The sequence below is a fragment of the Myroides sp. LJL115 genome, assembly GCF_054871665.1.
Genome location: NZ_JBTXLS010000003.1, coordinates 57,672 through 110,852 on the forward strand (window position 1 = coordinate 57,672; position 53,181 = coordinate 110,852).

The following is a 53,181-nucleotide window of genomic DNA, read 5'->3' on the forward strand; positions in this document are numbered from 1 at the left end:
GTAGTTAAAATCACCTGGAGTAGATGAATTCCAATTTCAAGATCCTGAAAATATCCTCTAGCACAATAGAAATAGATTAAAGTAGCGTAAAAAGGTTGAAATAATGGATGGTAAAGGCCATAGATTAGTGCCAGAAATCGCTGCATAACCTATTAAATACGTTTGCGCATTCTAGCCACTGGAATATCTAATTGCTCTCTATATTTAGCTATAGTTCTACGAGCAATAGGGTATCCTTTTTCTTTTAATATCTCCGCTAACTTATCATCTGGGTAAGGTTTGCTTTTATCCTCTTCTTGAATAATATTTTCTAAGATGTTTTTTATTTCAATAGTAGAAACCTCTTCTCCTTGGTCGTTTATCATTGCTTCAGAAAAGAAATTTTTAATAAGTTTGGTACCATAAGGTGTTTCAACATATTTACTATTTGCAACCCTAGAAATAGTAGATATATCTAAGGATATAATATCGGCAATGTCCTTTAGAATCATTGGCCTTAATTTTGTTTCATCTCCTGTTAAGAAATAATCCTTTTGATAATCCATTATAGCATGCATAGTATAGTACAAAGTGTCTTGACGTTGTTTAATAGCATCAATGAACCATTTAGCCCCATCTAGTTTTTGTTTGATGAATTGTACTGCATTCTTCTGGTCATTTGAAGCTAGGTTACTCTCTTTATAGGCTTGTAACATTTCTTGGTACTCTTTGGAAATATGAAGTTCTGGTGCATTTCGTCCATTTAAACTTAATTCCAATTCATTCTCGACTATTTTGATGGTAAAATCTGGAACGATATGTTCTATGATTTTAGTGTTTTCACTATAAGCACTACCTGGTTTAGGATTCAGTTTTTCGATTTCATCAATACCACTTCTTAGCTGTTCTTTGTTTATAGAATATTTTTGCAATAATTTATCGTAATGCTTTTTAGTAAAAGCATCAAATGAATTTTCTATAATATCTATAGCTAAAGTAATAGCATCGGTTGGAGTTTTATTTACTAGTTGTAATAAAAGACATTCTTGTAAATTTCTTGCGCCTACTCCAAATGGCTCTAATTGATGTATGATAGTTAAGATACGAGAAACAGTTTGCTCATCGGTGTAGATACCTTGAGTGAAAGCCAGATCATCTACTATATCTTGAATATCTCTTCTTAAATAGCCCATGTCATCGATACTTCCAACTAAAAACTGTGCAATAAGCCTGTCTTGTTCACTTAAAGTAAAAGTATTAAGCTGGTTGGATAAATCTTGATGGAAACTATCAAAAGCGATTATTGGAGCTTGGTACTCCTCGTCATCTTTACTATAGTTATTGGCTTGAAGCTTGTAATCTGGGGTCTCGTCGTCGCTTAAATATTCGTCGATATTGATATCATCTGCTTGAATATGCTCATTATCATACTGATCGTAGTCTTCTAAAAATTCCTCTTCTGTAGTAGTTTGTTCCGATTCCTTGCCTGTTTCCAAGGCAGGATTTTCAATCAATTCTTCTTTGAGTCTTTGTTCAAATGCCAAGGTAGGCAATTGAATAAGTTTCATCAATTGGATTTGTTGAGGTGATAGTTTCTGGGATAATTTAAGTTGGAGACTCTGTTTAAGCATGGAATAAGTTTTGGCGAAAAAAAAATGTTTACTTTAAAACATTTCTCTTTCCAAAATTAAGAAAAAAATGTGATAAAGTAAACATTTAATATCTGCTCAGTATAGTTTAGAACTCTGCATTATTTGGGGTTCTAGGAAATGGTATAACATCTCTGATGTTTGTCATTCCAGTAACAAATAATACTAGTCTTTCAAAACCTAATCCAAAACCACTATGAGGGGCTGTTCCGAATTTACGAGTATCTAAATACCAAGAAAGTTCTTTTTTGTCAATTCCCATTTTCTCGATTTTCTCTAGTAGAACATCGTATCTTTCTTCTCTTTCAGAACCTCCTACAATTTCACCAATTCCAGGAAAAAGTACATCCATTGCTCTTACCGTTTTACCATCGTCATTTAATCTCATGTAAAATGCTTTAATATCTGCAGGGTAATCAAAAAGAATTACTGGACATTTAAAATGTTTTTCTACTAAGAATCTCTCATGCTCACTTTGAAGGTCAATTCCCCATTGATCTACAGGGTATTTGAATTTCTTATTCTTATTAGGCTTAGAGTTCTTTAAAATATCGATTGCCTCTGTATAGCTAACACGTTTAAAGTTGTTTTCTACAACAAAGTTTAATTTTTCTAGTAATGACATGTCGCTTCGTTGAGCTTGCGGTTTACTTTTCTCTTCGTCTTTTAAACGTTGCTCTAAGAACTGTAAGTCATCTTGACATTTGTCTAATGTATAACTAATCACATATTTAATAAAGTCTTCTGCAAGATCCATGTCTTCATCTAACTTAATAAAAGCTACCTCTGGTTCAATCATCCAGAATTCGGCTAAGTGACGAGATGTGTTTGAGTTTTCTGCACGGAAAGTAGGACCAAAAGTATATACTGAGCCTAAAGCCATTGCATATGTTTCTGCTTCTAATTGTCCTGAAACAGTTAAGTTAGTTGTCTTTCCGAAGAAATCTTGTGAATAATCTACTTTACCTTGTTCATCTTTAGGTAAATTATTCAGATCTAAGTTAGTAACACGAAACATTTCTCCTGCTCCTTCTGCATCTGATCCAGTAATAATTGGGGCATTAAAGTAGAAGAAACCATTCTCTTGGAAGTATTTATGTACAGCAAAAGAAAGGGTACTACGCACACGCATAATAGCACCGAAAACATTCGTTCTAATTCTTAAATGAGCATTATCACGTAAAAATTCTAAAGAGTGTTTTTTAGGTTGAATTGGGTACTCTTCTGGATTAGCCTCTCCATACACTTTTAATTTATTTACTTGTATTTCGACATTTTGTCCTGCACCTTGGCTTTCAACTAATGTACCGGTGATGGATAATGCTGCTCCTGTATGAATTTTTTTCAATAAATCAGCTGGAAATTTATCTAAATCAAGTACACATTGTATATTTTTAATTGTAGATCCATCATTCAAGGCAATAAATTGATTGTTTCTAAAGGTTTTTACCCATCCTTTAGCTTTGACTTCATGCAATAGGTTTTTACCTGTTAGAAGATCGATAATTTTCGTGTGTTTCATTGTGAATTATAATTTAGTCTGTGTATTTGTGTGTTCAAAAAACAAAATACACGCAAATTTAATAAAAATCTCTTGATATAAGAAAAGTATTGTTTCCTTGCGATAAAGATTGTGTAATAAAAAAGCTAACTTTTTTAGCCTAAGGGTAAAGATAAATTCTTCCTTAAGTGGATATTATAAAGTTTAACAAGGATTCTTTGTTACGGGATTTTTATTTTATGGCTTTTCGAGACCTATTTATTTGAGTTGTCCTTTTGGATAATGGGGAAAAATAAAACATAAAAAAATCCGCTTTAAAGCGGATTCTAATTAAACCTTCATAATCTCTGCATCTTTAACAGAGAAAATTTCGTCTATCTTTTTTACATAAGCGTCTGTAAGCTTTTGAATTCTTTCTTCAGCTAATTTGCAAATATCTTCAGAAGTACCATTTTTTTCTTCTTTTTTGATATCGTTATTTGCATCCTTACGAGCATTACGAATAACAATTTTCGCATCGTCTGCTTCTGTTTTAGCTTGTTTAGAAAGTTCTTTACGTCTCTCCTCTGTCAATGCTGGGATGTTTATAATGATATTATCTCCATTGTTCATAGGGTTTAAACCTAAGTTTGCAATTAAGATTGCTTTTTCAATAGGTTGTAACATCGATTTTTCCCATGGAGTAACAGATAAAGTTCTTGCATCTGGAGCGTTTACGTTAGCTACTTGAGAAAGTGGTGTTTGAGAACCGTAATAATCTACAAAAACAGAACCTAGCATTTGTGGTGATGCTTTTCCTGCACGAATGTTTAAAAGTGTTCTTTCTAAATGTGCAATTCCATTATCCATCGATTCTTTTGCACTGTCGATAATAAGCTCTAGTTCTTCTGTCATAGTGTTATTAATTAATGTTTACAGATACAGTTGTACCAACGTTATCATGTCCTTGGCAAACTTTTAATAAATTCTCTTCTTTGTTCATATCAAATACAACAATTGGTAAGTCATTTTCTCTACTTAGAGTAAATGCTGTTGTATCCATTACGTTTAACCCTTTTGTTAATACATCTGCGAAAGAAATTTTTTCATATTTGATTGCAGTAGGATCTTTTTCAGGATCTGCTGAATAAACACCGTCTACTCTTGTACCTTTTAAGATAACATCAGCGTTAATCTCAACTCCTCTTAAAACAGCTGCAGTATCTGTAGTAAAGTATGGGTTTCCTGTTCCAGCTCCAAAAATTACAATACGTCCTTTTTCTAAGTGACGAACTGCTCTTCTTTTGATATAAGGTTCAGCTACTGCTTCGATTTTTAAAGCAGTCTGTAATCTAGTTTGCATTCCAGCTGCTTCAAGAGCTCCTTGTAATGCCATACCATTAATCACAGTTGCTAACATTCCCATATAATCACCTTGTACACGGTCCATTCCTACGTTAGCACCTGCTACACCTCTAAAAATATTTCCACCTCCAATTACAATGGCAATTTCAACGCCTAAGTCGTGAATTTTTTTAACGTCTTGTGCATAGCTAGCCAATTTTTTTGGATCTATACCATATTGTTGATCACCCATTAGAGCTTCTCCACTCAATTTTAGTAGAATTCTTTTGTATTTCATCGAGATTATATTTTAAAAGTTTTGCAAATATAGATATAATAAAGTACTATGAAATAGCTTTTAGCAATTTATCTTTATTTGTTAGGTAACTCTCTTTAGTATGGGTATAGCCTAGTTCATAGATTTGTTCCATTTTTAATTTACTGGTTTCAAAAGTAGTAAAGTTAGAAAGCTCCTGTGGTTCGATTAGCCAATTACATAAAACAGCCTGTTGGTCATAATTGGCTCTACTCATTAGTTCAAAGGCTCTTAAGGTTACTTCCTTAATGTTTTTTAATTCTTTAGTTAGTTCCTTTTGAAAAGGGCAAGCATTGACGCCAATTAAATAATCACAATCATGTTTAATAATATCGGTGGGAAAATTATTTAAAATTCCTCCATCACTATAGAGATTCTGTCCAATGTTTATTGGAGAGAAAATTCCTGGAAAAGCGCAAGATGCCAATATTGCTTGGGTAATTTTGGTTTGGGGTTCAAATATATGTAAAGTTCCCTTGTTTATATCCGTTGCTGTGATGTACGTAGGGATAGGAAGATCACTTAATGTTTTATTTTGAAAAATATGATAGAGATATTTTTCAAAAGCATAAGCATCCATTAGGCCTGGTTTACTAAAGGTAAAATGAGACCAATTGAAGATGTTTATCGATTGGAAAAAGCTTAGTATTTCTTGGGAAGGCATACCAATAGAGTATAAGCAGCCAATCATAGCTCCTGCACTTGTGCCAGAGATTACTTCTGGTTTTATTTGTAGCTCTTCAAAAAATTTTAATACGCCTGCATGAGCTAATCCTTTATGGCCTCCTCCTGAAAGCGCAAGTCCAATGCTTTTGTTTTTCATTTTAAACTGAGTTTAAGGATTGATAAAATACCTTACCTTTGATAGATGTTTAATCTAAAATTAAGGAAAATGAAGCACATTAGCTTAGATGTAGTAGAGAAAAGTATAAAATATTCTGCATTTCGAGATTTAGTAACCAATGCATTGGAAAATGACCCTTCTGTTTTGGAATTAAGTGAAGATTATTTGCAATATGCCATTTTAAATCAAACTCGCGTTAAGCGTTTGGATAAAACCTTAAAAGTGCTTCCAGAAGTTAAAAAGCAACTGGAGCATCTGCATAGAGAGTTTATTTGGTTAGTAATCACCGAGAGCTGGTGTGGTGACGCAGCACAGATTTTACCTATGATTCATAAAATGAGTGAATGTAGTGAGCATATTAGTCTTAAAATTTTATTCAGAGATCAAAACTTGGAATTAATGGATGCATTTTTGACTAATGGGGCAAGGGCTATTCCTAAGTTAATTGTGTTGGATAAAAAAAAATTAGAAGTCTTGGCTTCGTGGGGGCCACGTCCAAAGCTTGCTCAAGATGTAGTTGTAGCCTATAAACAAGAGCACGGAGTGTTTGATTCTCAAGGTGGTGCCGAACTACAATTATGGTATACTAAAGATAAAGGTGTTGAAATTCAAAAAGAGATTTCAGCTCTAATGCAGACCCTAAATAAATAATTCTAGGTTCAGGCTAGGGGATGCTGTTTTTTAGTTTACTCAAGAAAAAGGATTCTTAGCATAATTTCTTAATGCTTAATACAAGTTTTATGCTATTTTTACTTTTAATAATTAGTCAACTATAACAAGTGAGATTTATCTATTTAATAAAAATTCTGTTAGGATTGAGCTTTTTAGTTTGCTGTAAAAACTCCATGGAATCAATAGCAGATAATAAGCGCTCAGAATCCTTTTCCGTCAACTACTGTGAGTTAGTAGAGAAAGAGTCCCTTTTAGAGGATAAGGCAGTTTCCTTACGGGTAACGGCTAAACAAAAGAGTGGAGTCATTTACAAAGGAGAAATCTTTTTTAAAGGAGATATTGGAGCAGGCTATGTCAACAATAATGTGAAAGATTCGATATTCATTCATGTTCGCCGTTCTATAAGCCTTGGCTTTATCGGAGTTGATCTCAATGGTAATAAGTATCAAGTTCTTATTCAGAGTAATTAATATGCCAAAAGGGGGCTATCTCATAAAGGTTACCTAGCTGTCATTCAGGAATAAATTATTAGGTATAATTTATATTTCAGATTAAATAATTAAATTATACTAAGTAAAGCACGATATTTATTAAGTAAAAAAGGGGCTGTCTTCAATTGTGAGACAACCCCTTTTGGTATGCATATGTTGTAAACCTTATTCTTGTAAAGGAGTACTTTGTAAAATTTCTTTTTCAAAATCTTCTATGTTCCAAGCATTATCTACATCGTAAAGCCCTATCTTGGTTCTTCTTAATGCAGTTAAATGTGCTCCACTTTGTAGAGATTTTCCTATGTCAAAAGCTAGTGAACGAATATAGGTTCCCTTTGAGCAGTCTACTTTAAAATCTATAGTAGGTAGGTCTATTTTAGTAAACTCTAAATCAGCAATATTAATTAATCTGCTTTGGATTTCTACATGTTCTCCTTTTCTAGCATGTTCATAAAGACGTTTGCCATCTTTTTTTAAAGCAGAGAAAATTGGTGGAACTTGTTGAATATCTCCAATATAACTTAAACGAACTTGCTCAATATCCTCTTGGGTGATATGTTGAGTCTCAAAAGTTTGATCAATTTGAGTTTCTAAATCATAGGATGGTGTAGTTGCACCTATAAAAATACTACCTGTATATTGCTTTTGTTGGCCTTGTAACTCAGAAATAGACTTTGTCATTTTTCCGGTACAAATTAAAAGTAATCCTGTGGCTAGTGGATCTAAAGTTCCAGCATGTCCAACTTTTATTTTCTTTAAATTGTATTGCTTTTTTATTAGCCATTTTACTTTGTTAACCACTTGGAAGGAAGACCAGTTAAGTGGTTTGTCTATTAGTAAAACTTGGCCGTTTTCAAAGGCTTCTTTTGTCAATTGAGTCATTATGCTTTAATGTATCCGAAGTAAATTAATAAAATAATACCAACAATAATTCTGTAGTAGCCCCAAGGTTTAAAACCGTATTTACTAATTATGTTGATGAAAAACTTTATAGCAAAAATTGAAACGATAAATGCAATTAGATTTCCTAGTAAAAACATATTCATGTTTTGTTGGTTTTCCAGCAAAAGTTCATATCCAATTTTTCCAGATTCGTATTTTTTTATGGCTATAGAATAAACAGTTACTGCTAGCATTGTGGGAACAGCTAAGAAAAAGGAGAATTCTGCAGCTAATTTTCTGGTTAGCCCTTGTTGCATCCCTCCAATAATAGATGCAGCTGATCTACTTGTTCCTGGCATCATGGCTAAACATTGCCAGAATCCAATGGTGATAGCCTGTTTAATTGTGATATCTTTCTCATGGAATGTTTTAGGATTTTTAAACCATTTATCGACAAATAAAAGGACGAATCCCCCTACAATCAACATAATTGCAATGTAAATTGTTTTACCTAAAACTGCGTCAATTTTCTCATCTAAAAGCTTGCCAAAAAACAAGGCTGGTATAACTGCTAGAAATAGTTTTAAAAAGAAATTTATACGGGTAAAATCTAGGAATTTTCTCCAATATAATACAACAACTGCTAAGATTGCACCAAACTGAATAGCTGTTTGGAAAAGTTTGACAAAATCATCATTTTGAATATTGTAGTATGAGCTAACAAAAATCATGTGAGCTGTTGAAGATACCGGAAGGTATTCAGTTAATCCTTCTACAATTGCAAGAAGAATTGCTTGTATTAAATCCATTTATTTTATGTTATAGTTGTTTACTTTTTGAAAATAGCATAGATAGCTGTAGCTATTCCAATGAAAAATACTGTAGGAGCTAATCGAATTCTTCTAAAGCTATAGATTTGCTCATTGAACTGAGTAGGATCATCATTAGAAGCCCCTGCCATTAAAATAAAGCTTAAAGCAATTAGTGCTAGTGCTATAAATAAGATATAATAGTTTTTCTTTTTAAAAAGAAGTTCTTTTTGAGGTGTGTTTTTCATAATGTAAGCTTAGTAAAGTTCATCAGATTTTAGATTTAAAAATCGTTGGGTTGCAAAAAAGGTACTAATTGAAGTGATAATAATACCGATTAAAAATAAGCCAAAGCAAACAATAGCCAAAGGCATATAATCTTCTTTTGGATTAATGTCTAAATCAGGAAATTTGTTGTCGATATAAAAGTACAAACCAGTTAAGGATATAATAGCTAATAAAGAGCCAATACAGCCTAATTTTATACTATGTCTGATAAAAGGTCTTCGGATAAAGTTTTTAGTAGCTCCAACCATTTGCATTGTTTTAATGGTAAATCTGCTAGAGTAGATAAGTAGTCGCAAAGAGCTGTTTATTAGTAGCATGGAAATAAAAGCTAACACCGCTGTTAATATTAAAACCCACTTAGTAATTACTTTTATATTATCATTTACAAGACTAACTAAGTCTTTGTCATAGGAAACCTGAGATACACCACTTGCTTTTAAAAAGATATCTTCAATTTTTTGAATACTATCTGTTTGCACATAATCTCCTACTAAATAAATATCGAAAGAGTCTTGTAAAGGGTTAAAACCTAGAAATTCAAGAAAGTTCTCTCCTAAGTCTTCTTGATGTTGGGTGGCAGCATCCTCCTTTGAGACATATTTATACTCTTTAATATAAGGAAAGCTCTCTAAGTTTTTATCGAATTCCTTTACTGATTTGTCTGTTGCCTTTTTATCGAAAAAGACAGTCATAGGAATAGTTTCTCTAAAATTATTAGATATTTTTTGAGAATTTATTACAAATAAGCCTAAGCTTCCTAGTAAGAAAAGAACAAGGAAAATACTAAATATTACCGAGAAATAGGAGGTTATTAATTTTCTCTTTTGATATTTTTCGTATGAACTAGCCATAGTGAGTGTTATTTTAAAGGTGTAAAAATAGCAAACAAAAATGTTTTTAAAGGATTATAAGCATTAAAGTTTTCTAATTGTTAGAAATATAGTTTATTTTTGCCTTTAAGGCGTGGTTTTTAAATAAGAATTGCGCGATGTGAATTTATTGTAAAATCTATTTATAAAAGTAGTATGAAGTATAATCCGAATGAAATTGAAGCCAAATGGCAGAAATTTTGGAGTGAGAACCAGACCTTTAAAACCGACAATGCTTCGGATAAACCAAAATATTATGTGCTCGACATGTTTCCTTACCCTTCAGGAGCAGGACTCCATGTAGGACATCCGCTTGGATATATCGCTTCTGATATTTTTTCACGTTATAAACGTCACCAAGGTTTTAATGTCCTTCACCCACAAGGATATGATAGTTTCGGATTACCAGCTGAACAATATGCTATCCAAACAGGACAGCACCCTGCAATTACTACTCAAGAAAATATTGCTAGATATCGTGAGCAATTAGATCGTATTGGATTTTCTTTTGACTGGGATAGAGAGGTACGTACTTCAGATGCTGATTACTACAAACATACACAGTGGATTTTCATACAATTGTTTAATGCTTGGTTTAATTTAGATAAAAATAAAGCTGAAGATATTTCAACGCTTATCCAAGAGTTTGAACAAAATGGAAACACTAAGGTTAATGCTGTTTGTCAAGACGGTATTTCAAACTTTAGCGCACAAGAGTGGAATGCGTTTACGGATAAAGAAAAGCAAGAAATTCTTTTACAGTATAGAATGACTTATTTGGCAGAAACGGAAGTGAACTGGTGTCCAGCACTAGGAACAGTTTTAGCTAATGATGAAATTAAAGATGGACTTTCTGAAAGAGGTGGGCATCCTGTTGTTCGTAAAAAGATGATGCAATGGAGTATGAGAATCGCTGCTTACGCAGATAGATTATTAGAAGGATTAAATGATATAGACTGGACAGAGAGTTTAAAAGAAAGTCAAAGAAACTGGATAGGTAAAAGTGTTGGTGCGTCTGTTGTTTTCAATGTTAAGGACTCTAATAACACTATTGAAGTTTTTACTACTAGACCTGAAACTATCTTTGGGGTGTCTTTTATGACTTTAGCTCCTGAGCATGAATTGGTAGAAAAAATAACTACTGCGGAACAAAAAGAACAAGTTCAACAGTATGTTGAAGCTACCTCTAAGCGTAGTGAAAGAGAGCGAATGGCAGATGTGAAAACTATCTCTGGAGTTTTTACAGGAGCTTATGCTGAACACCCGTTTACAAAAGAGCCTGTCCAAATTTGGATTGGAGATTATGTGTTGGCTGGTTATGGTACAGGTGCAGTAATGGCCGTTCCTTCTGGGGATACTAGAGACTATGCTTTTGCTAAGCATTTTGACATTCCTATCATTAATGTCTTTGATAAAGATATTTCAGAACAGGCCTATAGTGAGAAAACAGGTTTTAAATTAATAAACTCTGATTTTTTAAATGGGATGTCTTTTGAAGATGGTGTTGCAAAGAGTATTGAAGAGTTAGAGAAAATTAATCATGGTAAAGGGAAAGTAAATTACCGCTTACGTGATGCAGTTTTCTCAAGACAAAGATATTGGGGGGAGCCTTTTCCTGTATACTACCAAGATGGTTTGCCTCAAATGATCGATAAGGAATTTTTGCCAATTGTTTTACCAGAGGTGGAAAAATACTTGCCAACTTCTGATGGACAACCTCCTTTAGGTAATGCCAAACAATGGGCTTGGGATACTGTGGCAAATAAAGTAGTAGCTACGGATTCAATTAATGATAAAACGGTTTTCCCTCTAGAGTTGAATACTATGCCAGGCTGGGCTGGTTCTTCTTGGTATTGGATGCGTTATATGGATGCAGATAATAAGGAAGAGTTTGCAAGTAAAGAAGCTTTAGATTACTGGAGAGAGGTGGATCTATATATAGGAGGAAATGAGCATGCAACAGGACACTTATTGTATAGTAGATTTTGGAATAAGTTCCTTAAGGATTTAGGTTATGCTCCTACTGAGGAACCTTTCAAGAAGCTTATCAATCAAGGAATGATTTTAGGTACGTCTGCTTTTGTATATAGAATTGAAGGGACAAATACCTTTATATCTAAAGATATGATTACAGATCAGAAAGTACAACAATTATATGTGTATGTTGGTTATGTAAATTCTTCTTCAGAATTAGACACAGATAGCTTTAAGGCATGGAGACCTGATTATGCTGATGCGGAATTTATTTTAAATGATCAAGGAAAGTATATCGTTGGTCACGAAGTGGAAAAGATGTCAAAATCCTATTTCAACGTAGTTAATCCAGATGATATTTGTAATGAGTATGGTGCGGATACCCTTCGTTTATATGAAATGTTTTTAGGGCCTTTAGAGCAAGCTAAGCCATGGAATACAGCTGGTATTTCAGGAGTAGCAGGATTCTTGAAAAAGTTATGGAGACTATATGCAGATGACAATGGGGTAATTGTAAATGATGACAAGCCAACTCCTCAGATGTACAAGACTTTACATAAGACAATCAAAAAAGTAATTGAAGATATTGAAGGTTTCTCTTTTAATACTTCTGTTTCTCAGTTTATGATCTGTGTAAATGAGCTTAGTCAGCAAAAATGCCATAACCGCGATATTTTGGAGCCATTGGCAATTCTAGTATCTCCATACGCTCCACATATAGCTGAAGAGCTATGGTCTATGTTAGGGCATACAGAATCGATTTCATTGGTAAAGTTTCCTGAATTTAACCAACAATATTTGGTAGAGAGTTCTAAAGAGTACCCAGTTTCTTTCAATGGGAAGATGCGATTTAAAATAGAATTGGCATTAGATTTAACTTCTGAGCAAATCCAAGAAATTGTATTGGCAGATGAGAGAACAATAGCTCAATTGGCAGGCAAGCAACCTAAGAAGATAATTATTATTCCAGGAAAAATTATCAACCTAGTTGGGTAGATTTTTTAGAATAGTAAATTTAGATAATTAAAAAACGCTCGTTGAAAGTATGTATACTTTCAACGAGCGTTTTTTTTAGAACTAAAAACTCTAACGGCAGAAGATTAGAATTATTTTCCAGGTCTTATTATAAAGGAGTTTGGAAAGTCCATTTTTATAATTCGCATATGTTTTTCAGCTTCTAATCTAGTTTTGAAGTTCCCTACCATTACTTTATATGAAGGTGCGCTATATATTATTGTAGCATCTAAGTTAGGGTAAGCTAGTCTGAATTTTTGTAAGGCCTCTTGGGCTGCTGTATTCTTTCCATAAAAAACTTGGATTTTGTATTTGTCATTTGTTATGGTGGATGAATTATGAGTCTTTTTTAAATCAAGCAAATTTGTAACTGCTGAAGGCTCATTTATGTGTGGATTTTTTTCCTGACCATAGAATGTAGTAATGCTAAAAACTATGGTAGTATACGCTAATAAAACTCTTAAAATTCTCATAATGAAATGTATTTTGTGTAAAATTACAATTATTCTGTAATATCAGACAAAAAGGTTTTATTTAGAATGGGTATAAATTAGATTTAAAGGGCAGTAAAGGTTTTAAGAGTAAGGCATAAATTGTATTTTTGTCGGAGTTTGTAAATAAGGTGTATAAGATAGCGGTCTAATTGGCTGTTAAATAAGACCAAATTTAGTTGAAAATCATTTTATAACTATGAAAAAAGTGGGTAACCATAATTCGTTTTCAAAGATTTTATTCTTTTGTTTAGCGTTAATGCTATCGTTTACGACAATTTCGTCTGCGCAAGATGCAGTAAAAGGTAAGGAATTGTTTAATTCTAACTGTGCCGCATGTCACAAGTTAGATGGTGCTGCTACTGGACCGGCTCTTCGTGGAGTTGTTGATCATCACGATGGAGACGTAGAATGGCTGCATAAATGGATTAAAAGTAGCTCTTCTTTGATTAAGTCAGGGGATGCAAGAGCTGTGAAACTGTTTGAGGAGTGGAACAAAGTTGTTATGAATGACTTCCCGGCGTTGTCGGATGAGGACATTGATAACATCTTAGCATATACTTCTTTACCAAAAGCTGAGCCAAAAGCGGGAGCAGTAAGTGGAGCACAAACGCAAAATGGAGGGGATTCTGATGGAGTTTCTAACGTTATTGTGTTAGGTGCTTTAGTTGTTGTTTTACTGCTATTGGTTACAATGCTATTCTTTGTACGTAAAGTATTGAATAGAATTGTTGAGGCTAATGGATTAACACCAGAGATTGAAAAAACTATGCCATTATGCAAGGCTTTTATTAAGAATCAGTTCTTAGTAATCGTTTCTGTAATTGTTATGGTTTTAGTAGGGTCTTATTTTGCATTTGGGTATTTAATGCAAGTTGGAGTTGATCAAGGGTATGAACCAGTTCAACCAATCCATTTCTCGCATAAAATTCACGCCGGTGACAACGGTATTGATTGTAAATACTGTCACTCTGCTGCACGTACAAGTAAAACTTCAGGTATTCCTTCATTAAATGTTTGTATGAACTGTCATGAGAACATTAGTGAGTTTACAGGGGTAGAAGGTAAAGATTATGGTGTTTATACTCCAGATTTTTATACTGCTGAAATCCAGAAGTTATACGAGGCTGTTGGATGGGATGTTGCAACTCAGAAGTACACTGGGAATGTTAAGCCAGTTAAATGGGTTAGAATTCACAATTTGCCTGATTTCGCTTACTACAATCACTCACAGCACGTAAATGTTGCAGGATTAGAGTGTCAAACTTGTCACGGGCCTGTTGAGGAAATGGAAATCGTTAGACAATATTCTCCATTAACAATGGGATGGTGTATTGATTGTCATAGAAAGACAGATGTGAAATTGCAGGATAATGAGTACTATGCTAAAATTCACCAAGAATTATCTGAGAAATACGGTGTTGAAAAATTAACTGTAGCTCAAATGGGTGGATTAGAGTGTGGAAAATGTCACTATTAATATAATTAATTAAAGAATAAGAAGCTAATATATATATACAATGGCATCAAACAAAAAATACTGGAAAAGTGTTGAAGAGCTGAACGAAAATAGTTCTATTGTTGAGACGCTAAGAAACAATGAGTTTGTTGATCAGATTCCAACAGATGAGTTTCTTGGTGATAAAGACGCTTTGTCTTCGTCTTCTACTACTCGTCGAGACTTTTTGAAATATGTAGGTTTCTCAACTGCTGCAGCTACATTAGCAGCATGTGAGGGTCCTGTTGTAAAAGCTATCCCGTATGTTGTGCAACCAGAGGAAATTATCCCTGGGGTTGCGGATTACTATGCTACTACAATAGCAGACGGATTTGATTTTGTGAATGTTTTAATTAAAACTCGCGAAGGACGTCCAATTAAAGTTGAAAATAATAGATTAAGTGGTGCTTACTCAGGTGCTAATGCTCGTGTAAATGCTTCAGTTTTATCTTTATATGATAGTCTACGTTTAAAAGGACCGAAGATCGACGGAGAAGCCGCTTCTTGGGACGAGGTAGATGCTAAAGTTAGAGCTAGTTTACAAGATGCTAAAGCTAAAGGTGGTAATATTGTATTATTAACTAATACAATGGCTAGTCCTTCAGTAGATAAAATTATCGCTGAGTTTTTAGATCAAAACCCTACTGCTAAGCAAGTTGTTTATGATGCTGTATCAAGTTCAGCAGCATTAGACGCTTACCAAAAAGCTTACGGTACTAGAGGTTTGGCGGATTATGATTTCGGTAAAGCTGACGTGATTGTAGCTGTTGGAGCTGATATTTTATCAGATTGGCAAGGTGGAGGTTATGATGCTGCTTACTCACAGGGGCGTATTCCTAAAAATGGAAAAATGTCTAAGCATATTCAAATGGAAGCTAATATGTCTTTAGCAGGTGCTAATGCAGACGTTAGAATTCCTTTGACTGTTGCAGAGCAAAAAGCTGCTTTAATCAAATTATATAACGCTGTTACAGGTTCTTCAGTTAAGGCTGCTGCTACATCTCAAGATGAGAAAATTGCAAAAGCTGCTCAACAATTGAAAGCTGCTGGATCTAAAGGTGTTGTTGTTACAGGTTTAGAAGATGAGAATGCTCAGTTAGTTGTTTTCGCAATTAATGAGGCTTTAAAATCTCAAGCCTTCTTACCAGAGCAAACAAAATTTGTTAGACAAGGTAACGCTAAAGAAGTAAGTCAATTAATTAAAGATATGAACGCTGGTAAAGTACATACTTTAATTATGAGTGGTGTTAACCCAGTTTATACTTTAGCAAATAGTGCTGATTTCGTAAGCGGATTAGGGAAAGTAAATACTTCTGTCGCATTTTCATTAAAAGAAGATGAAACAGCTTTACATTCTACTGTTGCTGCTGCTGCTCCTCATTACTTAGAATCATGGGGTGATGTAATGATCAAAAAAGGACATTATTCGGTTACTCAACCAACTATCCGTCCATTATTTGATACACGTCAGTTCCAAGATGCTATGTTATTGTGGACAAATAATAATACTTCTTACTACGATTACGTAAAAGCTGTTGGTGCTAATATAGCTTCAGGATTAACTTGGAATAAATTAGTTCACGATGGTTTTGCTTTAGTAGACACGCCAAGTAAAGTAAGTTCTTCAATAGATCTTTCTTCTGCTGCGACTGCTTTAAGTAATAGCAAAAATGTAGATGGAATGGAGTTAGTTTTCTATACCAAAGTGGGTATGGGAGATGGACAACAAGCAAATAACCCTTGGTTGCAAGAGTTTCCAGATCCAATCTCGAGAGTTTCATGGGATAACTACGTTACAGTGTCTAGAAAAGATGCTGAGAACTTAGGTATTAAAAATTACCATGTTGCTAATGGAGGTTTAAATGGAAGCTATGTTACTTTAACGGTTAATGGAGTTACTTTAGAAAATGTACCTGCATTAATTCAACCAGGACAAGCGCCTAATACTGTAGGTTTAGCTTTTGGTTATGGAAAACAAGCTGGATTAAAAGAGGAAATGCAAGTTGGTGTTAATGCTTATGCGTTATACAATAACTTCGATGGTGTACAATCTGTTACTGTTGAAAAAAGCTCTGGAGATCATGAATTTGCTTGTGTTCAGTTACAAAATACATTAATGTCTAGAAGTGACATCTTAAAAGATACTACTTTAGATATTTATAATACAGAAGATCCTTTAAAATGGAATATTCCTGCTGTTGTTTCTTACGATCACCAAGAGGTGAAAGCAAATACAATTGATATTTGGGAATCTTTTGACCGTTCAGTAGGACATCACTTTAATCTTTCTATCGACTTAAATGCTTGTACTGGATGTGGGGCTTGTGTTATTGCATGTCACGCTGAAAACAATGTTCCAGTTGTTGGTAAAGATGAGATTCGTAGAAGTAGAGATATGCACTGGTTGCGTATCGATAGATATTATTCATCAGAAGATACTTTCGCTGCTGATTATCAAAAGAAAAAGGATTCAAGTGGTTTTGGAGAATACCGCGAGGCTTTCCAAGAATTGGAGCACCCAGCTGACAACCCACAAGTTGCTTTCCAACCTGTAATGTGTCAGCACTGTAATCACGCTCCTTGTGAGACTGTGTGTCCAGTAGCTGCAACTTCTCATGGTCGTCAAGGACAAAACCAAATGGCTTATAACCGTTGTGTTGGTACTAGATACTGTGCTAACAACTGTCCTTACAAAGTAAGACGTTTTAACTGGTTCTTATATTCTCAAAATGACGCATTTGATTTCAATATGAATGACGATTTAGGTCGTATGATATTAAACCCAGATGTTGTAGTTCGTTCCAGAGGAGTTATGGAGAAATGTTCTCTATGTATCCAAATGACTCAAGCTACTATTTTGAAAGCTAAAAACGAAGGTAGAGCTGTACGCCCTAATGAATTCCAAACTGCTTGTTCTGCTGCTTGTTCTAGTGGAGCGATGGTTTTCGGAGATGTTAACGATAAAGAATCTGATGTAACTGAGTTAGCAGAATCTAATCGTGCATACCATTTATTAGAGCACATTGGTACTAAACCAAACGTATTCTATCACGTGAAGGTTAAAAACGTGTAATAAAAAGAATTATTAATTAAAGAAACATATAAAGGATTATGTCGTCACATTACGAAGCACCCATTAGAAAACCTTTAGTTATTGGTGAGAAAACTTATCACGATATAACTGTGGATGTGGCTAGACCTGTAGAAGGAAGAGCAAATAAACTTTGGTGGAGAGTTTTCACATTAAGTTTAATTGCGTTTCTATGGGGAGTAGGTTCTATGGCTTACACAGTAGGTACTGGAATTGGAACTTGGGGATTGAATAAAACTATTGGATGGGCTTGGGATATTACCAACTTCGTTTGGTGGGTTGGTATCGGTCACGCAGGTACACTTATCTCAGCCGTATTATTATTATTTAGACAAAAATGGAGAATGGCCATTAACCGTTCTGCAGAGGCAATGACTATTTTCTCTGTTGTTCAGGCTGGATTATTCCCTATCATACACATGGGACGTCCATGGTTAGCTTACTGGGTATTACCTTTACCTAACCAATTTGGGTCATTATGGGTTAACTTTAACTCTCCATTATTATGGGACGTTTTCGCAATTTCTACGTATTTATCTGTGTCATTGGTTTTCTGGTGGACAGGTTTACTTCCAGACTTTGCTATGTTACGTGATAGAGCTATTACGCCATTTACAAAAAGAGTTTACGGAATTTTATCATTTGGTTGGTCAGGTAGAGCTAAAGACTGGCAACGTTTCGAGGAAGTTCATTTAGTGTTAGCTGGTTTAGCTACACCATTAGTACTTTCTGTACACACGATTGTATCTTTTGACTTCGCTACTTCTGTTATTCCAGGATGGCACACTACAATCTTACCTCCATATTTCGTAGCAGGAGCTATTTTCTCTGGGTTCGCGATGGTAACAACGCTTTTAATCATCATGAGAAAAGTTTCTAACTTAGAAGACTATATTACTGTTCAACATATTGAATTAATGAACATTATTGTAATGATCACTGGTTCTATTGTCGGAGTAGCTTATATCACTGAGTTATGGGTAGCTTGGTATTCAGGAGTAGAGTATGAACAATACGCTTTCTTGAACCGTGCTTCAGGACCATACTGGTGGGCTTATTGGTTGATGATGACCTGTAACGTAATTTCTCCACAGGTTATGTGGTTTAAGAAAATTAGAACTAGTATCATGGCTTCATTCATTATTTCTATTATTGTGAATATTGGAATGTGGTTTGAACGTTTCGTAATTATCGTTACATCATTACATAGAGACTACTTACCATCTTCTTGGACGATGTTCCAACCTACGTTTGTAGACGCTGGAATTTACATCGGAACAATAGGATTCTTCTTTGTATTATTCTTGTTATACTCTAGAAGTTTCCCTGTAATTGCTCAGGCAGAGGTAAAAACTATCTTAAAGTCTTCAGGAGAATACTATAAGAAAGAAAGAGACAGTAAAGCGAATCATCAATCTTTAAATCATTAATTCGTTATGAGTAATAAAGTAATTTACGCTATATACAATGATGATGATGTATTGTTAGATGCAGTAAAGGAAACTAGATCTGCTCATCATCATATTGAAGAGATTTATACTCCTTTCCCAGTACACGGCCTTGATAAGGCTATGGGATTAAAACCAACAAGACTTGCAATTTGTGCATTCTTATTCGGATTAGTAGGTTTAGCATTTGGAACAAGTATGATGTATTATATCATGATTGTTGACTGGCCTCAAGATATTGGTGGAAAACCAAGTTTTAGCTTTATCCAAAATATGCCAGCATTCGTGCCTATTATGTTTGAGATGACTGTACTATTTTCTGCTCACTTAATGGTAATTACATTCTTCTTAAGAAGTAAGTTATGGCCATTTAAAGAAGCTGAAAACCCAGATGTTAGAACAACGGATGATCACTTTTTAATGGAAGTAGCTCTTAGAGGTGATGAAGAAGCTGCTGTTGAGTTCTTCAAGAATACTGGAGCAGTTGAAGTTAAAGTAATTGAAAAGTAATTGTAGAATGAAGAACATATATAAAATAGTAGCTTTAGTAGGAGTGTCAGTATTGAGTGCTTCTTGTTTTAATAAAGAGCGTCCAAACTATCAGTTTATGCCTAATATGTACGAAGCAGTACCGTATGAGACTTATTCTGAAGTCCCTACGACTGTTTTTGCAGATGGAATGGAAGCTCAATTACCAGCTGATGGTTCAATCCCTAGAGGATTTGAACCAGAAGTTTACCCTAACACTCCTGAAGGATTAGCGCAAGCGAGACTTTACTTAAAGTCTCCACTTGCTGATAGTGAGAAAAACCTTGAAAAAGGAAAAGAGTTGTACTCAATTTATTGCTCTGTTTGTCACGGTTCAAAAGGAGATGGGAAAGGTACTTTAGTTAAAAACGAAAAGTTTTTAGGAGTTCCTAATTACCACGATCGTGATCTTACTGAAGGTGGTGTTTACCAAGTGATTACTTATGGTTTGAATTCTATGGGTTCTCATGCTAACCAATTAACGCAACATGAACGTTGGTTAGTAACAGATTACGTTTTAAAATTGAAATCAGAATAATAAATTGTAAAACTTATTTGAAAGTTTAGATATGTACACATTATCAAAAAATTTAAAAACCTTTGCGATGGTCCTTATGGTTCTAGGATTAATAGGGATTGCATATGGTTTTTTTAGTGCACCTAAGACAACTGCTGAAGTAGAGCAGATCTTAACTGAGCAAGCACACCATAGTGGAGATGCTCAACAAGAGTCATCGCATGCAGTTTCCGAGGCTGATCACGCTGCGCACGAACAGCACTTAGAGCATGTTTTAACTCAGTTACAAAACAAACCTTGGACTGCAGTATATACGGCTTGTATCTTCGTTATGTTAGTTTCTTTAGGAATCTTAACATTCCAAGCTATCAACCAAGCTGCAAGTGCTGGTTGGTCTCCTATCCTTTTTAGAGTGATGGAAGGTTTATCAGCTTACCTTTTACCAGGATCGATTATTTTCTTCGTTATCCTTGTAATCTCAGTAATGGGAGGTAACCATTTATTTATATGGGCTGACCCAGAAGTAGTAGCTAATGATGTTATTATTCAAGGAAAAACAGGTTATTTAAACGTTCCTTTCTTTTTAATTCGTGCAGTAGTGTACCTATTAGGATGGAACTTCTACAGAATCTATTTACGTAAGCAGTCATTGGCTTTATGTGAAACTGGGGATTTAAGTTACCACAAGAAAATTTTTAAAGCATCAGCTGCTTTCTTAGTTTTCTTCATCGTAACAGAATCAATGGCTTCATGGGACTGGATTATGTCAATCGATACACACTGGTATAGTACATTATTTGGATGGTACGTATTTGCTAGTTTCTTCGTAACTGCTATTACTACTATTGCCTTTGCTACTTTATACCTTAAGAGTAAAGGACATTTAGAGCTTGTTAATCATAGCCATATTCACGATTTAGCTAAATTTATGTTTGGATTAAGTATTTTCTGGACTTATCTTTGGTTCTCTCAATTTATGTTACAGTGGTATTCTAATATTCCAGAGGAGGTTACATACTTTATCTTTAGAATTCAAGAGTTTAACTTACCATTCTTTGGAATGTTATTATTAAACTTCGCTCTACCTTTGGTTTTATTAATCAATACAGACTTCAAACGTTTAGGATGGGTTGTTGTAATGGCTGGTACTTGTATCATCGTTGGGCATTACCTTGACTTCTTCTTGATGATTGCACCTGGTACTGTTGGAGGTTCTTGGTTTATTGGTGTTCCTGAAATTGCTTCTTTAATGTTCTTCATAGGGTTATTTATCTATGTTGGATTTAGTGCAATTGCAAAAGCGCCGTTAGTTTGCCATAATCACCCACTTATTGAAGAGAGTAAACATTTTCATTATTAATATTTAAAGATAAACAGATGACAAGTTTATTAATAATAACTGTAGTTGTATTATTGGGAATTGCTATTTGGCAATTAACTAAGATATTCGATTTGACTCAAGTTGGATCTGGATCAAAAGATGCAGCTTCAGAGATCGCAAATGACAAGGACAATAACATTAATGGTTATTTGAACTTCGCTTTCTTAGGGTTTATCTACGTCTTTACTATTTTTAATTTAGTGAAGTATGGTAGCTTTCCTTTAATGAGTGATTCTGCGTCAGAACATGGTGAAACAGTGGATAACTTAATGTGGATCTCTATGGGTCTTATTGGGTTTGTTCAAATTTTCACTCAATTCTTACTTTACTGGTTCGCTTTCAAAGGAAGAGGAGTAAAAGGAAGAAAGGCTCTTTATTTTTCAGACAATGATAAATTAGAGGCAATATGGACAATTATTCCAGTAATTACTTTATCTGGTTTAATCCTTTACGGACTTTTCGCTTGGAACGACATTATGTTTGTTGACGAGGAAGAGGATGTTTTAATTGTAGAGGTTTATGCTAAGCAATTTGGATGGGATGTTCGTTATTCAGGAAAAGACAATGTTCTTGGTAAAGCAAACGTTAGATTCATTGAAGGAGTTAACGTAGTTGGAGTAGATATGTCTGATCCAAACTCGTATGATGATCAAATGGCTTCAGAATTACACTTACCGTTAGGAAAGAAAGTAGTTTTAAAATTCCGTTCACAAGACGTTTTACACTCTGCTTACTTACCTCACTTTAGAGCTCAGATGAACTGTGTACCAGGAATGGTTACTCAATTTGCTTTCACTCCTACAATCACTACGGAGGATATGAGATCTCGTGAAGCTATGGTTACTAAGGTTAATAACATTAACAAAATTAGAGCAGAGCGTAGCCAAGAATTAATTGCAAAAGGAGAGGAAGCATTAGATCCTTACCAATTCGATTACTTAATCCTTTGTAACAAAATTTGTGGTGCTTCTCACTACAACATGCAAATTAAAGTTGTAGTTGAAACTCCAGAAGAGTTTGAGAACTGGGTTAATGCGCTTCCTACTTTAGGAGAGCAGTTAGCTCAAACAAAAGAAGTAACTAACACATCGGATGAATTTGCTCAAGTTGTAAAGTAAAACACTCGTATTAAAATCAAATTATACTATGTCAGCATTAGGACACGAAATAATTCATGATCATGACCATGATCATCACGATAAAGGGAATTTCTTTACTAAATATGTATTTAGTTTAGATCACAAGATGATCGCGAAACAATACTTGATAACCGGTATTATCATGGGTATTGTAGGGATCATGATGTCTCTTTTATTTAGAATGCAAATTGCATGGCCAGAGGAATCTTTTACGCTTTTTAAATGGTTACTAGGCGAAAAAATGGCTCCTGATGGAGTAATGAAGAACGATGCGTACTTAGCCTTGGTAACAATGCACGGTACAATCATGGTATTCTTCGTATTAACTGCAGGTTTAAGTGGTACGTTCTCGAACTTACTTATTCCATTGCAAATTGGAGCTAGAGATATGGCTTCAGGATTCTTAAACATGTTATCTTACTGGATTTTCTTTATCTCTGCAGTATTAATGATCATCTCATTATTCGTAGAAGGGGGACCAGCTTCATCAGGATGGACTGTATACCCACCATTGAGTGCGTTACCACAGGCAATCCCAGGATCTGGAACAGGGATGACTTTATGGTTAGTTGCTATGGCTTTGTTTATTGTATCTTCTACAATGGGATCATTAAACTACGTTGCTACAGTTATTAACATGAGAACTAAGGGAATGTCTATGACAAGATTGCCATTGAGTGTTTGGGCTTTATTTACTACAGCTATCATTGGTATTGTTTCTTTCCCAGTATTATTATCAGCAGCTTTATTATTATTATTTGATAGAAGCTTTGGTACATCTTTCTTCTTATCAGATATTTATTTAGCTGGAGAGGTATTACATTACCAAGGAGGATCACCAGTATTATATGAGCACCTTTTCTGGTTCTTAGGACACCCGGAAGTATACATCGTTATTTTACCTGCGATGGGAATTACATCAGAGGTTATTGCTTGTAACGCTCGTAAACCAATTTTCGGTTATCGTGCGATGATTGCCTCAATTTTAGGTATTGCATTTTTATCAACGATTGTATGGGGTCACCACATGTTCGTTTCAGGGATGAATCCATTCTTGGGATCTGTGTTTACTTTTACAACTCTTTTAATTGCGATTCCTTCAGCTGTTAAGGCATTCAACTATATTACTACTATTTGGAGTGGAAATATCCAGATGAACCCTTCTATGTTATTCTGTATTGGTTTCGTTTCTACGTTCATTACTGGAGGATTAACAGGAATTATCTTAGGAGATTCAACTTTAGATATTAACGTTCACGATACATATTTCGTTATTGCTCACTTCCACTTAGTAATGGGTATTTCTGCTCTTTACGGAATGTTTGCTGGTATCTACCACTGGTACCCGAAAATGTTCGGAAGAATGATGAACAAAAACTTAGGATACATTCACTTCTGGGTAACTGCAGTTTGTGCTTACGGAGTTTTCTTCCCAATGCACTTTATCGGATTAGCAGGTTTACCTCGTCGTTACTATACAAATACAGCGTTCCCATTATTTGACGAGTTCTATGATGTTAACGTATTAATTACAGTATTTGCTCTTGTAGGTTCAGCATTCCAGTTATTGTTCTTATGGAACTTCTTCTATAGTATTTTCTACGGTAAGAAGGCTCCTCAGAACCCATGGAAAGCTAACACTCTTGAATGGACTACTCCAGTGGAGCACATCCACGGGAACTGGCCAGGAGAGTTACCAGTTGTTCACAGATGGCCTTATGACTACAGTAAACCTGGTTTACCAGAAGACTATGCGCCACAAACTATGCCAATGCAAGAAGGTGAGGAAGAATTACATCACTAGAAGTATTTAAATAGAAATATAAAAAAGGTCATCCAATTTTTTGGATGACTTTTTTTTTATACTGTTTGTAATAGTATTTTAAAGCAGCAATTTTTAGTATATCTTTGTAGTATGAATGAGAATTTAGACCCTACAACTAGGCATTTTTCCTCAGAGGAATTTGATGTTGAAAAGAAGTTGAGACCTCTTAGTTTCGATGATTTCGCAGGACAAGAAAACGTATTAGATAATTTACAAGTTTTTGTAGAAGCTGCTAATATGCGTGGTGAAGCTTTGGATCATACTCTTTTTCACGGTCCTCCAGGGCTAGGTAAAACTACATTGGCCAATATTTTAGCCAATGAGCTCAATGTAGGTATTAAAATTACCTCTGGGCCTGTTTTGGATAAACCTGGTGATTTAGCTGGTCTTTTAACGAATTTGGAGGAAAGGGACGTTTTGTTTATTGATGAGATCCATCGCTTAAGTCCAATTGTAGAAGAGTATTTATATTCGGCTATGGAAGACTTTAAGATTGATATCATGATTGAATCTGGTCCTAATGCTCGTTCTGTTCAGATTAATCTAAATCCATTTACTTTAGTTGGGGCTACTACTAGAAGTGGATTACTTACAGCTCCTATGCGTGCTCGTTTTGGTATTCAAAGTAGATTGCAATATTATAGTAAAGAACTTTTAGCTGGTATTATAGAACGTAGTGCTTTTATTTTAGGTGTACCTATTTCTATAGAGGCTTCCATTGAAATCGCTGGAAGAAGTAGAGGGACTCCTCGTATTGCTAATGCTTTATTGCGTCGTGTACGAGATTTCGCTCAGATTAAAGGTAATGGTAGTATCGATTTGACAATCGCTCAGTATGCTTTAAACGCCTTAAATGTGGATTCTTATGGTTTAGATGAAATGGATAATAAGATTCTTTCGACTATTATAGAAAAATTTAAAGGCGGTCCTGTTGGTTTGTCTACTTTGTCGACAGCCGTTTCTGACAATGGAGAAACTATTGAAGAAGTTTATGAACCATATTTAATTCAAGAAGGTTTTATTATTCGTACTCCTCGTGGTCGGGAAGCTACTCAAAAGGCTTATCAGCATTTAGGATTTGCGTTTGATCTTGAAGATTAGCACTATTAAAAACGTCTAGTTTTATGATAAATAATCCTAGTTTATATTCTAAGTTAATTAAAGACCGTGCTTTAGAGCTTGGCTTTAACCAATGTGGTATCTCTAAAGCTGATTTTTTAGCCCAAGATGCACCAAGACTGGAAAGTTGGCTTAAAGCTGGTATGCATGGGAATATGCAATACATGGAGAATAATTTTGACAAGCGTTTAGATCCAAGAATTTTAGTTCCAGGTGCAAAAAGTGTTATTTCTTTGTCTTTAAATTATTTTCCCGATAAAGTACAGCTTTGCGATACCTATAAGGTTTCTAAGTATGCCTATGGAGAAGATTATCATTTTGTTATAAAGGACAAACTAAAGGAATTATTTGCCTTCATTCAAGAAGCCATTGGAGATATAGGTGGGAGAGTTTTTGTTGACTCAGCACCTGTATTAGACAAGGCTTGGGCTGCTAAGAGCGGACTAGGTTGGGTTGGCAAGAATAATAATTTGATCCATAAAAAGATGGGTTCTTTCTTTTTTTTGGCTGAACTTATTATCGATCTAGAGTTAGAATATGACTCTATTACCACAGATCATTGTGGAACTTGTACAAAATGTATAGATGCTTGCCCTACACAAGCAATTGAAGGACCTTATATTGTCAATGGGAGTAAGTGTATTTCTTACTTAACAATTGAGTTAAAGGATGACATTCCAAAGGAATTTAGTGGCTTATTGGATGATTGGGCTTTTGGTTGTGATATCTGTCAAGATGTATGTCCATGGAACAGATTCTCTAAACCACATAATGAACCTCGTTTTTCTGCTAATGAGGCTATTTTGAACTACGATAAGAAGCAATGGAATGAGATAACTCAAGAAACTTTTAATGTAATTTTTAAAAAATCCCCTGTAAAACGTTCGAAGTATGCGGGGTTTATGAGAAATATACAATTTTTAAACGACTGAGTTAAGGAAGTTTGAATGTAAAGTAAAAACGTTACCTTTGTTTGAAATGAAAAACTAGATTTTATGAACAAAGATAATTTACGTAGGGAGGCATTGAAATACCATGCTGAGCCAGTACCTGGAAAAATTCAAGTAGTTCCTACCAAAAAGTATTCTTCGCAAAGGGATTTATCTTTAGCCTACTCTCCGGGAGTAGCAGAGCCTTGTTTAGAGATTGCAAAAAATGTGGATGATGTTTATAAATACACAGCAAAAGGAAATTTAGTTGCTGTTATTTCTAACGGAACGGCTGTATTGGGGCTTGGAGACATTGGTCCAGAAGCTTCAAAACCAGTAATGGAAGGGAAAGGATTATTATTTAAGATTTTTGCTGACATTGATGTTTTCGATATCGAAGTAGATGCCACAGATGTGGATAAATTTATTGAAACTGTAAAAAATATTTCACCTACTTTTGGAGGGATAAACTTAGAAGATATTAAAGCTCCTGAATCTTTTGAAATCGAAAGAAGATTAAAAGAGGAGTTGGACATTCCTGTAATGCACGACGATCAACACGGAACTGCTATTATTTCTGCTGCTGCTTTATTAAACGCTGTAGAATTAGCTGGTAAAGAGATGAAAGACGTTAAAATGGTTGTTTCTGGTGCAGGTTCTGCTGCCATTGCATGTGCTAAATTGTACGTTGCATTTGGTGTACAGATACAAAACATTAAAATGTTCAATAGTAAAGGTGTTTTAAAGAAGGATGATTCTCGTATTTCTGACTTGCAAAGAGAATTTGCTGTTGCTCAAGACATTTCCTTAGCTGATGCTGTTAATGGTTGTGACGTTTTTATTGGATTATCTACTGCGGATGTATTAAAGCCTGAGATGCTTGCAAGTATGGCTGAGAACCCAATTGTTTTTGCTATGGCTAACCCATCACCAGAAATCGATTATAACTTAGCAGTTGAAACACGTAAGGATGTTATTATGGCTACAGGACGTTCTGATTTCCCTAACCAGGTAAATAACGTTTTAGGTTTCCCATATATTTTCCGTGGTGCATTAGATGTTCGCGCAACAAAGATTAACGAGGAAATGAAAATGGCTGCTGTAGTGGCTTTAGCTAAGTTAGCTAAAGAACCTGTACCAGAGCAAGTGAATATTGCTTATGGTGCTACTAAATTAAGTTTTGGTAGAGAGTATATTATTCCTAAGCCTTTTGATCCAAGATTAATTACTATTGTTCCTCCTGCAGTTGCTTTAGCAGCAATGGAAAGTGGAATTGCAAAAGCTCCTATTACGGATTGGGAAGCTTATAAGCAAGAGTTAGCCTTAAGAATGGGGTCTGACAACAAGCTTTTACGTATGTTGATTAATCGCGCTAAAACTTCTCCTAAGAAAGTTGTTTACGCCGAGGCTGATCATTTAGATGTTTTAAAAGCTGCTCAAATCGCTTATGAAGAAGGAATGGTAACTCCAATCTTATTAGGAGATAGAGATACTATTGTTGAACTAAAGAAAGAGATTGATTTTAATGCAGAGATTGAAATAATTGACCCTAAATCTGATGCTGAGAAAGCTAGAAGAACTAGTTTTGCTAAGTCTTATTGGCAAGCAAGATTACGTAAAGGGATTACTTTATACGATGCAGAGAAATTAATGCTTGAGCGTAACTATTTTGCAGCAATGCTTGTGAATGAAAATCAAGCTGATGCTATGTTAACAGGGTATTCTAGAGCTTATCCAACGGTTGTAAAGCCAATCTTGGAATTAATCCCTAAAGCACCTGGTGTGTCAAAGGTAGCTACTACAAACCTTATGATGACAAAAAGAGGACCTATGTTCTTAGCAGATACTGCTATTAATCCTAATCCAACAGCTGAGGAAATTGCCAAAATTGCTGTAATGACAGATAAAGCAGTTAGAATGTTTGGAATGGAGCCAGTAACAGCGTTATTATCTTATGCTAACTTTGGATCAGCTGATCAAAGCTCACCTTCAAAAATGAGTGAAGCAGTGAAAATGTTACATGAGCAATATCCAGACATGGCTGTAGATGGTGAAATTCAAATAGATTTTGCTTTAAATGATCAAATGCTTAAAAATAAGTTCCCTTTTTCTAAGTTAGTTGACAAGCAAGTTAATACGTTGATTTTCCCTAATCTAGATTCTGCTAATATTACTTATAAAATGTTAAAAGAATTGAATAAGGCAACTTCTATCGGACCTATTATTTTAGGTTTGGATCGTGCTGTTCACGTATTTCAATTAGGAGCTAGTGTAGATGAAATGGTTAATATGACTGCTGTGGCAGTGGTAGACGCTCAAGTTCGCGATAGCCGTAAACGCAAATAAAAAATAAAAATTTGCCTTTTGTTAGAGTGTGATTTTTAATGCTAATAATAGTTAATTTTTATTGCTATTTTTGAGCTTAAATTAAAAAGGAACATGATAGCACATATTCAAGGGCGTTTAGTGGAAAAAACACCCACTGAAGTAGTAATAGATTGCGGGGGAGTAGGATATTTAATCCATATTTCCCTGCATACTTTTTCTCAACTTGGCTCAAGTGAGCAAGTTCGATTATATACCCACCTACAAATAAAAGATGGCGCACATACTCTTTTCGGTTTTAGTGAAAAGATTGAGCGCGAACTATTCAAGTTACTGATTTCTGTGTCAGGTATTGGAGGAAATACTGCTCGTAATATGCTTTCCTCTATTAATCCAAATGATCTTTTCAAAGCAATTGCAAATGCCGATGCAAAAACAATCCAATCTGTAAAAGGGATTGGTACTAAAACGGCCCAACGTGTTATTTTGGACTTACAAGAGAAAGTAGTTAAATTATACGATATGGACCAAGTTTCTACTACTTCTAACAATACAAACTTAGAAGAAGCGTTATTAGCATTAGAGGTTTTAGGGTTTGCAAGAAAAGCTGCTGAGAAGGTAGTGAATAAAGTTTTGCAGCAGAATCCTGATGCTAGTGTTGAAGTTATTATTAAACTAGCTTTAAAAAATTTGTAGACATTGAAGGGGTACTATCCTAATTTATATCTTTTGTTACCTATAACAGTTTTATTTTTGTTCTTAACCACCTTTGGTTTTGGACAGAATATTATTGTGCAACCAAGTGAGCCAGAATTCGGGACTACCCAAGAGCTTACTTTAGAGGAGCAAGAAGAAATAGAACAATGGGAAGCCCAAATGCTACAGGATTGGGAAGATTTTGAACTTAATCAAGTCCAAGATTCTTTAGCCCCTGCTTATAAACCAGGAAATATTACTTTTCCTGACCCAAGTTTTATACGCGAAGTTTACTCCTATAATCCAGTTACCGATAAGTACTATTACACTAGGGGATTAGATACCTATGATATTAATCTACCTGTAATTCTATCTAGGCCTGAGTATGAGCAATTAGTACTTAGGGCTGAAATTAGAAAATATTTTCAATTAAAGTTTGACGCAATGCATGGTCGTTTAGAGGACGAAGAAGCTATGCGTGATATGTTGCCTCGTTATTATGTGAACTCTAAGCTATTTGAGGGTATTTTTGGATCGAATACCATCGATGTAAAACCAACAGGTTCGGTTGAGTTTGACATGGGTGTACGCTTTAGTAAACAAGATAACCCAGTGATTTCTCCTCGAAATAGAAAAAGCATGACTTTTGATTTCGATCAGCGTATTAGTATGGGACTTCATGGAATGGTAGGAACACGTATGGGGGTAAATATTAACTATGATACCCAAAGTACCTTCGATTTTCAGAACATGATGAAATTGGCCTACGAGCCAGATGAAGATGCAATTATTAGAAAGATTGAGGTAGGTAACGTAAGTATGCCTATTGGAGGAACCCTAATTAGAGGTGCTCAAAGCCTTTTTGGAGTAAGAACAGAATTACAATTTGGTAAAACGACCATTAGTGGAGTGTTCTCTGAGCAAAAAAGTCAAACTAGTAGTGTAGTTGCTCAAGGAGCTGGTACCTTAGAAGATTTTGAATTATTCGCTTTGGATTACGATGAAGATAGACACTTTTTCTTATCACAATACTTTAGAAATAATTACGACAGTGCTTTAGAGAAATACCCTTATATCAACTCTAGAGTTAGAATTATACGCGTAGAGGTTTGGGTTACTAATCGCTATAGTCGAATGGGACCTACTAATAATAACTCTAGAAATCTTATCGCAATTCAAGATTTAGGGGAAGGAAGAAATAAAAGAGGTACTGGGGAAAGAGTAGTTTCAAAAGACGAACCTGGCTTCTTTGTTAACCCTAATCCTAATGCCTATCCAGATAACAATAATAACTTATATGACCCAAGTAAAATAGGTGTAGGTGGATATTATTTGAGCCCAGCTATTAGAAATAGTACCTCTGGTACACAGGGGTTTAATACTTCTGTGCAAGAGGGAAGGGATTTCGTTAAATTAGAAAGTGCTAGAAAACTAAATAGTAACGAATTTACTTTTCATTCCCAATTAGGGTATATCTCTTTGAATCAGCGTTTATCCAATGATGAAGTACTTGCTGTAGCTTTTCAATATAGTGTTGGAGATAAAGTTTACCAGGTTGGTGAATTTGGAAATGATACTCAAGTCGCCCCAGAGAATATAGGGACAGTACCAGGTGATGATCAACCTGTTTTACTATCGGAGACTTTAGTGGTTAAACTTTTGAAAAGTAGTTTAACTCTAACGCATGCACCTGTGTGGAACTTGATGATGAAGAATATTTATCAAATCCCAAATGCTTCTTATGTTACGCCGGAAAAATTTAGATTTAATATTCTTTATACCGATCCAAGTCCTTTGAATTACATTTCTTCTGTCGATGGAAATGAATTACCTGAAGGAGTGGAAAGGACAGCCTTATTAAATGTATTCCATTTGGATAGATTGAATTCAGTGAATGATCCACAAAAGGGTGGAGATGGTTTCTTTGACTTCCTTCCTAATGGGGGACTGCAAAATATTTATGATCCGAATAATCCTTCGGGTAGTTTTACTGGAAATAACAATAGCCAACCAGGCTATGGCTCCAATAATGGTTTTGGAAGTAATGGTAGTTTAAATAATAATAACCAACCAGGCTATGGAAGCGGTGGTGGGAATTATGGTGGAGGAAGCTATAACAACAATAATAATGGTAATAACCGCAATAGTTTTGATGGAATTACTATAGATGCGGTTAATGGTAGATTAATTTTTACAACTGTAGAACCTTTTGGAGAGTACCTTTATAATAAGTTAGATAAAAATCCAGGTAATAATCCAGATGCTTATTATAACCAAGCTTCTTATAATGAAAATCAACGAAAGTATGTATTTTCTGAGTTGTATAGAAGTACCAAAGCCACTGCAATTAGAAACCAAAGTAATAAGAATAAGTTCTTATTAAAAGGAAAATACTCTAGTCAAAATGGAGAGGGAATCCCTATTGGTGCTTATAATGTGGCAGCTGGCTCTGTTGTGGTTAAATCTGCTGGTAGATTATTAATAGAAGGAGTAGATTATACGGTGGATTACAATAGAGGAAGGGTGATGATTTTGGATCAGGCTTTGTTAGCCTCTAATGCTCCTATTGAAGTATCTGTGGAAAATAATACAATGTTTGGCCAACAAACAAAAAGATTCTTTGGACTTAATATTGAGCACAAAGTTAATAAGGATTTATTATTTGGTGGTACTATACTTCGATTATCAGAAAGACCTATGACACACAAAAGTGTTTATGGGCAAGAAGCTGTCAATAATACGATTTGGGGGATTCATGGACAATACTCAACCGAAGTGCCGTTTTTGACTCGAATGGTTAATAAGTTACCAAATATCGACACAGATGTAGAATCTAGAGTTACTCTAAGAGGAGAATTCGCCTACCTTAAACCAGGAAGTTCTAAGATAGATCAAATGAATGGAGAGGCTACTTCTTATTTAGATGACTTTGAAGCTGCTCAATCCAACGTTGATATTAAAGGATCTTTTGCATGGAAATTAGCAAGTACGCCGTTAGGGTTTTATACTGAAAATTCTAGTGATGCGGAAAATTCCTTAGGAAATTACTCCTTAGTGGATGGCTATAGAAGAGCAAAGTTATCTTGGTATACTATTGATCCTACTTTTTATTTAGGTTCTAGACCAAATGGAGTAGATGAATATGATTTGAATTCTAGTAGAACTCGCCGTATATATAGTGAAGAACTTTTCCCGACAAAGGACATTGCTTATGGAGAAAGTAGGGTGATTAATACGCTAGATTTAACCTATTATCCATTTGCTAGAGGGCCATATAACTTTAATCCTAAATATAAAAATGCAAGTGGTTCCGCTACCATAGAGCCCTCTAAGAACTGGGCTGGTATTATGCGCGGATTAACCACTACTAACTTTGAGCAAAGTAATATTGAATTTGTGCAATTTTGGTTAATGGACCCTTTTGTGGGAACTTCTGTGGATAATTTTTCCTCCCAATATTTAAGTGATAAAGGGGAATTGCGTTTTAACTTAGGTTTAATCTCTGAGGATGTTTTACGCGATGGATATAAACAATACGAGAACGGTTTACCAGGAAGTGGACAAAACCAAGTCACCACTATTGAAACTATTTGGGGTAGAGTACCTGCTGCTCCATCTTTAATTTATGCCTTTGATGTAGATGCCCGATCTCGTGCATTGCAAGACGTTGGTATTGATGGACTAGATGATGAACAAGAGAGAATCTGGTTCAAAGATTTTGCGCATTTAGATGACCCATCTGGAGATAACTTCGTACACTATTTAGATGCAGATGGAGGAATATTAAATCGTTATTACAACTATAATGGTACACAGGGAAATAGCCCAATTAATGATGGGCGAGGTGGTAATAACTTACCCGATACAGAAGATATCGATTCCGATAATACCATGAATACAATTAATGCTTACTTAGAATATAAAGTTCCAATTCGTGCAAATTTACAAGTAGGTGATCTTTATGTAGCAGATGTTAGAGAGGAATTAGCCCAACTTGCCGATGGTAAATTAGAAAAAGTAAGATGGATTCAATTCAAGATTCCTATCGATAGAAATGGAGTAGCTAAAGGTGATTTAGCTAATTCTGCGGACTCTAGTTTTGATGACGTAATTCGTTCGATACGCTTTATGCGTATGTATATAACTGGTTTTAAAAGTCAGATAACACTGCGCTTTGCAACATTAGATTTAGTTAGAAGTAATTGGAGAAAGTCAGATAGAGACATGCAAATTAGTTCAAATGGACAGTATCCAGATGAGTCTCAACCCGAACGTATTTCCAATACAGGTTTTGATGTTTCCGCTGTAAATATCCAAGATAATTTTGATAGAAAACCAATCCCTTATGTGACTCCTCCAGGAGTTCGTAGAGAACAAGCTTATATCAATAATACCCTAATTAATCAAAATGAACAATCTTTAGCTTTACGATTGTATCCAAAGGATTTAAACAGCCAACCCAATGGTCTTCGTTCAGGCGATGCAAGAGGAGTTTATAAAGGCTTTAATGTAGATATGCGACAATATAAGAAGTTGCGTATGTTTGTGCATGCGGAGGCATTAACTAATGCTAGTGCTGCTGGTTTGATGGATGATCAAGCATATGCTTTCATTCGTTTAGGAAGTGATTTGACTTCCAATTATTATCAAATTAGAATTCCATTGAAGGTAACTCGTCCAGGGGCAAGTACTCCAGAGGAAATTTGGCCTGAAATCAATGAGTTCTTAGTTGACTTAGATCTTTTGACAAAAATCAAAGTGAATAAAATGACCGATAAAGGTCAATCTTCCACTGATGCAAATAGCTTTTATGAATTATCTGCTACTGAATTAGGCGGGGAAAGAAGTGATATGTATATCGGTATAAAAGGAAATCCTAATTTCGCAAATGTTCGTATTATGATGTTGGGAATTAGAAACGAGAGTTTATCTGATTTAGCTGGAGAGTTTTGGTTTGATGAATTGCGTTTATCTGATATGGATAATAAAGGCGGATGGGCGGCGATAGCAACTGTAGATGCCAATATTGCTGATTTTGCAACTGTTTCAGCTAGTGGTATGCGTTCAACTGCAGGTTTTGGTGCATTAGAACAAGGACCAGAGCAAAGAAGTAAAGAGGATTACAAATCCTATAGTGTTGTAGCAAATGTAAACTTGGATCATCTTTTACCAAAACATTGGGGTGTAGTGGTTCCATTTAACTATGCTATAAGTGAAGAAACAATTACCCCGGAATACGATCCTGGAAACTTAGATTTAAAATTAAGTCTAGTGAAAAGTTATGCAAAATCTTCAGCCGAGGCCGAAGAGATTGAGAAAAGGGCCTTAGATTATACCAAGCGTAAGAGTATAAACTTTATAGGGGTAACTAAGCAAAAAAATCCTGAGAAGAAAAGTACACCAATAGATATTTCTAACTTTACGGTTTCACACTCTTATAATGAAGTCAAACACCATGACTATGAAGTACAGTCCATGTTAGATCAACAAGTGCGTAGTTCTGTGGATTATGGTTATTCATTTAGTCCTAAAACGGTAGAGCCATTAAAAAATGTAAGCTTCTTATCTAATGATTATTTTGCTCTTTTACGTGACTTTAACTTCAATTATATTCCTTCTAATATTACTTTTAGTAGTAATGTTTTGCGCCAATACAATAGACAGGAATTTCGATTGTTGGATGTTCAAGGGATAGGATTAGATCCTTTATACCGTAGAAATTATTTCTTTAATTATACCTATGGCTTTAATTTTGACTTGACACGCTCTTTGCGTATAACTTATGTAGGAGGAAGTAATAACGTAGTTAAGAATTACTATGATAGTACAAATGGTATAGTAGATAATACTAATACGATTTGGGATGATTATTTTGATATTGGTACACCAAATCAATTTACTCAGCAGTTAAACTTTACTTATGAGCTACCAATTAATAAACTTCCATTTTTAGCATTTGTTCGATCCAGCTATAATTATACTGGAACCTATAACTGGCAAAAATCATCTGAATCATTTTCTAATATTGAATTAGATGGACAGTTTTATAATTTAGGAAATACAATACAGAATTCAAGAACTCAGGTATTAAATACAACCTTCTCTATGGATGTTTTCTATCGATATATAGGATTGGTGAAAAGTTCACAAAGAGGAAAAAAACCTAAGAGTAACGCGCGTACAGCTGCTATTGTTCCAGGACAAAAGGTGGTGCAACAACCTAATGGGAATAATCAACAAGAAAAAGAGCCTTCCAAATTATTGGATGCTGTAATTGGAGTGATAACTTCAGTGAAGAACATCCAAGTAAACTATAGTGAAAATAGTGGAACCATGTTACCAGGTTTTTTACCAGGAGTAGGTTTCTTTGGGACTAGTAAACCAAATTTTGGTTTTGCTTTTGGAAGTCAAGCCGATATTAGAGATTTAGCCGCAAATGCCGGGTATTTAAGTAACTTCCCTAACTTGAGTGAATCTTTCTTACAAATTAGCAATAAGACCCTAAATCTGAATGCTACTTTAATGCCTATACCGGATTTGATCATTGATGTTTTTGCCATGAGAAGTAAGTCCGATAATCTTTCAGAGCAATTCAAGATAGAAGACTTTAATTATATAGGGCTAGCGCCTTATAATTATGGTAACTTTAGTATATCTACTAATATGATTTCTACATCATTTAGCAAATCAGATTTAAACTACTCTGATGTTTTCAATCAAATGTTAGACAATAGATTAATTGTTGCTAATCGATTAGCCCAGGCTGATGGGATTGATATTAATAATCCTGCTAATTTGGATGCACAAGGTTTCCCGATTGGTTATTCTTCTAAGAGTCAAGCGGTAATTTTACCTTCTTTCTTAGCTGCTTATACAGGAGGTGATGCAAACGGAGTTTCTACTAGTATGTTTAGAAGTATGCCACTTCCTAACTGGAATCTTAAATACAACGGGTTTATGAAAATCGGATTTATTCGAAAGAATTTTAGAAGATTTTCTGTTCAACATGGATACTTAGCTTCTTACACATTAGGATCTTATACTTCTAATTTGGCCTATTACAATAGGGAAAGTGATTTAACCCCTGTCAGAGGGGATAAGCCTGTAAAAGACCTTATAAGTAATGCTACTTTGTATGAACAGTTTAATCCGCTAATTCGCGTTGATTTAGAAACAAGAAGTGCTATTCGTTTCTTAGCAGAGATGAGAAGAGATAGAATGCTTTCTTTAAGTTTTGATAATAATTCTTTAACCGAAACCCAAGGACAAGATTTTATTTTGGGTCTTGGCTACAGAATAAAAGATGTTGGATTTAATTCCTCTTATGCCAATAACGGTTATGGAGGTAGAATTAGTAGTGATATAAATATTAAGGCAGATGTTACCTTGAGTAAGCGACATACCTTAGTGCGTTATTTAGATTATGAGAATAATCAAATGGGAGGTGGACAAAATACTTGGTCCTTGAGATTAACAGCTGATTATATGCTTAGTCAAAATTTAACAGCTATTTTCTTTTATGACCATTCCTTCTCTAAAGCGATAATTTCCACTATGTACCCGATAACAAATATCCGAGCTGGTTTTACCATTCGATACAATTTTGGAAATTAATTGCTAGAAGCTTTAGTTTATTGCAATATTATTATACATTTGTCTAAAACTAAATTATAATGAACATACCAGCTAACTTAAAGTACACCAAAGACCACGAGTGGGTTTCTATTGAGGGTGATATCGCAACAATCGGAATTACTGACTTCGCACAAAGCGAATTAGGAGACATCGTATATGTTGAAGTTGAGACATTAGATCAAACTTTAGACAAAGACGAAGTTTTTGGAACAGTTGAAGCAGTAAAAACTGTATCAGATTTATTTTTACCATTAACAGGAGAGGTTATCGAATTTAATGAGGGATTAGATACTGAGCCAGAATTAGTAAATACAGATCCTTACGGAGCTGGATGGATGATTAAACTGAAAATAACAGAAGTTTCTGAAATCGAAGGTTTACTTTCTGATGAGCAATATAAAGAAATCATAGGTGCGTAATATTATTTTAGGTATAGCACTTTGTTGGACTATACTTATAATAATTTTATGTTTAGTAGAGGCAAATAATTTTGCTTCTAGTTCAAACTTAAACATACCTTTTAAAGATAAGATTGCCCACCTTATTTTTTACTTTACTTTTTCCTTTTTATGGTTAATGTATTTGATAAAAAGTAATAAAAAGGCAAGTAGAATTTCTCTAACATTGCTTATCTTTACCATAGCTGCTATTCTTGGAGGCGGTATAGAATTAGCTCAATTCTATCTTACCTCAAGTAGAAGTGCAGAATGGGCAGATTTCTTTGCGAATTGTTTAGGGAGTTTAACAGGTTTACTACTCTGCTTAACAATCACCAGAAATAAAAAATAATTTAAAAAGCCCCTTATTTTAAGGGGCTTTTTTATTTAAATATCTACATTATGCAAGAAAAGGATTTAAAAGAGTTTATGGATTCTACTTATTTGAAGCAACCTGAACATGCAGGGTTAACAGTAGAACAGAATAATTTACAAGTAGCTGAATTAGTAAAAGAGGCAATAGAAGAAAACTTTAAGTTAGCAATGATTCGTCCTGAACAAGTTAGTTTTGCTAGAAATTACATTGATCAAGCTAAAAGTAATGTTTTAGTTGGAACTGTAATTGATTTCCCTCTAGGACATGGAGGATTACAAGCTAAATTGGAGCAAGCTCAGAAGGCTATTGATGATGGAGCAGATGAACTAGACTTCGTTGTGGATTACACTGCTTTTATTAATGGACAAGTGGATAAAGTTAAAGAGGAAGTAAATAAATGTACTGCTTTAGGTTTGAAGCATAAGAAAGTAGTCAAGTGGATTATTGAAAGCGCTGCTTTAACAGATATTCAAATTGCGGAGATAACTAAGTTAATCAAAGGAGAAGTTATCATGCACTTTCCTCAAGAAGTTTTTGAAAAAGTATATGTGAAGTCTTCCACTGGTTTTTTTGTAACTAACGATGGAAAACCTAACGGTGCTACCTTCGAAGCGATTAAAATTATGCTTGAAAATGCTGGCCCATTACCAGTTAAAGCATCTGGAGGGATAAAAGACCGCAAAACTGCAGCTCAAATGATTGAGTTAGGTGTTAAAAGATTGGGAACTTCTTCAGCAAAAGCAATAGTTAATGGGATTGAAGGCTCAAATTCTTATTAAAACTTAAATAAAGGTTATATTCAAAGGTGTACTACTTGTTTTTAAGGTTTGTTTTAAAATTTGAATTATATTTGCACTGCATTAAAAATAAATAAAACAGCTTTGAGTATATCTTCAAATAATAACAACCCTGTTTCAGTGTTGAAAGAGTTTAAGGAAATGACCAAAATGGGATTAGCCTTTAGCGTAGTGTTTTCTACTATTGCGGGTTATCTGATTGCAATTCCAGATTTTCGAGATATAAATTATTGGGTTCTATTAGCATTAGCAGTAGGAGGCTATTGTATGGTAGGGGCATCTAATGTTTATAATCAAATAATAGAAAAGGATTTAGATGCTAAAATGGATCGAACTAAAAATCGACCAATTGCTTCAGGGAGAGTAACTCCTAGAGCAGCATTTGTTTTAGCAAGTATTTTAACTGTGTTAGGTATAGGGATTCTATATGCAGTTAATCCTAAAACAGCCATGTTTGGTGCGATTTCTATTTTTTTATATGCTTGTATTTACACGCCTTTAAAAACAATAACACCTTTATCTGTTTTCGTTGGAGCCTTTCCAGGAGCTATTCCTTTTATGTTAGGATGGGTAGCGGAAACAAATCATTTTGGAATTGAGGCTGGAACTTTATTTTTGATTCAGTTTTTTTGGCAGTTCCCTCACTTTTGGGCTATTGGATGGTTTTTATATGATGATTATAAAAAAGGAGGATTCTCTATGTTACCTACAGGTAAAAGAGATACCAAAACAGCCATGCAAATCATTCTTTATACTGTTTGGTTAATAATTATTTCTGTTTTCCCAGCAACTGGATTAACAGGTAGATTATATTTATCGCCAATTGCAGCAGCTTTAGTGTTCATTGCTGGACTTTGGATGTTATGGGCAGCAATCAGGCTGTATAAGCAACGTACTGCTAAAGTAGCACGCGCTTTAATGCTTGTAAGTGTAACTTATATTACATTAATTCAAATTATTTATATTCTCGATAAAATTTTTAGATAACCAATGGATACTTTAACACAACAAGAACAATACCTGAAAAAGGGTAAGGCTTTAAAGATAATGTTACTATTTGCAATCGGAAGTATTGCAATGGTTTTTGCTGGACTTACTAGTGCTTATGTAGTAAGTGAGTCTCGACCTGATTGGTTAGAAGATTTTGTATTACCGCCAGCTTTTTTATACAGTACAATAGCAATTCTAATAAGTAGTGGGACATTTCACATGGCATATCGTGCCGTTTTGGATAATAAACAGTCAAAAGCGACAGTTTATTTACTTTCTACTTTGATATTAGGATTCTTATTTGTTTTTTTGCAGTTCGAAGGCTTTGCTGAAGTTATTTCAGAGGGGTATTTCTTCACTGGAAGTGAAAGTACAATTACCACATCATTTTTATATGTGATCGTAATTGTTCATATTGCACACCTGATTGGTGGGATGATAGCACTTATGGTTGTAATTTATAATCATTTTAAACAAAAATATAATGCACAGCAACACATTGGTATTGAGTTGTGTGGGTGGTTTTGGCATTTCTTAGGATTGCTTTGGCTTTATTTGTTTTTGTTTTTTACATTCTATAAGTAAAAAAAATAAACTAAATTTGAGAACTTTATAACTAACAACTTTTTATGGGAGCGACAGTTACTACAGCAGCTACTAAGGAAACAACATGGGGTGGAGGAAATGAGCCCTTTAAAGTAAGCTACGGTAAAATGATGATGTGGTATTTCATATTATCAGATTCATTAACATTTTGTGGATTCCTTGTAGGATACGGTTTTACAAGATACAAGTTCATGGATTCTTGGCCAATTGCGGATGAGGTATTTAATCACTTCCCGTTCTTACATGGGGTAGATGCACCAATGTACTATGTAGCATTAATGACATTTATCTTAATTTTCTCATCTGTAACTATGGTTTTGGCTGTAGATGCAGGGCATCAAATGAAACGTAATAAGGTAGCTACTTATATGTTTATGACAATTATCGGGGGATTAGTTTTCCTTGGGTCACAAGCATGGGAGTGGAAAAACTTTATTCAAGGAACGTATGGTGCTGTTGAGACAAGAGGAGGTGCTATCTTACAATTCGTTGGAGCGGATAACAAACAAATTGCATTGTCTGATTTTGCTATTATAGACAAGAATAGAGATGAAACGACCATGCAAAGAAACGACGGTTTATGGTTTATGAATGGACCAAAAGTACCGACGTATTCAATGGAAGAGATCACAAAAGGATTTTTAGCTAATCCTGATCTTAAGATTAGAACACAATTTACTATCGAAGATCAAGAAACTGGTCATAGAGAGAAAGAAGTGTTAACTAGAGAAGAGTCTATTAGCCGTCTTCAAGATGCAGTAATCGTAGTAGAAGGTGCTAACCTTATTCGCAACGAATATGGACACAGAACTTTCGGAGATTTCTTCTTCTTTATTACTGGGTTCCACGGATTCCACGTGTTCACTGGTATTTTAATTAACACTATTATCTTCTTTAACGTACTTATTGGTACTTATGACAGAAGAGGTAGTTATGAAATGGTTGAAAAAGGTGGATTATACTGGCACTTTGTTGACTTAGTATGGGTATTCGTATTTACCTTCTTCTATTTAGTTTAATCTTACAAAAATTTATTTGAAATGGCAGCAGAAGGACATAAATCAAACACGAAAAGAATCTGGAGTGTATTTATCATTTTATCTTTAATAACTCTTGTTGAAGTTGTTTTAGGGATTTACAAACCAGACATGTTACACAACGTACGTCTTTTCGGATTAAGTGTGTTAAATTATATCTTCATTATTTTAACAATTTGGAAAGCGTACTATATCATGTGGGCGTTCATGCACTTAGAAGGTGAAACTAAAGCATTTAGATGGTCAGTAGCGGGAGTTCTTTCTTTCCTATGTACTTATTTGATTACATTAGTTTTAATTGAAGGAGATTACGTATTTGAGATTTACCAACAGTCTCAAATCAGATGGATATTTTAATAACTAATTATAGTTTTAAAGGCGGTTTATTGACCGCCTTTTTTTATTTTTGTACCTGAGTGATTTAACAAAATATAAAATGAAGAAGTATCTTATTTTAGCTTTGCTTTTTATTATGCCTATATGTGCATATCTTTTTTTTGCTACTGGCGTAAACCAATTTCAAAGGCTACCCATTATTAGTGAAAACGTAAACGAGTTACCTAAGGGTAAAACTCTATTGGGTAATGAACCTAAATTAGAAGGTAAGATTACTATTCTTGGTTTTCCTGGTGCTAATCTTTTAGCTGATAAAGGGGATGCTTTTAATTTAAATCAAAAGATTTATAAACGCTATATGGATTTTGAGGATTTTCAATTGATTATGATTCTTCCAATCGGTAGTGAAAAGCAAGCCCAAGGTGTAGTGGATGAATTATCTGCTATTTCAGATATGTCTAATTGGAACTACTTGTTTTTAGAACCACAGCAAATCACTGAATTTTATAACTCTTTAGGACTTGTTGGTAAGTTAGATGATGAATTGGCAAGTACCAATATTTACATTATAGATAAAGATTTGAATGTTCGTGGAAGAAATGGAAAAAACAAAAAAGGAGACTTCGAATATAAAGAAGGATATTCTACCATCTCTGCAGCAGAACTACACAACGATATGATGGATGATGTTAAAGTTGTTTTAGCAGAATATCGTCTAGCATTAAAGCAATATAAACGTATTAATAAACAAGATTAAATATGAAAGATAAATCCTATATCTGGATATCCTTAGTTGTTTTGGTTTTTGGAATTTGGGCTGTACCAAAGATTGTAGATCGTTTTTCTTCTCCAAGTTTACATGTAATGGGTAAAGCTCCAGCATTTGAACTTACCAATCAACACAATAAAATTATTACCCAAGATAATTATAAGGGAAAAGTACATGTAGTAGAATTCTTTTTTGCTAACTGTCCGACAATTTGTCCTATTATGAATCAAAATATGTTGAAACTTCAAAATGACTTTTATGGAAATATGAAGTTTGGTATTGCTTCTATTACTATTGATCCAACTAATGATACTGTTGAGGCTTTAAATCAACATGCTAATGATTTAGGGGTTAAAAATCCATACTGGTACATGTTAACTGGGGATTCAAAGTATATTTATGACTTAGCTGCACAGTTTAATTTATATACAGGTGTTAATCCAGAGGCTCCAGGAGGTTTTGAACATTCTGGGTTATTTGCCCTAATTGACCAAGATGGAAATATTCGTTGCCGTGAAGATGAATTTGGTAATCCAATTTTATACTATGACGGAACAACTGACGAAGGTTACCAAATGATCAAAGAAGATATTAAATTACTATTAGGAAATTAGTCATGCAAAACGAAAAAGATTTAGAGAAGAAATATACAAAGTGGATCTGGATTTTATCTATTACTATTCCTGTAGTAGTAGCTATTTTATTTGGAGTAAATTTGCAAAAGTTGGGGTATGATGTAAAACCGTTGACGTTTTTACCTCCTATTTATGCAACAATAAATGGAATTACTGCACTTTTACTTGTACTAGCAGTTAGAGCAGTTAAGAAAGGTAATGTAGTTTTACACGAGAGATTAATCAAAGTGTGTATAGGATGTTCCATAGCCTTTTTAGCTATGTATGTTGCCTACCATATGACTTCAATTGAGACCAGTTATGGCGGGGAAGGATTTATCCGTTACGTTTATTTCTTTATTTTAATTACTCATATTTTATTATCCATTATCATTATCCCTTTTGTATTAGTTACTTTCGTTAGAGGGATTGCAGGTTCTTATCAAAGACATAAGAAATTAGCGAGAATCACTTATCCTATGTGGCTTTATGTTGCTGTTACTGGTGTGATTGTATACTGGATGATTTCTCCTTATTATATTCACTAATTTTTTTTAAGACCATGAGAAAGAAGTTTAGTTGGCTACTTGTTTTCACTCTGCTATCAAGCTTTTCTACCTATGCCCAATGTGCAATGTGTAGAGCAGCATTAGAAACCGAAGAAGGGGGAGTTAAAGCCGAAGCAGTAAATGATGGAATTGTTTATTTGATGATTTTTCCTTATCTGCTTGTAGGTATTGCTTTCTTTTTAACGTATAGAGTTTATAAAAGTAAGACCACTCAAAATAAATAAAATTAAAACCGCTTTTATAGCGGTTTTTTTTATTATTTTAACCTAAGTGTAACATTTGTTGTGTTAGTGCGTCTTATTATAAAATACAATAGGGATGAGAAAAGTTAATATTTGGATTTTTTTAGCATTGTTTGGTAATTTGGGCTTGTATAGTAGTATGGCGCAAGATTCTAAATTATGGACTTTAGAACAATGTATAGAACACGCAGTACAGAACAATATACAAGTTAAGCAAGTACTTATTGAACAGGAGATTGCTGGAATTTATAATCAGAATGCCAAGTTAGATTTCTTACCTACTCTAAGTGCCAGCTCTCAGCACTCTTGGACTTTGTCTGATGTATTAAATACCCAAAGTAATACCTTTGAGAGTCAAACTTTACAAGGAACCAGTATAGCCGGAGCTTTAAGTGTGGATTTATATAAAGGGATGGAGAAGCAGCATCGTATGGTAAAGACTAGATTAGATCTATTAGCTGCAAGTTATTCCTCGCAGAAAATGAAGGAGGACATTTCTTTAAATGTTATTAATGCTTACTTACAGGTTATTTTTAATAAAGAATTGGTTTCTACTAATGAAAAGCAGTTAGCCTATGATCAAAGTCAAGGAGAAAGAACACAATTATTAGTAGATGCTGGATCTGTACCTGCAGGAGATTTATTAGAAGCTAAAGCGACCATAGCCACCAGTAACCAACGTTTGATTTTATCGCAGAATCAATTAGTAATGGCTCGACTTAATTTGGCCCAATTATTACAAATACAAGCCTATGAGTCTTTTGATGTGGCAGCGGATGATTATCCAGTTAGTATTAGTGAGGCTTTAAGTTATACTCCAGATCAAGTAACCCAGCGTGCTTTTGAGTCTTTGACAGATATAAAAACAGCCCAAGTGCGTGCAGAGATTGCGCAAAAGAATGTAGATATTTCCAAAAGTGCCTTACTGCCAACCTTAAGAGGGTTTTATAATTTAACAAGTTCCATGAATTATGGAAGTAGAGTAGTTGGGCAGAGTACAGAAGCCATTGAAACTAGTATAGGTTATGTAGAAGGAACCAATCAAAGGGTTTTAACTCAAAGCTATATGCCTGTATATGGTGCGGAGGATCCTTTTTTTAGACAATTTAAAGATAATCTAAACTCTAACTTTGGTCTTTCTTTATCCATTCCTATATTCAATGGAAACAAGGCTAGAAACAATGTCAAAATTAATCGTTTGATTTTGGAACAAGTAGAAAACGAGAAAGAACAAGCTATTCTTAAGTTAGAACAATTAGTTTTTAAAGCTTATACCGATACGCAAAGTTCTTTGAAGAGTTTTGAAGCTAGTCAGATTACTTTAGAAAGTAGAGAAAAGAGTTTTGAATATGCCCAAGAGAGATATCAAGTTGGATTAATTAATATTTTCGAATTAAATCAAAATCAAATTTTACTAGTAAATGCCCAAAGTGAGGTATTAAAGGCAAAATATGATTATATTTTTAAGACAAAGATATTAGAGTATTATTTTGGAATTCCCCTTTTTTAAAAGTTAGTTTTATGAAAAAAAAATATATTTATTTAGGCCTTGTAGTAGTAGTTATCTTAGGTCTTGTCTTTAGTGGTTTATTTGATAAGAAACCAGTAATAACCAATGTTGAGGTTAGTGAGCTTGGTAAACGTGAAATTATTCAAGTAGTTTCTGGTACAGGAAAGATTCAACCTGAAATTGAAATAAAAATTTCTTCCGAAGTATCAGGAGAAATCATAAATTTGCCTGTTAAAGAAGGTCAAGTTGTAAATAAAGGAGACTTATTGGTAATTATAAATCCAGATTTATATGACTCCCAAGTGGATAGGAATAAGGCTCTTTTAGCTACTAGCATTGCCAATTTAGCTATGGCGGAAGCTCAGTTAGTAGAAACTAAGTCCAACTATAATAGAAATAGTACTTTATTTGAAAAAGGGGTAATTTCTGGAGCAGAATGGGATAAGGTGATCTCTAGTTTTGAAGCAGCGAAGGCAAGTCATAATTCTGCTTTTTATAATGTAGAAAGTGCAAAAGCTGCCTTGACTGAAGCTCAAAGAAATTTACTGCGTACCACTATCTATGCTCCTACCTACGGAACTATTTCTCGTATAGATGTAGAGCTGGGAGAAAGAGTTCTTGGAACCCAACAAATGGCTGGTACAGAATTATTGCGTATTGCCAACTTGTCTAAAATGGAAGTAGAGGTAAACGTGAATGAAAATGATATCGTAAAGATTAAAGAGGGAAACGATGTTATTATAAATGTAGATGCCTATTTAAAGAAGGAGTTTAAAGGTAAAGTTAGTAGCATTTCTAATTCTGCTTCCAATGAAAACCTTTCTGCCGATCAGGTTACTACTTTTAAAGTAAAAATAAAAATTTTGGAAGATTCTTATCAGGATTTAATTGATACAGAAGTTGAGAATTACTCTCCATTTCGACCTGGGATGACCGCGGCTGTAGATATTATTACAGAAGTTAAGCCCGATGTGTTTTATGTTCCAATTTCTGCTGTGGCAGTAAAAAGACCAAGTGACACTATTGCTAATAAAGAGGAGAATTTTGATATAGATAAAGAATTAGCTCGAGAAGCAGTTTTCGTGGATGAAGGTGGAATAGCTAAAATTAAATTTATCAAAACGGGAATACAAGATGATCGTTACATTGAAGTAAAAGAAGGATTAAATAAAGAGGATAAAATTATCACTGGTCCATATACTGTTGTTAGTAGATCTTTAAAACATGGCGATCAAATCAGTAGTACAATAAAGAAAAAAGAAGAATAGTAAAATATAGAATGGTTACAATATTAAATATAGAAACATCAACTAAAAATTGCTCTGTTTCTCTATCCCAAAATGGGGTCTTAGTTCAAATTAAGGAAATTGCAGAGGAGAATTTTTCTCATGCAGAAAAACTACATGTGTTTATAGAAGAACTCTTGCAAAGCAACCAAATGAACTTCAAGGATCTAAGCGCGGTTGCTGTAAGTCAGGGTCCAGGATCTTATACGGGATTGCGCATTGGGGTATCTAGTGTAAAGGGATTATGTTATGCTTTGTCCATTCCAATGATTGCATTAGATACTTTAGAAATTCTTGCCAGACAAGTAGATTCTCCAAATGCTTGGATAGTAAGTATGATTGATGCCAGGAGAATGGAAGTATTCTCCGCTATTTTTGATTCTAATTATGCTACCCTTCGTGAAATCCAAGCCAATGTTATAGAACCTGGTAGTTTTGATGAACTGCCTAGCGATAGTCTTGTTTACTTTTTAGGAGATGGCGCCTCAAAGTGTAAAGAAATACTTGAAAAGGAAAATACTATATTCTTAGAAGAGAACTTATATCCTTCAGCAAAAGAAATGGTAGAGATGAGTTACCAAAAATATCTGAAGAAAGATTTTGTAGATACGGCTTATTTTGAGCCATTTTATTTAAAAGACTTTGTGATGTTGACAAAAAAAAATAAGTGATGCTACATAGCATCACTTATTTTTTTTGCAGCTCCTAAAACAAGAGAGCTAGCGGAATTGTAATTATCATTTTCTACCCAATACTGTACTGTGTAGGTTATTTTAGTATCTAGTAATTCAGTAATTAATATTTTAGGCTTTGGCTGATTTAATATAAGATCGATTTCTTGTAGACTTTCCACTAGTTCAGAAATGAATTTATTGGTGTCCTTAGTCAAAGAGGTTTGAAAGTTTATTTGGGCTCTTCTTAGATTGTTTTGACTTATATTTTTAATCTTTCCATTGGATAATATACCATTGGGTATATAGATGGTGTTGTTTTGGTAATTTACAATTTGCGTGGAAAAAATATGAATTGCTATAACTTTTCCACTTTCTTGTTGGGCTTCAATAACATCTCCAATGCGAAATGGTTTAAACAAGACAATTAATACTCCTCCTGCAAAATTACTTAAAGAGCCTTGGAGCGATAAACCGATAGCTAAACTCATCGCCCCAACAATGGCTACGAAAGAGCTAGTTTGAATTCCTATTTTTGAGGCTATAATTACAAAAAGTAATACGCGTAATCCCCAAATTAAAGCATCTATTAAAAAGCTAGCAAAGGTTGGTTCGATTTTCTTTTCCAAAAAGATTTTTTTTGCAAATCTCTTTAAGATTTTAATAACCCAGCTACCAATGGCTAGTATAATAATGGCGTTGAATATTTCTGGTATAAATTTGAGTATTTTTACAAAGTAGCCATTTAGTATATTATCAAACATGGATGTAATTTTTTTATAGTGTATGTTGTTTTAGAAAGCCTACATTGTCACTAGTAGGTAAGCAGGTATTAGCAGTACAAAAATAGACTGTTAACTTCTGGTTAGTTCTAGGTTTATTCAAATAGGGGATAGAACAATCTTGTACTACAGGAAAAACTAATGTAGTGGTAAGGATTTGTTTTCTAAGTTCTAAAGATAACTTTAGAGCATCTTCTCCTACTAAAACAAGTTCATTTGGGTTGTTTTTATATAGATCTAACAATAACCAATTGGAAAAGGCAGAAGGATAATCTACCTGGGTAAGGATTACCTCTAGCATATTATCGGCTATTTTACTATAATGTGAATTTTGGAATAAGATACCAAGTTGGTATAAGTTATGTCCCATAGTGGAGTTACAGCTCACAATTACATTGTCTTCCGTTTCTATACTATTTAAGATTTCTTCCTGTTTATTTTGGCTATAGAAGAAAAATCCAGATGTAGTATCCCAGAAATGATCTAAAGAATAGTCCGTTGCATGCTTGGCAATTTCTAAGTACTGACTTTGGCCTGTGTGCTTGTAAAGGTAGATACTAGCTTGAATAAAAAAGGCATAATCATCCATAAATGCTAAGGGGCCTTTTTGCGAATTAGTATAGCTTCTATAAAGACCTTTTTCGCTACAGTGCATTTTATTGTAAATAAAGTCAAATACAGCAACGGCTTTGTCAAGATATTGTTTTTGGTTTAAGGCTGTATATGCATCTAATAAACCTACAATATATAATGCATTCCAACTTGCAAGACTTTTATTATCTAAAAAAGGTTTAGCCCTTTTGCTTCTATGGGTAAGAAGCAATTCTTCCATTGCTGCCTTTTTTTGTTCTAAGTCCTCTAGAGAAATGGAATATTGCTTAGCAATATCACCTAAAGGTTGGTTTTGAATAAGTACATAGTTGTCCTCTTCCCAATATCCATATTCATTTATATTGAAAATAGTGGAGAATAAATTAAAATCGTCTTTTAAAATATCTTTTAACTCTTGTTTGGACCAAACATAATATGCTCCTTCTTGTAGCTGTTTGGATGAATTCAGGCTATCTGCATCTAAGGCGCTATAATATCCTCCTTGTGAATTAGAAAAGGTATTACTTACAAATTTTATGGTTTTTTCAATGACTTGTTTATATAAAGGGTCTTGTGTTCTTTTATAAGCATCTGCATAAAGGCTTAAAAGTTGTGCATTGTCATATAGCATTTTCTCAAAATGAGGAATATGCCACTTATGATCTACAGAATATCTACAGAAACCTCCTTCTATTGGGTCAAAAATCCCACCCCAAGCCATAGATCTTAAACTCAAATCAACATAAGATAGCAAAGTAGTATTATTGTTCCTTACAGCATTTTTTTGTAAATACAGTAGATTATTAGGCATCATAAATTTTGGTGCGATAGCATATCCACCAAATTCCCAATCAAAACTTTTGGCCCATTTATCCATTAGTAAATCTAAATTAAAACGGGTTTTAGGATCTAAAAATGGACCGCTACTTATAGCAGATATACCTTGTTGTAATTTCTGAGCAAATTCCTCCACTTTTTCGGGGTCCTTGGCATAAAGTTCTTGTAGTTGGTTTAAATAATCCATCCACTGTTGCCTTGGAAAATAGGTTCCACCCCAAATAGGGTGTCCGTTAGGTAGGCAAACTACATTTAAGGGCCAACCAGCTTTTTTAGTCATGATTTGTACTGCCTTAATATAATAGTTGTCTACTTGAGGAAGCTCCTCTCTATCTACTTTTATATTAATAAAGTGATTGTTCATTAATTGAGCAACCTGGGGGTTTTCAAAACTTTCGTGTTCCATTACATGGCACCAATGACAAGTGGAATACCCAATACTAACTAGTATTAATTTGTTTTCACTTACTGCCCTTTCAAGGGTTTTTTCATTCCAAGGCTTCCAATGTACTGGATTGGAGGCATGTTGAAGTAAATAGGGGCTTGTTTGCAGATGTAATTCGTTCATAAAATGGAAATGATTTTTAAAGCTTAAAGATACGGAGGTTTTTTCACAGATAAAGTACCTTGAAAGCATAACACTAACTTAACATTAGGCAATTGGTTTTTTTAGACCTTTGCAGCTCACTGAAATTAAATAATTTAATTAGAAAATGGAGCAAATTTTTATTGTTATGTTAATTGCCCTTGCACTTTTAGCCGTCGTGGATATCATGGTTGGGGTAAGTAACGATGCTGTAAACTTTTTAAACTCTGCTATTGGATCTAAAGCTGTACCATTTAAAGCAATTATGGTTGTAGCATCCTTAGGTATTTTAGTAGGATCAATATTCTCTGAAGGAATGATGGAAATCGCCCGAAGTGGAATTTTTGTACCAAGTATGTTTACTTTTGACGATGTTATGGTCATCTTTTTAGCCGTAATGATCACCGATGTCTTACTATTGGATGTGTTTAATACCTTAGGTTTACCCACTTCCACCACAGTTTCTATTGTTTTTGAGCTATTAGGAGCTGCTGTGTGTATGGCAATCATCAAAATTGTTAATACAGATCAAAGTTTTGATATTCTTCCTAGTTTTATCAATACCGATAAAGCGACAGAGATTGTTTCGGGAATTTTGCTTTCTGTGTTACTAGCCTTTACTTTAGGTGCTTTTGTTCAATACATTTCTCGTTTAGTATTCACTTTTAATATCGATAAGAAATTACAAAGTGTTGGAGGAATCTTTGGAGGAGTTGCCATTACTGCTATTAGTTTCTTCATCCTTATTAAAGGATTAAAAGGGGCTAGCTTTTTAAGTAAGGAGACTAGTGTTTGGATTGGAGAAAACCAAATGCTATTAGTTGGAATAAACTTTGTTTTCTGGACAATTTTATCTCAAATCTTAGTAAGCTTTTTTAAAGTTAATATTCTAAGGGTTATTATTGTGGTTGGTACTTTTGCTTTAGCTCTTGCTTTTGCTGGAAACGACCTTGTAAACTTTATTGGGGTTCCAATTGCAGCTTTCCAATCTTTCGAGTTCTTTACTGCATCGGGTATGCCTTCAGATTCCTTTATGATGGGGCAGTTAGCTGAATCCAATGTAGTGGCACCATTTTACTTTTTAGTTATCGCTGGGGTTATTATGGTATATACGTTATGGACTTCTAAAAAAGCACATAATGTTGTAGAAACAGAAATGAACCTTTCTCGTCAAGATGCAGGAAGTTCAGATGAGCGTTTCTCTCCAAACGTGTTTTCTAAAGCAGTAGTTCGTTCTATGGTAGTTTTAGGAATGGGAATGAACTATATTTTACCTAAAAACTTACAAATTACTTTAGATAAGCGTTTTGAAAAACCAGAAAAATCTACTGTAAAATTAAGTAGAGAAAATGAGCCTGCTTTTGATATGGTAAGAGCGAGTGTGAATTTAATGGTAGCTAGTATTTTAATTAGTATTGGTACTTCTTTAAAATTACCATTATCTACCACTTATGTTACCTTTATGGTGGCAATGGGTAGTTCATTTGCGGATAGAGCTTGGGATAGAGACTCTGCTGTATACCGTGTGGCTGGAGTAATCAATGTAATTGGTGGATGGTTTGTAACAGCTATTGTAGCTTTTGTTGCAGCATTTATCGTTTCTTATATTCTTCGTATAGGGGAGATTTACGCTTTAGTTGCTATGTTAATTCTTGTTGCTATTTTACTGTATAGAAGTAAAAAAGCACATGAGAAGAAAGAGAAAGCTAAAAAGGAAATTGAGATGCAATTAGATAAAGTGGATATCGATAGCATTCAAGGAGTAATTTCCGAGACTTCTTCTCAGATTGCAAAAACCATAGCTAAGGTTAATGAACAATACACTATTGTCATTGATGCAATTGCCCTACAGGATTTGAATAAGCTAAAACGCAGCCGTAAGAAACTTAAAAAGTTAGAGAAGGAAGTAGATAGTTTAAGAGGGAATGTATATTTCTTTATTAAAAACTTAGATGATACTTCGGTTGAGGCAAGTAAATTCTATGTCTTAACTTTAGGTTACTTACAAGATATGATTAAAGCAATTAGCTTCATATCTCAAAACAGCTATAATCACGTAGATAATAACCATAAGAAACTTAAGTTCAATCAAATAAGAGACCTTAAGTTAGTAGACAAAAAGCTACAAGAATTATTTGATAAAATACATGAGTTATTCTCTCAAGAGAAGTTTACTCAAATTGATACTATTCTTCAGGATAAAGAAGATTTAACTACAACAGTAGATAAGTTAATCCAAAAGCAGATTGTTCGCATACGCACAACAGAAACAAGTGCTAAAAATAGTAAGTTATATTTCTCTATTTTATTTGAGTCGGATGATTTAATAAAGTCAACTATCGCTTTATTAGAATTATTTAGAGATTTTGATATAGAATCTAAAGGCAAGTCTTTTAAAAGAATGAGCTAAGGATATTTAATCTATAAAAAAGGGATTGCTATAAACTAGCAATCCCTTTTTTTTGGTGTGCCCAGCATGGGTAGTAACTCTAGGGTGTAAGTCCCGAACACGCCTTTACAACGGGAAGTGTTAGCCAAATGCAAGGGTGTCCATCGCAAGGTGGAATCTGAAGGAAGCGCTAGGCAAACCCTTGACCTGACGAACAGAAACTATATCAGGCTCAATAATATCGGATAAGGTTGCTAAACAAACTGAAGTCCAAAGTTGTACGGAGATATTTAGGGTAAATATAGCAGGTATATGAGGGGAAAGTTACTGTTCTTACCTGGGGAGGTCTTACAGACATAGGAAAGTTTTTTTTTACAGAACTATGGATAACAATTGCTGTAAGAAGTCAGCAGAAGTCATAGTAGGTATGGATACAAGCTTGGCAATACCAAGAAGTCTTACGAAATACTGAAGGACTGAACTTAATTTAAATGAGTAGTAAATGAATGTTACCTAATGAAGG

43 protein-coding genes are annotated in these 53,181 nt (G+C 34.4%); 31 read left to right on the plus strand and 12 right to left on the minus strand.

The features are described 5' to 3' along the window. Positions 1-152: 152 nt before the first annotated feature. The 5 genes from rpoN to ACYSNX_RS01535 all read right to left on the minus strand — a co-directional run bounded on the left by rpoN (position 153) and on the right by ACYSNX_RS01535 (position 5,591). Positions 153-1,610, minus strand: a complete 1,458-nt coding sequence (rpoN, locus tag ACYSNX_RS01515; protein ID WP_461752923.1) for an RNA polymerase factor sigma-54 — start codon at positions 1,608-1,610, stop codon at positions 153-155. A 106-nt stretch (positions 1,611-1,716) separates the two neighbouring features. Next, complete coding sequence (gene asnS / locus ACYSNX_RS01520; protein WP_461752924.1) at positions 1,717-3,150, minus strand: asparagine--tRNA ligase; 1,434 nt, start codon at positions 3,148-3,150, stop codon at positions 1,717-1,719. 309 nt (positions 3,151-3,459) lie between these two features. Beyond that, on the minus strand, positions 3,460-4,023 hold the full coding sequence (gene frr / locus ACYSNX_RS01525; protein ID WP_461752925.1) for a ribosome recycling factor: 564 nt from the start codon (positions 4,021-4,023) through the stop codon (positions 3,460-3,462). Between the two features lie 7 nt (positions 4,024-4,030). After that, positions 4,031-4,750 carry a UMP kinase gene (gene pyrH, locus ACYSNX_RS01530; protein ID WP_461752926.1) on the minus strand — a complete coding sequence of 240 codons (720 nt, stop codon included), beginning with the start codon at positions 4,748-4,750 and terminating at the stop codon, positions 4,031-4,033. Positions 4,751-4,796: 46 nt separating this feature from the next. Continuing rightward, positions 4,797-5,591: a patatin-like phospholipase family protein gene (locus ACYSNX_RS01535; protein ID WP_461752927.1), complete on the minus strand. Its 795-nt coding sequence runs from the start codon at positions 5,589-5,591 to the stop codon at positions 4,797-4,799. A 69-nt stretch (positions 5,592-5,660) separates the two neighbouring features. Here ACYSNX_RS01535 and ACYSNX_RS01540 point away from each other — a divergent pair, with 69 nt between their 5' ends. Both ACYSNX_RS01540 and ACYSNX_RS01545 read left to right on the plus strand, forming a co-directional pair. Next, positions 5,661-6,263 carry a thioredoxin family protein gene (locus ACYSNX_RS01540; protein WP_461752928.1) on the plus strand — a complete coding sequence of 201 codons (603 nt, stop codon included), beginning with the start codon at positions 5,661-5,663 and terminating at the stop codon, positions 6,261-6,263. 194 nt (positions 6,264-6,457) lie between these two features. Further along, positions 6,458-6,754, plus strand: coding sequence for a hypothetical protein (locus ACYSNX_RS01545; protein WP_461752929.1), 297 nt, complete (start codon positions 6,458-6,460; stop codon positions 6,752-6,754). Between the two features lie 186 nt (positions 6,755-6,940). Here the strand turns inward: ACYSNX_RS01545 and truB are convergent, their stop codons facing one another. From truB to ACYSNX_RS01565, 4 genes are read right to left on the minus strand one after another with little or no spacing between them, the layout of a single operon-like run. Next, positions 6,941-7,657 carry a tRNA pseudouridine(55) synthase TruB gene (truB, locus tag ACYSNX_RS01550; RefSeq protein WP_461752930.1) on the minus strand — a complete coding sequence of 239 codons (717 nt, stop codon included), beginning with the start codon at positions 7,655-7,657 and terminating at the stop codon, positions 6,941-6,943. Next, a complete protein-coding gene (locus tag ACYSNX_RS01555) occupies positions 7,657-8,466 on the minus strand; it encodes an undecaprenyl-diphosphate phosphatase (protein WP_461752931.1) in 810 nt (269 codons plus the stop codon). Before ACYSNX_RS01555 ends, truB begins: the two co-directional genes overlap by 1 nt. Before the next feature lie 20 nt (positions 8,467-8,486). After that, positions 8,487-8,714: a DUF3098 domain-containing protein gene (locus ACYSNX_RS01560; RefSeq protein WP_461752932.1), complete on the minus strand. Its 228-nt coding sequence runs from the start codon at positions 8,712-8,714 to the stop codon at positions 8,487-8,489. Between the two features lie 9 nt (positions 8,715-8,723). Then, positions 8,724-9,605, minus strand: coding sequence for a cell division protein FtsX (locus ACYSNX_RS01565; RefSeq protein WP_461752933.1), 882 nt, complete (start codon positions 9,603-9,605; stop codon positions 8,724-8,726). Positions 9,606-9,779: 174 nt separating this feature from the next. On the opposite strand from ACYSNX_RS01565, the gene leuS reads away from it, so the two are divergent. Further along, positions 9,780-12,593: a leucine--tRNA ligase gene (gene leuS / locus ACYSNX_RS01570; protein WP_461752934.1), complete on the plus strand. Its 2,814-nt coding sequence runs from the start codon at positions 9,780-9,782 to the stop codon at positions 12,591-12,593. Between the two features lie 110 nt (positions 12,594-12,703). Here the strand turns inward: leuS and ACYSNX_RS01575 are convergent, their stop codons facing one another. Further along, positions 12,704-13,084: an SPOR domain-containing protein gene (locus tag ACYSNX_RS01575; protein ID WP_461752935.1), complete on the minus strand. Its 381-nt coding sequence runs from the start codon at positions 13,082-13,084 to the stop codon at positions 12,704-12,706. A gap of 217 nt (positions 13,085-13,301) precedes the next feature. Here ACYSNX_RS01575 and ACYSNX_RS01580 point away from each other — a divergent pair, with 217 nt between their 5' ends. The 27 genes from ACYSNX_RS01580 (at position 13,302) to tsaB (ending at position 47,473) form a co-directional block, all read left to right on the plus strand. Next, positions 13,302-14,582, plus strand: coding sequence for a cytochrome c3 family protein (locus tag ACYSNX_RS01580; RefSeq protein WP_461752936.1), 1,281 nt, complete (start codon positions 13,302-13,304; stop codon positions 14,580-14,582). Positions 14,583-14,622: 40 nt separating this feature from the next. Continuing rightward, positions 14,623-17,673 carry a TAT-variant-translocated molybdopterin oxidoreductase gene (locus ACYSNX_RS01585; RefSeq protein WP_461752937.1) on the plus strand — a complete coding sequence of 1,017 codons (3,051 nt, stop codon included), beginning with the start codon at positions 14,623-14,625 and terminating at the stop codon, positions 17,671-17,673. A gap of 38 nt (positions 17,674-17,711) precedes the next feature. Further along, complete coding sequence (gene nrfD, locus ACYSNX_RS01590) at positions 17,712-19,121, plus strand: NrfD/PsrC family molybdoenzyme membrane anchor subunit (protein ID WP_461752938.1); 1,410 nt, start codon at positions 17,712-17,714, stop codon at positions 19,119-19,121. A 6-nt stretch (positions 19,122-19,127) separates the two neighbouring features. Then, positions 19,128-19,649 (plus strand): DUF3341 domain-containing protein, encoded by a 522-nt coding sequence (locus ACYSNX_RS01595; protein ID WP_461752939.1) that lies wholly within the window; start codon positions 19,128-19,130, stop codon positions 19,647-19,649. Between the two features lie 7 nt (positions 19,650-19,656). Then, positions 19,657-20,205, plus strand: a complete 549-nt coding sequence (locus ACYSNX_RS01600) for a c-type cytochrome (RefSeq protein ID WP_461752940.1) — start codon at positions 19,657-19,659, stop codon at positions 20,203-20,205. A 31-nt stretch (positions 20,206-20,236) separates the two neighbouring features. Continuing rightward, positions 20,237-21,544, plus strand: coding sequence for a quinol:cytochrome C oxidoreductase (locus ACYSNX_RS01605; protein WP_461752941.1), 1,308 nt, complete (start codon positions 20,237-20,239; stop codon positions 21,542-21,544). A 17-nt stretch (positions 21,545-21,561) separates the two neighbouring features. Then, positions 21,562-22,683: a cytochrome c oxidase subunit II gene (locus ACYSNX_RS01610; RefSeq protein ID WP_461752942.1), complete on the plus strand. Its 1,122-nt coding sequence runs from the start codon at positions 21,562-21,564 to the stop codon at positions 22,681-22,683. A 28-nt stretch (positions 22,684-22,711) separates the two neighbouring features. After that, on the plus strand, positions 22,712-24,508 hold the full coding sequence (locus ACYSNX_RS01615) for a cytochrome c oxidase subunit I (protein ID WP_461752943.1): 1,797 nt from the start codon (positions 22,712-22,714) through the stop codon (positions 24,506-24,508). Between the two features lie 111 nt (positions 24,509-24,619). After that, on the plus strand, positions 24,620-25,630 hold the full coding sequence (ruvB, locus tag ACYSNX_RS01620) for a Holliday junction branch migration DNA helicase RuvB (protein ID WP_461752944.1): 1,011 nt from the start codon (positions 24,620-24,622) through the stop codon (positions 25,628-25,630). Positions 25,631-25,653: 23 nt separating this feature from the next. Beyond that, the gene (gene queG, locus ACYSNX_RS01625) at positions 25,654-26,580 is read left to right on the plus strand and encodes a tRNA epoxyqueuosine(34) reductase QueG (RefSeq protein ID WP_461752945.1); all 927 of its coding nucleotides are present in this window, start codon (positions 25,654-25,656) and stop codon (positions 26,578-26,580) included. A 63-nt stretch (positions 26,581-26,643) separates the two neighbouring features. Continuing rightward, positions 26,644-28,923: an NADP-dependent malic enzyme gene (locus tag ACYSNX_RS01630; RefSeq protein ID WP_461752946.1), complete on the plus strand. Its 2,280-nt coding sequence runs from the start codon at positions 26,644-26,646 to the stop codon at positions 28,921-28,923. A gap of 93 nt (positions 28,924-29,016) precedes the next feature. Next, the gene (ruvA, locus tag ACYSNX_RS01635) at positions 29,017-29,598 is read left to right on the plus strand and encodes a Holliday junction branch migration protein RuvA (RefSeq protein ID WP_461752947.1); all 582 of its coding nucleotides are present in this window, start codon (positions 29,017-29,019) and stop codon (positions 29,596-29,598) included. 180 nt (positions 29,599-29,778) lie between these two features. Then, complete coding sequence (sov, locus tag ACYSNX_RS01640) at positions 29,779-37,212, plus strand: T9SS outer membrane translocon Sov/SprA (protein WP_461752966.1); 7,434 nt, start codon at positions 29,779-29,781, stop codon at positions 37,210-37,212. 59 nt (positions 37,213-37,271) lie between these two features. Further along, positions 37,272-37,652, plus strand: coding sequence for a glycine cleavage system protein GcvH (gcvH, locus tag ACYSNX_RS01645; protein ID WP_461752948.1), 381 nt, complete (start codon positions 37,272-37,274; stop codon positions 37,650-37,652). Continuing rightward, on the plus strand, positions 37,645-38,022 hold the full coding sequence (locus tag ACYSNX_RS01650) for a VanZ family protein (RefSeq protein WP_461752949.1): 378 nt from the start codon (positions 37,645-37,647) through the stop codon (positions 38,020-38,022). Before gcvH ends, ACYSNX_RS01650 begins: the two co-directional genes overlap by 8 nt. Before the next feature lie 50 nt (positions 38,023-38,072). Continuing rightward, positions 38,073-38,825, plus strand: coding sequence for a deoxyribose-phosphate aldolase (gene deoC / locus ACYSNX_RS01655; RefSeq protein WP_461752950.1), 753 nt, complete (start codon positions 38,073-38,075; stop codon positions 38,823-38,825). 159 nt (positions 38,826-38,984) lie between these two features. Next, on the plus strand, positions 38,985-39,830 hold the full coding sequence (cyoE, locus tag ACYSNX_RS01660) for a heme o synthase (protein ID WP_461752967.1): 846 nt from the start codon (positions 38,985-38,987) through the stop codon (positions 39,828-39,830). Positions 39,831-39,833: 3 nt separating this feature from the next. Beyond that, the gene (locus ACYSNX_RS01665) at positions 39,834-40,418 is read left to right on the plus strand and encodes a cytochrome c oxidase subunit 3 (protein WP_461752951.1); all 585 of its coding nucleotides are present in this window, start codon (positions 39,834-39,836) and stop codon (positions 40,416-40,418) included. A 44-nt stretch (positions 40,419-40,462) separates the two neighbouring features. Further along, on the plus strand, positions 40,463-41,458 hold the full coding sequence (locus ACYSNX_RS01670; protein ID WP_461752952.1) for a cytochrome c oxidase subunit 3: 996 nt from the start codon (positions 40,463-40,465) through the stop codon (positions 41,456-41,458). Between the two features lie 21 nt (positions 41,459-41,479). Continuing rightward, on the plus strand, positions 41,480-41,833 hold the full coding sequence (locus ACYSNX_RS01675; RefSeq protein ID WP_461752953.1) for a cytochrome C oxidase subunit IV family protein: 354 nt from the start codon (positions 41,480-41,482) through the stop codon (positions 41,831-41,833). Positions 41,834-41,912: 79 nt separating this feature from the next. Continuing rightward, positions 41,913-42,569 (plus strand): hypothetical protein, encoded by a 657-nt coding sequence (locus ACYSNX_RS01680; protein WP_461752954.1) that lies wholly within the window; start codon positions 41,913-41,915, stop codon positions 42,567-42,569. Positions 42,570-42,571: 2 nt separating this feature from the next. Then, complete coding sequence (locus ACYSNX_RS01685) at positions 42,572-43,195, plus strand: SCO family protein (RefSeq protein ID WP_461752955.1); 624 nt, start codon at positions 42,572-42,574, stop codon at positions 43,193-43,195. A 2-nt stretch (positions 43,196-43,197) separates the two neighbouring features. Further along, a complete protein-coding gene (locus ACYSNX_RS01690; RefSeq protein WP_461752956.1) occupies positions 43,198-43,743 on the plus strand; it encodes a DUF420 domain-containing protein in 546 nt (181 codons plus the stop codon). A gap of 14 nt (positions 43,744-43,757) precedes the next feature. Continuing rightward, positions 43,758-43,988, plus strand: a complete 231-nt coding sequence (locus tag ACYSNX_RS01695) for a hypothetical protein (protein WP_461752957.1) — start codon at positions 43,758-43,760, stop codon at positions 43,986-43,988. Positions 43,989-44,082: 94 nt separating this feature from the next. Then, a complete protein-coding gene (locus ACYSNX_RS01700; RefSeq protein WP_461752958.1) occupies positions 44,083-45,516 on the plus strand; it encodes a TolC family protein in 1,434 nt (477 codons plus the stop codon). An 11-nt stretch (positions 45,517-45,527) separates the two neighbouring features. Beyond that, on the plus strand, positions 45,528-46,784 hold the full coding sequence (locus ACYSNX_RS01705) for an efflux RND transporter periplasmic adaptor subunit (RefSeq protein WP_461752959.1): 1,257 nt from the start codon (positions 45,528-45,530) through the stop codon (positions 46,782-46,784). A gap of 11 nt (positions 46,785-46,795) precedes the next feature. Further along, a complete protein-coding gene (gene tsaB / locus ACYSNX_RS01710; RefSeq protein WP_461752960.1) occupies positions 46,796-47,473 on the plus strand; it encodes a tRNA (adenosine(37)-N6)-threonylcarbamoyltransferase complex dimerization subunit type 1 TsaB in 678 nt (225 codons plus the stop codon). Between the two features lie 2 nt (positions 47,474-47,475). Here the strand turns inward: tsaB and ACYSNX_RS01715 are convergent, their stop codons facing one another. Both ACYSNX_RS01715 and ACYSNX_RS01720 read right to left on the minus strand, forming a co-directional pair. Next, the gene (locus tag ACYSNX_RS01715) at positions 47,476-48,237 is read right to left on the minus strand and encodes a mechanosensitive ion channel family protein (RefSeq protein ID WP_461752961.1); all 762 of its coding nucleotides are present in this window, start codon (positions 48,235-48,237) and stop codon (positions 47,476-47,478) included. Between the two features lie 13 nt (positions 48,238-48,250). Further along, complete coding sequence (locus tag ACYSNX_RS01720; RefSeq protein ID WP_461752962.1) at positions 48,251-50,251, minus strand: thioredoxin domain-containing protein; 2,001 nt, start codon at positions 50,249-50,251, stop codon at positions 48,251-48,253. Positions 50,252-50,396: 145 nt separating this feature from the next. Between ACYSNX_RS01720 and ACYSNX_RS01725 the strand changes: the two genes are divergently transcribed. After that, positions 50,397-52,679 (plus strand): inorganic phosphate transporter, encoded by a 2,283-nt coding sequence (locus ACYSNX_RS01725; protein ID WP_461752963.1) that lies wholly within the window; start codon positions 50,397-50,399, stop codon positions 52,677-52,679. Positions 52,680-53,181: the final 502 nt, after the last annotated feature.

What these genes read in the sequence shown, in the direction of transcription:
- rpoN (WP_461752923.1), bottom strand. Translation starts at nt 1,610, where the DNA reads ATGCTTAAACAGAGTCTCCAACTTAAATTATCCCAGAAACTATCACCT.
- asnS (WP_461752924.1), bottom strand. Translation starts at nt 3,150, where the DNA reads ATGAAACACACGAAAATTATCGATCTTCTAACAGGTAAAAACCTATTG.
- frr (WP_461752925.1), bottom strand. Translation starts at nt 4,023, where the DNA reads ATGACAGAAGAACTAGAGCTTATTATCGACAGTGCAAAAGAATCGATG.
- pyrH (WP_461752926.1), bottom strand. Translation starts at nt 4,750, where the DNA reads ATGAAATACAAAAGAATTCTACTAAAATTGAGTGGAGAAGCTCTAATG.
- ACYSNX_RS01535 (WP_461752927.1), bottom strand. Translation starts at nt 5,591, where the DNA reads ATGAAAAACAAAAGCATTGGACTTGCGCTTTCAGGAGGAGGCCATAAA.
- ACYSNX_RS01540 (WP_461752928.1), top strand. Translation starts at nt 5,661, where the DNA reads ATGAAGCACATTAGCTTAGATGTAGTAGAGAAAAGTATAAAATATTCT.
- ACYSNX_RS01545 (WP_461752929.1), top strand. Translation starts at nt 6,458, where the DNA reads ATGGAATCAATAGCAGATAATAAGCGCTCAGAATCCTTTTCCGTCAAC.
- truB (WP_461752930.1), bottom strand. Translation starts at nt 7,657, where the DNA reads ATGACTCAATTGACAAAAGAAGCCTTTGAAAACGGCCAAGTTTTACTA.
- ACYSNX_RS01555 (WP_461752931.1), bottom strand. Translation starts at nt 8,466, where the DNA reads ATGGATTTAATACAAGCAATTCTTCTTGCAATTGTAGAAGGATTAACT.
- ACYSNX_RS01560 (WP_461752932.1), bottom strand. Translation starts at nt 8,714, where the DNA reads ATGAAAAACACACCTCAAAAAGAACTTCTTTTTAAAAAGAAAAACTAT.
- ACYSNX_RS01565 (WP_461752933.1), bottom strand. Translation starts at nt 9,605, where the DNA reads ATGGCTAGTTCATACGAAAAATATCAAAAGAGAAAATTAATAACCTCC.
- leuS (WP_461752934.1), top strand. Translation starts at nt 9,780, where the DNA reads ATGAAGTATAATCCGAATGAAATTGAAGCCAAATGGCAGAAATTTTGG.
- ACYSNX_RS01575 (WP_461752935.1), bottom strand. Translation starts at nt 13,084, where the DNA reads ATGAGAATTTTAAGAGTTTTATTAGCGTATACTACCATAGTTTTTAGC.
- ACYSNX_RS01580 (WP_461752936.1), top strand. Translation starts at nt 13,302, where the DNA reads ATGAAAAAAGTGGGTAACCATAATTCGTTTTCAAAGATTTTATTCTTT.
- ACYSNX_RS01585 (WP_461752937.1), top strand. Translation starts at nt 14,623, where the DNA reads ATGGCATCAAACAAAAAATACTGGAAAAGTGTTGAAGAGCTGAACGAA.
- nrfD (WP_461752938.1), top strand. Translation starts at nt 17,712, where the DNA reads ATGTCGTCACATTACGAAGCACCCATTAGAAAACCTTTAGTTATTGGT.
- ACYSNX_RS01595 (WP_461752939.1), top strand. Translation starts at nt 19,128, where the DNA reads ATGAGTAATAAAGTAATTTACGCTATATACAATGATGATGATGTATTG.
- ACYSNX_RS01600 (WP_461752940.1), top strand. Translation starts at nt 19,657, where the DNA reads ATGAAGAACATATATAAAATAGTAGCTTTAGTAGGAGTGTCAGTATTG.
- ACYSNX_RS01605 (WP_461752941.1), top strand. Translation starts at nt 20,237, where the DNA reads ATGTACACATTATCAAAAAATTTAAAAACCTTTGCGATGGTCCTTATG.
- ACYSNX_RS01610 (WP_461752942.1), top strand. Translation starts at nt 21,562, where the DNA reads ATGACAAGTTTATTAATAATAACTGTAGTTGTATTATTGGGAATTGCT.
- ACYSNX_RS01615 (WP_461752943.1), top strand. Translation starts at nt 22,712, where the DNA reads ATGTCAGCATTAGGACACGAAATAATTCATGATCATGACCATGATCAT.
- ruvB (WP_461752944.1), top strand. Translation starts at nt 24,620, where the DNA reads ATGAATGAGAATTTAGACCCTACAACTAGGCATTTTTCCTCAGAGGAA.
- queG (WP_461752945.1), top strand. Translation starts at nt 25,654, where the DNA reads ATGATAAATAATCCTAGTTTATATTCTAAGTTAATTAAAGACCGTGCT.
- ACYSNX_RS01630 (WP_461752946.1), top strand. Translation starts at nt 26,644, where the DNA reads ATGAACAAAGATAATTTACGTAGGGAGGCATTGAAATACCATGCTGAG.
- ruvA (WP_461752947.1), top strand. Translation starts at nt 29,017, where the DNA reads ATGATAGCACATATTCAAGGGCGTTTAGTGGAAAAAACACCCACTGAA.
- sov (WP_461752966.1), top strand. Translation starts at nt 29,779, where the DNA reads ATGCTACAGGATTGGGAAGATTTTGAACTTAATCAAGTCCAAGATTCT.
- gcvH (WP_461752948.1), top strand. Translation starts at nt 37,272, where the DNA reads ATGAACATACCAGCTAACTTAAAGTACACCAAAGACCACGAGTGGGTT.
- deoC (WP_461752950.1), top strand. Translation starts at nt 38,073, where the DNA reads ATGCAAGAAAAGGATTTAAAAGAGTTTATGGATTCTACTTATTTGAAG.
- cyoE (WP_461752967.1), top strand. Translation starts at nt 38,985, where the DNA reads ATGACCAAAATGGGATTAGCCTTTAGCGTAGTGTTTTCTACTATTGCG.
- ACYSNX_RS01665 (WP_461752951.1), top strand. Translation starts at nt 39,834, where the DNA reads ATGGATACTTTAACACAACAAGAACAATACCTGAAAAAGGGTAAGGCT.
- ACYSNX_RS01670 (WP_461752952.1), top strand. Translation starts at nt 40,463, where the DNA reads ATGGGAGCGACAGTTACTACAGCAGCTACTAAGGAAACAACATGGGGT.
- ACYSNX_RS01675 (WP_461752953.1), top strand. Translation starts at nt 41,480, where the DNA reads ATGGCAGCAGAAGGACATAAATCAAACACGAAAAGAATCTGGAGTGTA.
- ACYSNX_RS01680 (WP_461752954.1), top strand. Translation starts at nt 41,913, where the DNA reads ATGAAGAAGTATCTTATTTTAGCTTTGCTTTTTATTATGCCTATATGT.
- ACYSNX_RS01685 (WP_461752955.1), top strand. Translation starts at nt 42,572, where the DNA reads ATGAAAGATAAATCCTATATCTGGATATCCTTAGTTGTTTTGGTTTTT.
- ACYSNX_RS01690 (WP_461752956.1), top strand. Translation starts at nt 43,198, where the DNA reads ATGCAAAACGAAAAAGATTTAGAGAAGAAATATACAAAGTGGATCTGG.
- ACYSNX_RS01695 (WP_461752957.1), top strand. Translation starts at nt 43,758, where the DNA reads ATGAGAAAGAAGTTTAGTTGGCTACTTGTTTTCACTCTGCTATCAAGC.
- ACYSNX_RS01700 (WP_461752958.1), top strand. Translation starts at nt 44,083, where the DNA reads ATGAGAAAAGTTAATATTTGGATTTTTTTAGCATTGTTTGGTAATTTG.
- ACYSNX_RS01705 (WP_461752959.1), top strand. Translation starts at nt 45,528, where the DNA reads ATGAAAAAAAAATATATTTATTTAGGCCTTGTAGTAGTAGTTATCTTA.
- tsaB (WP_461752960.1), top strand. Translation starts at nt 46,796, where the DNA reads ATGGTTACAATATTAAATATAGAAACATCAACTAAAAATTGCTCTGTT.
- ACYSNX_RS01715 (WP_461752961.1), bottom strand. Translation starts at nt 48,237, where the DNA reads ATGTTTGATAATATACTAAATGGCTACTTTGTAAAAATACTCAAATTT.
- ACYSNX_RS01720 (WP_461752962.1), bottom strand. Translation starts at nt 50,251, where the DNA reads ATGAACGAATTACATCTGCAAACAAGCCCCTATTTACTTCAACATGCC.
- ACYSNX_RS01725 (WP_461752963.1), top strand. Translation starts at nt 50,397, where the DNA reads ATGGAGCAAATTTTTATTGTTATGTTAATTGCCCTTGCACTTTTAGCC.